The 57671-nt window shown below is 73.1% G+C and carries 46 protein-coding genes (1 of these 46 running past the window's edge); 34 read left to right on the top strand and 12 right to left on the bottom strand.

From position 1 onward, the window contains the following. Positions 1–118: the 5' end (the start) of a universal stress protein gene (locus ACFVHO_RS33010; protein ID WP_385722810.1), read on the bottom strand. The gene continues 752 nt to the left of window position 1, outside the view; 118 of the gene's 870 nt are visible here — the first part of the coding sequence; its start codon is at positions 116–118; the stop codon falls past the left edge of the window. Positions 119–296: 178 nt separating this feature from the next. Between ACFVHO_RS33010 and ACFVHO_RS33005 the strand changes: the two genes are divergently transcribed. From ACFVHO_RS33005 to hypE, 15 genes are all read left to right on the top strand, one after another. Further along, positions 297–797: a hydrogenase maturation protease gene (locus ACFVHO_RS33005; RefSeq protein ID WP_385722807.1), complete on the top strand. Its 501-nt coding sequence runs from the start codon at positions 297–299 to the stop codon at positions 795–797. 7 nt (positions 798–804) lie between these two features. Continuing rightward, entirely contained in the window at positions 805–3285 is a 2481-nt protein-coding gene (locus ACFVHO_RS33000; protein ID WP_385722804.1) for a carbamoyltransferase HypF, read from the top strand. 5 nt (positions 3286–3290) lie between these two features. After that, entirely contained in the window at positions 3291–3548 is a 258-nt protein-coding gene (locus ACFVHO_RS32995) for a HypC/HybG/HupF family hydrogenase formation chaperone (RefSeq protein ID WP_385722866.1), read from the top strand. Between the two features lie 127 nt (positions 3549–3675). Continuing rightward, the gene (locus ACFVHO_RS32990; protein ID WP_385722801.1) at positions 3676–6453 is read left to right on the top strand and encodes a GNAT family N-acetyltransferase; all 2778 of its coding nucleotides are present in this window, start codon (positions 3676–3678) and stop codon (positions 6451–6453) included. Between the two features lie 40 nt (positions 6454–6493). After that, entirely contained in the window at positions 6494–7225 is a 732-nt protein-coding gene (locus tag ACFVHO_RS32985; protein ID WP_385722798.1) for a CBS domain-containing protein, read from the top strand. Positions 7226–7238: 13 nt separating this feature from the next. Continuing rightward, the gene (locus ACFVHO_RS32980; protein ID WP_385722795.1) at positions 7239–7751 is read left to right on the top strand and encodes a flavodoxin domain-containing protein; all 513 of its coding nucleotides are present in this window, start codon (positions 7239–7241) and stop codon (positions 7749–7751) included. A 4-nt stretch (positions 7752–7755) separates the two neighbouring features. Beyond that, on the top strand, positions 7756–8337 hold the full coding sequence (locus ACFVHO_RS32975) for a hypothetical protein (RefSeq protein WP_385722793.1): 582 nt from the start codon (positions 7756–7758) through the stop codon (positions 8335–8337). Positions 8338–8629: 292 nt separating this feature from the next. Further along, on the top strand, positions 8630–9862 hold the full coding sequence (locus ACFVHO_RS32970; protein ID WP_385722790.1) for a 4Fe-4S dicluster domain-containing protein: 1233 nt from the start codon (positions 8630–8632) through the stop codon (positions 9860–9862). Beyond that, a complete protein-coding gene (locus tag ACFVHO_RS32965) occupies positions 9859–10323 on the top strand; it encodes a Crp/Fnr family transcriptional regulator (RefSeq protein ID WP_385722787.1) in 465 nt (154 codons plus the stop codon). The genes ACFVHO_RS32970 and ACFVHO_RS32965 overlap by 4 nt, the downstream gene beginning before the upstream one ends. Beyond that, entirely contained in the window at positions 10320–11177 is an 858-nt protein-coding gene (locus ACFVHO_RS32960; protein WP_385722785.1) for an FAD/NAD(P)-binding protein, read from the top strand. Before ACFVHO_RS32965 ends, ACFVHO_RS32960 begins: the two co-directional genes overlap by 4 nt. Position 11178: 1 nt before the next feature. Next, positions 11179–11934, top strand: coding sequence for an oxidoreductase (locus ACFVHO_RS32955; RefSeq protein ID WP_385722782.1), 756 nt, complete (start codon positions 11179–11181; stop codon positions 11932–11934). Further along, the gene (locus ACFVHO_RS32950) at positions 11931–13280 is read left to right on the top strand and encodes a Ni/Fe hydrogenase subunit alpha (RefSeq protein ID WP_385722780.1); all 1350 of its coding nucleotides are present in this window, start codon (positions 11931–11933) and stop codon (positions 13278–13280) included. Before ACFVHO_RS32955 ends, ACFVHO_RS32950 begins: the two co-directional genes overlap by 4 nt. 88 nt (positions 13281–13368) lie before the next feature. Then, entirely contained in the window at positions 13369–13986 is a 618-nt protein-coding gene (locus ACFVHO_RS32945) for a CBS domain-containing protein (protein WP_385722864.1), read from the top strand. Then, complete coding sequence (hypD, locus tag ACFVHO_RS32940) at positions 13983–15086, top strand: hydrogenase formation protein HypD (protein WP_385722777.1); 1104 nt, start codon at positions 13983–13985, stop codon at positions 15084–15086. Before ACFVHO_RS32945 ends, hypD begins: the two co-directional genes overlap by 4 nt. After that, complete coding sequence (hypE, locus tag ACFVHO_RS32935; protein WP_385722774.1) at positions 15083–16117, top strand: hydrogenase expression/formation protein HypE; 1035 nt, start codon at positions 15083–15085, stop codon at positions 16115–16117. The genes hypD and hypE overlap by 4 nt, the downstream gene beginning before the upstream one ends. A 72-nt stretch (positions 16118–16189) precedes the next feature. Here hypE and ACFVHO_RS32930 read toward each other — a convergent pair whose 3' ends face one another. Next, entirely contained in the window at positions 16190–16969 is a 780-nt protein-coding gene (locus ACFVHO_RS32930) for a DeoR/GlpR family DNA-binding transcription regulator (protein WP_385722771.1), read from the bottom strand. Positions 16970–17118: 149 nt separating this feature from the next. On the opposite strand from ACFVHO_RS32930, the gene ACFVHO_RS32925 reads away from it, so the two are divergent. The 9 genes from ACFVHO_RS32925 (at position 17119) to ACFVHO_RS32885 (ending at position 34389) form a co-directional block, all read left to right on the top strand. Then, positions 17119–18003, top strand: a complete 885-nt coding sequence (locus ACFVHO_RS32925) for an SIS domain-containing protein (RefSeq protein WP_385722769.1) — start codon at positions 17119–17121, stop codon at positions 18001–18003. A 20-nt stretch (positions 18004–18023) separates the two neighbouring features. Then, positions 18024–18881 carry a ketose-bisphosphate aldolase gene (locus tag ACFVHO_RS32920; protein ID WP_385722767.1) on the top strand — a complete coding sequence of 286 codons (858 nt, stop codon included), beginning with the start codon at positions 18024–18026 and terminating at the stop codon, positions 18879–18881. Positions 18882–19256: 375 nt separating this feature from the next. Beyond that, positions 19257–19562, top strand: a complete 306-nt coding sequence (locus tag ACFVHO_RS32915) for an acyl carrier protein (RefSeq protein ID WP_289954796.1) — start codon at positions 19257–19259, stop codon at positions 19560–19562. Further along, on the top strand, positions 19559–20722 hold the full coding sequence (locus ACFVHO_RS32910; protein WP_385722764.1) for an acyl-CoA dehydrogenase family protein: 1164 nt from the start codon (positions 19559–19561) through the stop codon (positions 20720–20722). Before ACFVHO_RS32915 ends, ACFVHO_RS32910 begins: the two co-directional genes overlap by 4 nt. Continuing rightward, positions 20719–21744, top strand: a complete 1026-nt coding sequence (locus ACFVHO_RS32905; RefSeq protein WP_385722761.1) for a 3-oxoacyl-ACP synthase — start codon at positions 20719–20721, stop codon at positions 21742–21744. The genes ACFVHO_RS32910 and ACFVHO_RS32905 overlap by 4 nt, the downstream gene beginning before the upstream one ends. Then, positions 21741–24731, top strand: a complete 2991-nt coding sequence (locus tag ACFVHO_RS32900) for an HAD-IIIC family phosphatase (RefSeq protein WP_385722758.1) — start codon at positions 21741–21743, stop codon at positions 24729–24731. Before ACFVHO_RS32905 ends, ACFVHO_RS32900 begins: the two co-directional genes overlap by 4 nt. A 55-nt stretch (positions 24732–24786) precedes the next feature. Then, positions 24787–28869, top strand: a complete 4083-nt coding sequence (locus tag ACFVHO_RS32895; RefSeq protein ID WP_385722756.1) for a condensation domain-containing protein — start codon at positions 24787–24789, stop codon at positions 28867–28869. After that, positions 28866–29741 carry a 3-hydroxyacyl-CoA dehydrogenase family protein gene (locus tag ACFVHO_RS32890; RefSeq protein ID WP_385722753.1) on the top strand — a complete coding sequence of 292 codons (876 nt, stop codon included), beginning with the start codon at positions 28866–28868 and terminating at the stop codon, positions 29739–29741. The genes ACFVHO_RS32895 and ACFVHO_RS32890 overlap by 4 nt, the downstream gene beginning before the upstream one ends. After that, on the top strand, positions 29728–34389 hold the full coding sequence (locus ACFVHO_RS32885; RefSeq protein ID WP_385722750.1) for an amino acid adenylation domain-containing protein: 4662 nt from the start codon (positions 29728–29730) through the stop codon (positions 34387–34389). The genes ACFVHO_RS32890 and ACFVHO_RS32885 overlap by 14 nt, the downstream gene beginning before the upstream one ends. A gap of 224 nt (positions 34390–34613) precedes the next feature. Here the strand turns inward: ACFVHO_RS32885 and ACFVHO_RS32880 are convergent, their stop codons facing one another. After that, positions 34614–36968 carry an ABC transporter permease gene (locus ACFVHO_RS32880; RefSeq protein WP_385722747.1) on the bottom strand — a complete coding sequence of 785 codons (2355 nt, stop codon included), beginning with the start codon at positions 36966–36968 and terminating at the stop codon, positions 34614–34616. Further along, positions 36965–37672, bottom strand: coding sequence for an ABC transporter ATP-binding protein (locus ACFVHO_RS32875; protein WP_385722744.1), 708 nt, complete (start codon positions 37670–37672; stop codon positions 36965–36967). Before ACFVHO_RS32875 ends, ACFVHO_RS32880 begins: the two co-directional genes overlap by 4 nt. A gap of 214 nt (positions 37673–37886) precedes the next feature. Here ACFVHO_RS32875 and ACFVHO_RS32870 point away from each other — a divergent pair, with 214 nt between their 5' ends. Continuing rightward, positions 37887–39218 carry a sensor histidine kinase gene (locus ACFVHO_RS32870; protein WP_385722741.1) on the top strand — a complete coding sequence of 444 codons (1332 nt, stop codon included), beginning with the start codon at positions 37887–37889 and terminating at the stop codon, positions 39216–39218. Then, complete coding sequence (locus ACFVHO_RS32865) at positions 39215–39976, top strand: response regulator (protein ID WP_385722738.1); 762 nt, start codon at positions 39215–39217, stop codon at positions 39974–39976. Before ACFVHO_RS32870 ends, ACFVHO_RS32865 begins: the two co-directional genes overlap by 4 nt. Before the next feature lie 38 nt (positions 39977–40014). Here ACFVHO_RS32865 and ACFVHO_RS32860 read toward each other — a convergent pair whose 3' ends face one another. Beyond that, positions 40015–40368, bottom strand: a complete 354-nt coding sequence (locus ACFVHO_RS32860) for a hypothetical protein (RefSeq protein ID WP_385722736.1) — start codon at positions 40366–40368, stop codon at positions 40015–40017. A 294-nt stretch (positions 40369–40662) separates the two neighbouring features. After that, on the bottom strand, positions 40663–41469 hold the full coding sequence (locus ACFVHO_RS32855; protein ID WP_385722733.1) for a S1 family peptidase: 807 nt from the start codon (positions 41467–41469) through the stop codon (positions 40663–40665). Positions 41470–41996: 527 nt separating this feature from the next. Here ACFVHO_RS32855 and ACFVHO_RS32850 point away from each other — a divergent pair. Then, on the top strand, positions 41997–42875 hold the full coding sequence (locus ACFVHO_RS32850; protein WP_385722730.1) for a sigma-70 family RNA polymerase sigma factor: 879 nt from the start codon (positions 41997–41999) through the stop codon (positions 42873–42875). 145 nt (positions 42876–43020) lie between these two features. After that, positions 43021–43800, top strand: a complete 780-nt coding sequence (locus ACFVHO_RS32845; protein ID WP_385722728.1) for a hypothetical protein — start codon at positions 43021–43023, stop codon at positions 43798–43800. Here ACFVHO_RS32845 and ACFVHO_RS32840 read toward each other — a convergent pair. Continuing rightward, positions 43784–44650: an AraC family ligand binding domain-containing protein gene (locus tag ACFVHO_RS32840; RefSeq protein ID WP_385722725.1), complete on the bottom strand. Its 867-nt coding sequence runs from the start codon at positions 44648–44650 to the stop codon at positions 43784–43786. The two genes, ACFVHO_RS32845 and ACFVHO_RS32840, sit on opposite strands and share 17 nt — an antisense overlap. A gap of 91 nt (positions 44651–44741) precedes the next feature. On the opposite strand from ACFVHO_RS32840, the gene merB reads away from it, so the two are divergent. Then, positions 44742–45449, top strand: a complete 708-nt coding sequence (merB, locus tag ACFVHO_RS32835; RefSeq protein ID WP_385722723.1) for an organomercurial lyase — start codon at positions 44742–44744, stop codon at positions 45447–45449. A 68-nt stretch (positions 45450–45517) separates the two neighbouring features. Here merB and ACFVHO_RS32830 read toward each other — a convergent pair whose 3' ends face one another. From ACFVHO_RS32830 to ACFVHO_RS32815, 4 genes are all read right to left on the bottom strand, one after another. Beyond that, a complete protein-coding gene (locus ACFVHO_RS32830; protein WP_385722720.1) occupies positions 45518–46336 on the bottom strand; it encodes a maleylpyruvate isomerase N-terminal domain-containing protein in 819 nt (272 codons plus the stop codon). A 200-nt stretch (positions 46337–46536) separates the two neighbouring features. After that, positions 46537–48276, bottom strand: coding sequence for an ABC transporter ATP-binding protein (locus ACFVHO_RS32825; RefSeq protein WP_385722861.1), 1740 nt, complete (start codon positions 48274–48276; stop codon positions 46537–46539). 289 nt (positions 48277–48565) lie between these two features. Beyond that, positions 48566–49660, bottom strand: coding sequence for an alanine racemase (locus ACFVHO_RS32820; protein WP_385722717.1), 1095 nt, complete (start codon positions 49658–49660; stop codon positions 48566–48568). 105 nt (positions 49661–49765) lie between these two features. After that, positions 49766–50236: a MarR family winged helix-turn-helix transcriptional regulator gene (locus ACFVHO_RS32815; protein ID WP_385722714.1), complete on the bottom strand. Its 471-nt coding sequence runs from the start codon at positions 50234–50236 to the stop codon at positions 49766–49768. 115 nt (positions 50237–50351) lie between these two features. Between ACFVHO_RS32815 and ACFVHO_RS32810 the strand changes: the two genes are divergently transcribed. Continuing rightward, on the top strand, positions 50352–51194 hold the full coding sequence (locus ACFVHO_RS32810; RefSeq protein WP_385722711.1) for an alpha/beta fold hydrolase: 843 nt from the start codon (positions 50352–50354) through the stop codon (positions 51192–51194). Between the two features lie 43 nt (positions 51195–51237). On the opposite strand, the gene ACFVHO_RS32805 is transcribed toward ACFVHO_RS32810, so the two are convergent. Continuing rightward, positions 51238–52539: an ROK family protein gene (locus ACFVHO_RS32805; protein ID WP_385722709.1), complete on the bottom strand. Its 1302-nt coding sequence runs from the start codon at positions 52537–52539 to the stop codon at positions 51238–51240. Between the two features lie 226 nt (positions 52540–52765). Here ACFVHO_RS32805 and ACFVHO_RS32800 point away from each other — a divergent pair, with 226 nt between their 5' ends. From ACFVHO_RS32800 to ACFVHO_RS32785, 4 genes are read left to right on the top strand one after another with little or no spacing between them, the layout of a single operon-like run. Next, positions 52766–54076 carry an ABC transporter substrate-binding protein gene (locus tag ACFVHO_RS32800; protein WP_385722706.1) on the top strand — a complete coding sequence of 437 codons (1311 nt, stop codon included), beginning with the start codon at positions 52766–52768 and terminating at the stop codon, positions 54074–54076. Positions 54077–54084: 8 nt separating this feature from the next. Beyond that, complete coding sequence (locus ACFVHO_RS32795; RefSeq protein ID WP_385722704.1) at positions 54085–55089, top strand: carbohydrate ABC transporter permease; 1005 nt, start codon at positions 54085–54087, stop codon at positions 55087–55089. Further along, positions 55082–55978 (top strand): carbohydrate ABC transporter permease, encoded by an 897-nt coding sequence (locus ACFVHO_RS32790; protein WP_385722701.1) that lies wholly within the window; start codon positions 55082–55084, stop codon positions 55976–55978. Before ACFVHO_RS32795 ends, ACFVHO_RS32790 begins: the two co-directional genes overlap by 8 nt. Positions 55979–56028: 50 nt before the next feature. Next, a complete protein-coding gene (locus ACFVHO_RS32785) occupies positions 56029–57393 on the top strand; it encodes a GH1 family beta-glucosidase (protein ID WP_385722698.1) in 1365 nt (454 codons plus the stop codon). Positions 57394–57671: the final 278 nt, after the last annotated feature.

Below are 57671 nucleotides of genomic sequence, written 5' to 3'. Positions count from 1 at the left end.
CGGAGGCGTACACGATCCGCAGGGGGACACCACGGCGAGCCGCCTCGTCGACGGCCCAGTCCACCGCGGCCAGGCTCTCCTCCGAGCCGTCCGCACCGACGATCAGCTCGCGCTCCATGCCTCTCATCCCCTTCGCGTCAGCCCTTTCGCATCGGTCCCTGCGCGATGCCGGACGCGTTGCCTGTGACCCACCGGGACCGGGGCGACGTACTCCAGCGAGGCAGAGGCGGAGCGGCCCCCGGAAGAGGCCGATCGGCCCCTGCGCGGTGCCCGTCGGGGTGGCCACGGTGAGTCGTATGAAGGAGCGCACGGACATCGCCGTCGTCGGCGTCGGGAACGAGTACCGGCACGACGACGGGGTCGGCTGGGCGGTCGTCGGGCGGATGCGGGAGCGCGCCGCGAGGCGTCCGCTGCCGCCCGGGACGACGCTCGCCACCTGTGACGGGGACCCGGTTCGGCTCATCTCCCTGTGGGAGGGCGCCGGTCTGGCCGTGGTCGTGGACGCCGCGCACACCCATCCTGGTGCTCCGGGCCGCGTCCACCGCATCGAGCTGGACGCCGCCCGGCTCGCGCGGCCCCCGGCCACCAGCTCCCACGGTCTAGGCCTCGGCGAGGCCGTCGAACTGGCCCGGGTGCTCGGCCGGTTGCCGGGTCGACTGGTCGTGTACGCCGTCGAGGGCGGCGACAGCTCGCTCGGCACCGGCCTGTCGTCCGCGGTCGCGGAAGCCGTCGCGCCGCTCGCCGAGGCCGTCGAGGTGGAGCTGGTGCGGCATCGTGACGCCGCCGCGCGGGGGTGAGCCGAGGATGCGGGTGACACGGGCGTTCACGGTCCACGGAACCGTGCAGGGCGTGGGATTCAGGCCGTTCGTGCACCGCCTGGCGGGTGGGCTCGGTCTGAGTGGCTGGGTGGCGAACGTGGACGGGCACGTCGAGGGGCAGGTGACGGGCCCCGTGGACGCGGTCGTGGAGTTCGGCCGACGCATGCGCACGGACGCGCCGCTGCTGGCGCGCGTGCGCGGGGTCGTGTGGGGCGAACCGGACGGAGCGGCGCCGATCCGCCGGCCGAGCGGTGCGGGCGGGCCCGCGGCACGGCACGACACCGCGGCCGGGCCGGAGGCGTCTCCGGCCGCTCGGGCGGGCAGCGCGCACTTCAGCGTGCGTCGCAGCGGGCCCGGTCCCAGGGCCACGACGGATCGACGCGAGCTGCCCGCCGACGCGGCGATCTGCGACGCCTGTGTGCGCGAACTCTTCACGGCGGAGGACCGGCGGCACCGGTATCCGTTCGTCAACTGCACCGACTGCGGGCCCCGGGCCTCCCTCATCGAGGACCTGCCGTACGACCGCGTGCGGACCACGATGCGCCGCTTCCCCCTGTGCGCCGACTGCGCCGCGGAGTACGCCGACCCCCGCGACCGGCGCTTCCACGCCGAACCCGTGGCCTGTCCCGCGTGCGGACCGACGCTCGCCTGGGGAGACCTGCGGGGCGAGCGGGCGCTCAAGGCGGCGGTGGGGACCGTCGCCGGGGGCGGGATCATCGCCCTCAAGGGCCTCGGCGGCTACCAGTTGGTGTGCGACGCGACCGACCCCGAGGCGGTGGCGGAACTGCGACGGCGCAAGCGCAGGCCGGTCAAGCCGTTCGCCGTGATGGTGCGGGACGTGCGCGCGGCGGGCTGGCTGGCTCGGATCAACACCACGGAACTGGCGTTGCTGACGTCACCCGCGCGTCCCGTGGTCCTGTTGCGCACCCGCCGGACCAGGGGCGGGGCCACCCCCCACGTCACCCCCGCCGTGCACCCCGCAGGGCCCGCCCCCGTGCCCGCGCCGGGAACACCCGCCCACTCCCCCGCGCTGGCCCCCGTCACCGACCGCCTCGGCCTCTTCCTGCCCACCACGGGCCTGCACCACCTGCTGCTGCGCGAGCTCGACCGGCCGCTCGTCGTCACCAGCGGCAACCTCGCCGACGAACCCGTCGCCATCGACGACGCCGAGGCCCACCGCGCCCTGGCGGGCGTCGCCGACGGCTTCCTCACCCACGACCGGCCGATCCGCGCCCGCTACGACGACTCCGTCGTCACCGCGGCCGGCCGCCTCCCGCTCACCGTGCGGCGCGCCCGCGGCCTGGCTCCCGCGCCCCTGCCCCTGAGCCCGCCCGCACCCGAACCCCTCGCGGGTGCGGGCGCCCAGTCGAAGCACACCTTCACTCTCGCCGACGCGGGGGCGGCCCATGTCGGCCCGCACCAGGGGGACCTGGCGGACGCGGCGACGTACGAGGCCTTCGTGCGGGCGTACGCGGACCTGTGCCGGCTGACCGGGATCGTCCCGCGCGCCGTCGCACACGACCTGCATCCGGGATACCCGTCCACACGATGGGCGCTGGAGCAGCCCCTGCCGCACATGGCCGTGCAGCACCATCACGCCCACGTGGCCGCGTGCGCCGCCGAGCACGGGGTGCGGGGGCCGTTCGTCGGCGTCGCCTACGACGGGCTCGGCCTCGGAGCCGACGGCGCGCTGTGGGGCGGGGAGGTGTTCGTCGCCGACCTGACCCGCTGTCGGCGCGTGGGGCGCTTCGCCACGGCGCCGCTGCCGGGCGGCGAGGCCGCGGTCAGGCATCCCTGCCGGATGGCCCTCGGGTACGTCTTCGGGGCGGAGCCGCTCGGCTCGCCCCCGCTCGCGAGGGCCGCGGGCGCGTTCCTCGGGCGGCTCGACCGGGGCCGCACCGGGGTGCTGCGGGCCATGGTGGAGCGCGAGGTCAACTGCCCACGCGCGTCCAGTGCCGGGCGTCTTTTCGACACCGCCGCGAGCCTGCTCGGACTCGCCGACACCGTCAGCTACGAGGGCGAGGCGGCCGTCGCCCTGGAGGCCGCCGCGGTCCGCGCGGGCCGGGACCGCCCCGTGCCGCTGAGACACCGCGTCGTGCGCGTGGGAGACCTGTGGGTCTACGACTCGGCGGCGACGCTCGGCGATCTGCTGGAGCGGCAGGCCGACGGCGAGTCCGTGGCGCGCCTGGCCGCCGCGTTCCACAGCGCGCTCGCCGCCGCCACCGCCGACCTCGTCGCCCGCGCGGTCGAGGACGGCGCACCCCGCACGGTGTGCCTGGGGGGCGGGTGCTTCGCCAACGTCCCCCTGCTCACACAGGTCCGCCGACGGCTGCGGGCCCAGGGCCTGCGGGTCCTGGTCGGCCGTGAGGTTCCCGTCGGCGACGGCGGCATCAGCTACGGGCAGGCGGCCGTCGCCGCCGCCCGCCTCGCCGAGGCACGGCGGGGCCCGGCGAAGAAGGGCAGGTGACGGGCGTGTGCCTGGGAATTCCCGGACGGGTGCTCGACATCCACGACGACTCGGGACTGCGCATGGCGACCGTCGACTTCGGCGGCGTACGGCGCGAGGCATGCCTGAGCTGCACGCCGGACGCCGCCGTCGGCACATATGTGATCGTCCACGTCGGCTTCGCGATCGCCCAGGTCGACGAGGCGGAGGCCCACCGCACGCTCGGCGTGCTGCGGGTGATGGCCGACGCCGTCGAGGGCGAACTCGGCGAGCCCCTGCCCTGAGGGCCGCCCGGCCCGCGTCAGCGCGTCGCCCGGCCCTCGGACGCGTGCCGGTCGGCCACTGCCCGGCGCCGGGCTCCGGCACGACTCTGAAGACGTCAACCGGCCGAACACAAGCGCGAGGTACACGATGACCGGCAGCGCAGCATCCCGCACCCCCGCACCCGCCGCGGTCCCCGACACCGCGTACGCCCTGCTCGCCGACGGCACCACCATCCGCATACGCCCCGGTGAGCCCGGCGACCACGACGCGGTGCTGCGCCTGTACGAGGGCATGTCGCCGGAGCATCTGCGGCTGCGGTTCTTCGTGGCGAGCCACCGCTCGGCCGAGGAGGCCGCGGCTCGTGTCTCCGGTCGTGCTGTACCGGCCGGTTCGCGGAGCGGGCGGCCGGATCGTTCCGGGTACCGCGCGCTGCTCGCCGAGCACGAAGGGCACCTCGTCGGGATCGCCGAGTACGAGACGACGAACGCCGAGCCCACCGGCGCGGGAGCCGTCACGGCCGACATCGCCCTGGCCGTGGGTGACCACTGGCACCATCGCGGCATCGGCACGCTGCTCCTGGAGCACCTGGTGTCCGCCGCCCGTGCCGCCGGGGTCACCGCGTTCACCGCCGACGCGCTCGCCGAGAACCACCAGGTCCTGAAGGTCTTCGCGGACCTCGGTCTGAGCAGCACGCGCCGCTTCGAGGGAACCGAGGTGAGGTGTGTGGTCCAACTCGCGCAGACCGACACCTACTTGACGTCCGTGGACTTCCGCGGCCGCACCGCCGATGTGGCGAGCCTGCGGCCGCTGCTGCGCCCCGGTTCGGTCGCCGTGATCGGCGTGGGCCGCAGGCCGGGGTCGGTCGGCCGGGCCGTCCTGCGCAACCTGTGCACCGGCGGCTTCACCGGCCGCCTGTTCGCCGTCAACCCGAACGCCGCCGTCGTCCTCGGTGTGCACGCGTACCCTGACGTCGCCTCGCTGCCTGAGGTCCCCGAACTCGCGGTGCTCGCCGTCCCGGCGGCCCGGATCCCGGCGGCCGCCGAGGAGTGCGGCAAGTTCGGTGTGGCCGCCCTCGTCATCGTCTCCGCCGGGCTCGACGCCGACGGGGCGCGGGCGCTGCTCGACATCTGCCGGGCGCACGGGATGCGCCTGGTCGGCCCCAACTGCCTCGGCCTCGCCAACACCGAACCGGGCATGTGCCTGGACGCGACGTTCGCCGCCGCGCACCCGCACCCCGGCACGGCCGGGGTCGCCGTGCAGTCCGGCGGTGTGGGCATCGCGCTGCTCAGCGGTCTTGCCCGGCTGGGGGTGGGCGTGTCCAGCTTCGTGTCCCTGGGCGACAAGTACGACGTCAGCGGCAACGACCTGCTCCAGTGGTGGGAGTGCGACGGGCGCACCGACCTGGCACTGCTGCACCTGGAGTCGTTCGGCAATCCCCGCGCCTTCGCCCGCACGGCACGGCGCGTCACCCGGCGGATGCCCATCCTGACGGTCGACGCGGGCCGCACCGGGGCCGGGCGGGTGGCAGCCGCCTCGCACACCTCGGCCGCCGCCACCTCCACCATGACGCGCCGGGCCCTGTTCAGGCAGGCCGGGATCACGGCCACCCGCTCGGTCGGTGAACTCCTGGAAACCGCCGCCCTGTTGCACAGCCAGCCGCTGCCCGCGGGGGTCCGTGTCGGCGTGGTGACCAATGCGGGGGGCGCCGGGGTCCTCACCGCCGACGCCTGTGCGGAGGCGGGGCTCACGCTGCCGCCCCTCGGCATCGACGTCATCGACGACGTGCTCGCCGTCCTGCCCGAGGGCGCCACCGCCACCAACCCCGTCGACACCACCGCCGCCGTCAGCGAGGAACAGCTGCGCGCCTGTGTCCGCGTCCTCGCCGCGAGCGGCCGGGTCGACGCGGTCCTGGTGGCGCTCGTGCCCACCGCGGTCGCCGCGGCGACGGGCGACACGCTGGTCCGGTCCCTCACCCACACCCCGGACCGCTGTCGGGACCGGCCGGTGGCCGCGGTGCTGCTCGACCAGGACCTGCCGGTGCGGCTGCTGGCCGCCGAGGACGGCACGGTGCCCGCCTACTCCGACCCGCAAGGTGCCGCACGCGCCCTCGCCCACGCCGCCGCACGCGCTTGCTGGCTCGCCCGTCCACCCGGCACCGTGCCCGGACTCGACGCCGTCGATCCACCCCGTGCCCACGCGACCGTCGAGGCCTACTTGGACCAGCACCCGGAGGGCGGCTGGCTCAGTCCCCGCGAGTGCGCCGCGCTCCTCGACGCCTACGGCATCCGTCAGCTTCCCTGGGCCTGGGCCGAGACCGAGGACGACGCGGTGCTCGCCGCCGAGCGCCTCAAGGGCCCCGACGGGCTCGTCGTGCTCAAGGCCCACTGGCCCGGCCTGCTGCACAAGAGCCAGGAGCACGCGCTCCATCTCGACCTGCGCGGCGACGCACAGGTCCGCGCCGCCCACCGGGACTTCGTCCTGCGCTTCGGTCATCTGATGACCGGCGTGGTCGTGCAGCCCCTCGCGCCACGCGGCGTCGAACTCTTCGCCGGCGTCGTCCAGGACGAGGTCTTCGGGCCACTGGTGCTGTTCGGACACGGCGGCACCGCGACGGAGGTGCTCGCCGACCACGCGGCCCGCCTCGCGCCGCTCACCGACCACGACGTCCACGATCTGATCACCTCGCCCCGCTGCGCGCCGCTGCTCTTCGGCGGCGGGGGCGACGGGCCCGTGGACCTGGAAGGCATCGAGCAACTGCTGCTGCGGCTCTCCCGGATGGCGGGCGACCTGCCGCAGCTCGCCGAAGCCGACCTCAATCCGGTTCTCGCCCGGCCGGAGCGGATCACCGCGCTCGACGTGCGCGTGCGCGTGCTGCCCCGCCCGGCCAAGGACCCCTACCTGCGACAACTGCGACGGCTCCGCTGAAGCCACGTACCACGCCGAGCCCGCCGAGGAGGCGAAGGAAATGAAGCACCGCAAGGTCGGCACGGTCATGGCGACCGACGTCGTCCAGGCCACGTACGACACCTCCTTCAAGGAGGTCGCCCGGCTCCTGGACCAGCACCGCATCAGCGGACTTCCGGTGGTGGACGACGAGCAGTACGTCATCGGGGTGCTCTCCGAGACGGACCTCATGGCCCACCAGGCGGAGGCCGAGGATCCGCACACGACCGTCCGGTCCGGCCGCTGGCGGAAGCTGCTCCCCGGCGCGCGCAAGCAGACGCCCAAGGCCCGGGCCCGCACCGCGGGACAGCTGATGTCGCAGCCCGCCGTCACCGTGCACGCCGACGACACCATCGCCGAGGCCGCCCGCACCATGGCCGGGCACCGCGTCGAGCGGCTGCCCGTCGTGGACGAGGAGGAACGCCTCGTCGGCATCGTCACCCGCCGTGACCTGCTCCAGGTGTTCCTGCGCTCCGACGCGGACATCCGTCAGGACGTCGTCGACGAGGTCCTCGTACAGACGCTGTGGCTCGCGCCGCGGACCATCACCGTCGAAGTCCTCGACGGCGTGGTGACGCTGCGCGGCCGACTCGAACGCAGCAGCGAGGTGGCCATCGCCGTGCGGATGACGCGGCAGATCGACGGCGTGGTCGCGGTCGTCGACGAGCTCACCCATCGCCTGGACGACTCCCACCTGCGGCCGTCGGAGCAGGCACCGCACGGCGTCGCGGACGACTGGCTGCGCAAACTGTGAGAGGGGTACGGCCATGACACACGCGGTCCTGGTCGCCTACGGGTCGACCTATGGCTCCACCGCCGAGCTGGCGCGCTCCGTGGGCACCGCGCTCGGCGAGGCCGGGCTTGAAGTGGAGGTGCGGTCGGCCGGGGAGGTGCGGGATCTCTCCTCGTACGACGCCGTGGTGCTCGGCGGCGCGCTGTACGCCGGGCGCTGGCAGCGTGACGCGCGGCGCTTCGCGCGGCGGCACCGGCGCGCGCTGTCCGGCCGCCCGCTGTGGCTCTTCAGCAGCGGTCCGCTGGACTCCTCGGCGTCGCTGCGGGACATTCCGCCGCCGCCCTCCGTGCGCCGCGTCGCGCACAGGCTCGGCGCCCGGGTGCACGTCACGTTCGGGGGCTGCCTCGACGAGCGGGCCCGCGGCCGGGTCGCCCGGATGATCCTGCGGTCCGGCAAGGGGGGCGACTTCCGTGACTTCGACGCCGTGTCGAAGTGGGCGAGCGGGGTCGCCCGGGAGGTGGCCTCCTTCAGGGAGACAGGGGATTGACGCCGTGCCCCGCCGTGTCCGGTGGTGGCGGCCGGGCCGCAGTCCCCTGCGGCGCCGCTCGGACGTGATCGAGGCATGGACGGTGCTCGTCGTCGGCGTCGTGCTGTGCGTGGGCGCGCCCACCGCGGGGGCCGTCGCCGGTGTGGTCGCGCACCGCGACGGCGTCGCGGTGGCCAGGGCCGAGCGGTCGGAGCGTCATCGGGTCGCCGCCGTGCTCACGGTGAACGCCCCGCCCGCGGTGCCCGTCGCCGACGGCACGGTGCATTTGTACCGGGTGCCCGCCCGCTGGACGTCGTCCGACGGCACCCGGCGCACCGGCGACGCGCTGGTGCCGGGCGGCAGTCGGCGCGGGGACCGCGTCGCCGTGTGGCTCGACGCCCGCGGCCTGGTGACCGAGGCGCCGCTCGACGCCGGTGGAGTCGCGCTGCGCGTCGCCGGCGCGGCCGCTGCCGCCGCGGCCGGGACCGCGCTGACGGCGCTCATCGGCCTGCGCGCCGTGCGCGCCGTCCTCAACAGGAGGCGCATGGCCGCGTGGGACGACGAGTGGCGGCGGATCGGACCGGAGTGGGGAAGCCGCAGGACCTGATGCCACGGGCCCGTTGCGCGCGGACCGCCTCGACACGCGCCGCACGGCACCCGGTGCGCTCGGCCGATCCGTGTCGCCGGAGGGCCTGCCCGTCCTCCGGCGACCGCCGGGCATCCGACCGCCCGGCGCCCCCTTCCGTGGCCCGTCCGGCCAGGATTCCGCCCCACCGGCCCCTCAACCGGCCCGAACGGCCCCTGCACAAGCGGACCCGCTCCCCCCGACCCTGGTGGTGTGGGAGCTGCCCGGCGCGTGACGGCGGGCCCCGCGCACCGCGCGTGGCGAGGAGGGTTCCATGGCCGCCGGCGGATCCACCGCAGTGCTCGAACGGGAGGGTCTCGACGCCCTGGTGGCCGTGCTCGTCGCGGACGGCCGCACGGTCGTGGGCCCCACGGTCCGCGACGGCGCGGTCGTCCTGGCCGAGTTGACGTCCGCCGACGAGCTTCCGTTCGGCTGGGGCGTCGAACTCGCCGCCGGGCGCTACCGGCTGACGCCCCGTGAGGACGGCGCCGCGTTCGCGCACAGCGCCGGACCGCAGTCGTGGAAGGCCTTCCTGCACCCGCAGCGCGAACAGTTGTGGAGCGCCCGGCGCGGGACGGACGGCGTTCCGGTGTTCACCGAGGCCAGCCCCGAGCCGCGCGGGTACGCCTTTCTCGGGGTCCGGCCCTGCGATCTGCGGGCCATCGCGATCCAGGACCGCGTCCTGGCGGGCGGGCCTCCCGGAACTCACGACTCCGCCCGAGCGAGGGACACCGCCACCCCGGACCGCGGCTATCGGGAGCGCCGGAGGGGGGCGCTTCTGATAGCCGTGGAGTGCACCGACCCCGGCGCGACCTGCTTCTGCGTGTCCGCCGGTGGCGGCCCCGCGGCCGACGGCGCCTTCGACCTTGCGCTCACCGAAGTCGTCGACGCCGACAGCCACCGCTTCTTCGTCCGCGTGGGGAGTGCGGCGGGAGCACGGCTGCTCGACAGCGTGCCGCACCGGCCGGCGGACCTGAGGACCGAGTCCGTGGCGCGCGGGTCGGTGGACGCGGCCCGGGAGCGCATGGGCCGCTCGCTGCCGCCGCTCGACCTGCGGGCGCTGATGGGCGAGAGCCTCACCGCGGACCGCTGGGACGACGTCGCGACGCGCTGTCTCGCCTGCGCCAACTGCACCATGGTCTGCCCCACGTGCTTCTGCACCACCACCGAGGAGGTCACCGACCTCACCGGCGACCACACGGAGCGGTGGCAGCGCTGGGACTCCTGCTTCGACCTGGACTTCTCCCTCCTGCACGGCGGTCCGGTCCGCGCCTCCCTCCGCAGCCGCTACCGGCAGTGGCTCACCCACAAACTCTCCACCTGGCACGACCAGTTCGGCAGCAGCGGCTGCGTGGGCTGCGGGCGCTGCGTCGCGTGGTGCCCGGCCGGGATCGACATCACCGAGGAGGTCGCCGCGCTGGCCGCCGAGCGCAATGCGGCGGGCGGCGACCCGGGCACCGCGCACGACGACCGGTCGGCGCGCCACGACAAGGGGCCACAGCCATGAACACCACGTCCATCACCCGCATGACGCAGGCTCTGCCGTCGGCGTACCGCGCCCGTCTGCTGCGGGTCGCCCGCGATGTCACCATCCGCCAGGGCACCAGACTCTTCGAGGAGGGCGCACGCGCCGACCGGTTCTGGATCGTCCGCACCGGAACCGTCACCCTCGACATGCACGTTCCGGGGCGCCGGTCACCCGTGATCGAGACCATCGGTTTCGACGAACTGGTGGGCTGGTCCTGGCTGTTCCCGCCCTACGTGTGGCAGCTCGGCGCCGAGGCCACGACGCAGGTGCGCGCCTACGAGTTCGACGCGACGGCGGTGCGGCTCATGTGCGAGGACGACCCGCAGCTCGGCTCGGCCGTCGGCCAGTGGGTCGGCAAGGTCCTCGCGCACCGGCTGCAGTCGGCCCGCGTCCGGCTGCTCGACCTGTACGCCCCCTACGGCAGCGGCAGCGCACGATGAGCGCCGCGCCGTCCACCACGGCACCGGCCGCCCCGGCGGCGCGGGCGGAGGCCCGGCTCCCGGTGCCGTACCGGGTGATCGCCCGCTGGCCGGAGACGCCCGACACGGTCACCCTGCGCCTCGATCCCGTGGCCGAGGCGCTGCCGCAGTTCGTACCGGGACAGTTCGCCATGGTGCACTGCTTCGGGCGCGGCGAGATCCCCCTCTCCGTGAGCGCCCTTCCCACCACCGGCGGCCTCGCCCACACCGTGCGCGCCGTAGGAGCGGTCTCCGAGGGGTTGTGCGCCGCGCGAGTCGGTGACGTCCTGGGGCTGCGCGGCCCCTACGGCACCGGCTGGGAGCTCGAGCGCGCGCTCGGCCAGGACGTCGTCGTGGTGGCGGGCGGCATCGGGCTCGCGCCGCTGCGCCCGCTCATCCGCGACGCGGTCGCCGAGCCGAGGCGCCGCGGCCGCGTCAACGTCCTGATCGGTGCCCGCACCCCGGCCGATCTGCTGTCCAAGTACGAGACTCGGCGCTGGCCGACCGCGTACACGGGGGTGACCGTCGACCGCCCGTCCGACGGCTGGCGCGGTGAGGTCGGCCTGGTCACCCGGCTGCTTGACCGGGCCCGCTTCGACCCGCCGAGCAGTTGGGCGTTCGTCTGCGGACCCGAGCCGATGATCCGCGCGACCGCGCGCGACCTCGTGCACCGGGGGGTCGCCGCCGATCACGTCCGGGTCTCGCTGGAGCGCACCATGCGCTGCGCCACCGGCACGTGCGGCCACTGCCAGCTCGGCCCGGTGCTGCTGTGCCGGGACGGACCGGTGGTGAGCTGGAGCCGCGCCGAACCATGGCTCTCCGTAAGGGAGTTGTGACATGGCCGCCCCCACGCTCGCCGTGTTCAAGCTGGCCTCGTGCGACGGCTGCCAGCTCACCCTCCTGGACTGCGAGGACGAACTCCTCGGCCTCGCGGGCCGGGTGGAGATCGCGCACTTCCTGGAGGCGTCGAGCGCGGTCCGTCCGGGACCGTACGACGTGGCACTCGTGGAGGGCTCGGTCACCACGGCCGCCGACGCGGAGCGGGTGCGGCGGATCCGCGCCGAGTCCCGGCGTCTGATCACCATCGGCGCCTGCGCCACCGCGGGCGGCATCCAGGCGCTGCGGAACTTCGCCGACGTCGAGGAGTTCCGCCGCGCCGTGTACGCCCGCCCCGACCACATCGACACCCTCGCCACCTCCACGCCCGTGTCGGCCCATGTGGACGTCGACTTCGAGCTGCGCGGCTGCCCCGTCGACCGCGGCCAGCTCCTGGAGGTCCTCACGGCCCACCTCGCGGGACGGAAGCCCGACATCCCGAACCACAGCGTGTGCTTCGCGTGCAAGCGGCGCGGCACGGTCTGCGTCACCGTCGCCCACGGCACCCCCTGCCTGGGGCCGGTCACCCAGGCGGGCTGCGGCGCGATCTGCCCGGCCTACGGGCGCGGCTGCTACGGCTGCTTCGGCCCCTCCGGCTCGGCGAACCTGCCCGCCCTGATCCCGCGGCTGCGCCGCGACGGCCTGGACCAGCGGGCCGTAGAGCGGCTGCTGCGCACCTTCAACGCCTCCGCCTTCGAAGAGGAGTCACGGCCGTGACGCACCGCGGATCCCGCGTTCTGCACGTCGGCTCGCTGACCCGGGTCGAGGGCGAGGGCGCCCTGCGCCTGCGCGTGCACGACGGGACGGTCACACAGGCACAGCTGAACATCTACGAGCCGCCCCGCTTCTTCGAGGCCCTGCTGCGCGGCCGCGCCCACACCGAGCCGCCCGACATCACCTCCCGCGTGTGCGGGATCTGCCCCGTGGCGTACCAGCTGAGTGCCTGCGCGGCCGTCGAGGACGCGTGCGGGGTCCGGGTGCCGCGGGAGATCGGCGCGCTGCGCCGGCTGCTGTACTGCGGCGAGTGGATCGAGAGCCAGGCCCTGCACGTCTATCTGCTGCACGCGCCGGACTTCCTGGGCTGCGACGGCGCCGTCGACCTGGCCCGCACCCGGCGCGCGGACGTGGAGCGGGGCCTGCGCCTGAAGCAGGCGGGCAACGCGCTCCTGGAAGTCCTCGGCGGCCGCGCCATCCATCCGGTGAACGTACGCCTCGGCGGCTTCCACCGCGCCCCCGTCCGTGCCGAACTCCGCCCGCTGGCCGAGCGGTTGAGGCGGGCCCTGGACGACGCCTGGGACACCGTGCGCTGGGTGGCGGGCTTCGACTTCCCCGATGCCGGGGTGGACGCCGACTTCCTGGCCCTGGCCTGCCCCGACACGTACGCCATCGAGTCGGGCGTCCCCGCCGTACTGCGCTCCGACGGGGCCTTCGGCACCTTCCCGGTGCGCGACTTCCCGCTGCGCGTCCGCGAGGAACAGGTGCCGCACTCCACGGCCCTGCACTCGCGCCTCGACGGCCGACGCCATCTCACCGGTTCGCTCGCCCGGTTCGCGATCAGCGGACGTCTGCTGTCGCGGACGGCGGCGGAGGCGGCCCGCGCGGCCGGGCTCGCGGACCCCCGTGACGGCGTGGTCTGCCGCAACCCCTACCGCTCCGTCCTCGTACGGGCCGTGGAGATCGTGTACGCGGTCGACGAGGCGCTGCGCCTCATCGAGACGTACGAGCCGCCGTCCCGCCCCTTCGTCGCGGTGCCTCCCGCCGCGGGCACCGGGCACGGGGCGACCGAGGCGCCGCGCGGGCTCCTCTACCACCGCTACTCGCTGGCGGCCGACGGCACTGTCACCGACGCGGTGCTCGTGCCTCCCACCGCGCAGAACCAGGGTGCCATCGAGGACGACCTGCGCCGGACGGCGTCGCGGGCCGTCGCCCGGGCGGACCTCAGCGACGCCGAACTCACGGACCTGTGCGAGCGGACCATCCGCAACCACGACCCGTGCATCTCCTGCTCCACCCACTTCCTCGACCTCACCGTCGTCCGCACCCACGGAGGAAGCGATGTCTGACACCACCCGCGACGAATCCCCGGTCACCGGGTCCCCGGCCACGGACCTGCCCCCCGAGGACTCCTCCCCGTTCCATGTGAGCGACGTGATGACCCACACCGTCATCGCCGTCGGCCAGGAGGCCCCCTTCAAGGAACTCGTGGAACTCATCCAGCAGTGGAAGGTCGGCTTCCTGCCCGTCCTCGAAGGCGAGGGCCGCGTCATCGGCGTCGTCTCCGAGGCGGACCTGCTGCCCAAGGAGGAGTTCCGGGACGCCGACCCGGCGCGGTACGACGTGCTGCGCCGCCTGCCCGACCTGGCCAAGGCGGGCGCGGTCACCGCGGGCGAGCTCATGACGAGCCCGGCCGTGTCCGTGCGCCCCGACGCCACGTTGGCCGTGGCCGCGCGCGTCATGGCACGGCGCCGCGTCAAGCACCTGCCGGTCGTCGACGCCTCCGGGCTGCTGCAGGGCGTGGTGAGCCGCAGCGACCTGCTCAAGGTCTTCCTGCGCGCCGACGAGGACATCGCCGCCGAGATCCGGCACGCCGTCCTGTCCTCCCTGCCCGCGCGAACGCAGGTCGACGTACGGGTCCGGGAGGGAGTCGTCACCCTCGGCGGCACCCTGCGGGACACGGCGCTCGTCCCCTTCCTCGCCCGCGCGAGCCGCGCGGTGGAGGGAGTCGTCGACGTCCGCCTCGACCTGAACCAGCCAGTGAGCGAGCAGTGAAGTACCTCGACGAGTACCGAGATCCGGCGCTGGCCCGCCGTCTCCTGGACGAACTGCGGGCCACCGCGACCCGGCCCTGGCGGATCATGGAGGTGTGCGGCGGCCAGACCCACACGCTCGTCCGTCAGGGCATCGACGAACTGCTTCCCGCGGGCGTCCGCATGGTCCACGGACCCGGCTGTCCGGTCTGTGTCACCCCGCTGGAGACCCTGGACCTGGCGCTGGCACTCGCGGCCCGCCCCGACGTGATCCTCACCAGCTTCGGCGACATGCTGCGCGTACCCGGTACCTCGACGGACCTCCTGTCGCTGCGGGCGCGCGGCGCGGACGTCCGCGTGGTGTACTCCCCGACGGACGCGGTCCGCGTCGCCGCGGCGAACCCGGGCCGCCAGGTCGTCTTCCTCGCCGTCGGTTTCGAGACGACCGCGCCCGCCAACGCCATGGCGGTCCTGCACGCCGAACGCCTCGGCCTGCCGAACTTCTCCCTGCTCGTCAGCCACGTCCTCGTGCCCCCGGCGATGACGGCGCTCCTCGAATCCGCGGACTGCCGGGTCGAGGCGTTCCTGGCCGCCGGGCACGTGTGCGCGGTCATGGGCTGGCGCGCCTACGAACCCATCGCCGCCCTGTACCGGGTGCCGATCGTGGTCACCGGTTTCGAACCGCTCGACCTCATCGAGGGCATCCTCATGGCCGTGCGCCAACTCGAATCGGGCCGCCATGAAGTGGAGAACCAGTACGTCCGGGCCGTGCGCCGCACCGGCAACGCCCACGCGCAGGACGTCCTGCTCCGTGTCTTCCGGATCACCGACCGGGCCTGGCGCGGCATCGGCACCCTGCCGTCCAGCGGTCTGCGGCTCCGCGCGGCCTACGCGAGGTTCGACGCGGTCCACCGCTTCGGCCTCACCGGCCCGCGCTCCGTCGAGGACCCTCAGTGCATCGCGGGGGCGATCCTCACCGGGGCACGGCTCCCCACGCAGTGCCCCGCCTACCGGGTGCGCTGCACACCGCGTACGCCGCTGGGGGCGCCGATGGTGTCGGCGGAGGGAACGTGCGCGGCGTTCCACGCGGCCGGGCGGGAGCCGGAAGGGAGCCCCGCATGACCCTCGACTGCCCTGTCCCCCACCACGAGGACGCGCTGCTCCTGCTCGGGCACGGAGCGGGCGGACGGCTCACGGCGGAACTCCTGGAGGACCTGGTGCTTCCGGCGCTCGGCGGCCCGGCCCACGGCCCGCTGGAGGACGCCGCGCTGCTGCCGTCCCAGCCCGACCTGGTCGTCTCCACCGACTCCTTCGTGGTCAGCCCGCTGTCCTTCCCCGGCGGCGACATCGGCTCCCTCGCCGTGCACGGGACCGTCAACGACCTCGCCATGCGCGGGGCGCAGCCGCTCGCCCTGAGCCTCGCGGTGATCGCCGAGGAGGGGCTGCCCCTGGACGACCTGCGGGCCGCGCTCGCCTCGGTCGGCAAGGCGGCGCGTGACGTTCCCGTCCCCGTCGTCACCGGGGACACCAAGGTGGTCGGGCGGGGCGCGGCCGACCGCCTCTTCCTCAACACCACCGGGATCGGCCGCCGAGTTCGCGGGCTCACGCCCGCCGCGGGCCGGGCGCGTCCCGGCGACGCCGTCCTGCTGTCCGGGCCCGTGGGCCTGCACGGCACGGCTGTCCTCTCCACCCGCGAGGGCCTGGGATTCGAGACCGACATCGCCTCGGACACCCGCCCCCTGCACCGTCTGGTGGCGGCACTCGGTCCGTTGGGGGACGCCGTCCACACCTTGCGCGACCCCACCCGCGGCGGGATCGCCGCGGCCCTCAACGAGATCGCCAGGGACGCCGCCCTGTCCGTCGAGATCGACGAGGCCGCCGTGCCCGTGCCGGGACCGGTCGCCGCCGCCTGCGACCTGCTCGGCCTCGACCCGCTGACCGTCGCCAACGAAGGCTGCCTCCTGGCCTTCGTCGCCCCGGACGCGGCCGACCGGGCTCTCGCCGCCCTGCGCGGCCTGCCCGAGGGCGGCTCCGCGGTGCGCATAGGCGAAGCCGGACCGGGACCCGCTGGCCGGGTCGGACTGCGCACGCTGGTCGGCGCGCGACGGATCCTCGACATGCCGCTGGGCGAACAGCTTCCTCGTATCTGCTGATCGAAAGCGGGCGCCCGACCGAGGTGAGTCCCGGGAGCGCGGGGCGGCAGCGGCCCCGGCCGAGCGGCGCGGCTACGCCGTCACCACCGACACCCCCGCGTCGGTGAACCGCGCGGCCGTCTCGTCGGAGACGGCCGTGTCGGTCACGAGCGTGTCCACGCGCCCCGTCTCGCAGATCCGCGCGAACGCGCGGCGGCCGAGCTTCGTCGCGTCGGCCGCGACCACGACCCGGGTGGCGCTCTCGCAGAGCAGCCGGTTGATGGCCGCCTCGTCCTCGTCGTGCGCGGTCGCTCCGTGCACGACGTCGAAGGCGCCGACGCCGAGGACCGCGACGTCCAGGGTGATCTGCCCGAGCACGCCGCCGGCGAGCGGGCCGGTGAGCTCGTAGGACTGCGGACGGGCCACCCCGCCCGTCACCACGATCTTGAACTGCGGGCGCACGGCCAGCTCGTTGGCGATGTTGAGGGCATTGGTCACGATGGTCAACGCCGGTGACCCGGAGGCCAGTTCGGTGCGCACGGCGAGCGCCCGCGCGACCTCCGTGGTCGTCGTGCCGCCGGTCAGGCCGACCGCCTCACCCGGGGCGATCGAGTCCGCGACCGCCTTGGCGATCCGCTGCTTCTCCGAGGCCTGGCGGGCGGTCTTGTAGCGCAGCGGCAGCTCGTACGAGACGCCGTGGACGACCGCGCCGCCCCGGGTGCGCACCAGCATCTGCTGCTCGGCGAGCTGGTCGAAGTCCCGGCGGATGGTCGCGGCCGAGACGCCGAGCTCCGTCGCCGCTTCCTCGACGTCCAGGCGCCCCCGGTCGACGAGCAGTTCAAGGAGCGCCTGCCAGCGGGCGTCGCGGGACATCCGCACCCTCCACTCAGTTCCGTACTCACTGTCCGTGATGACCCTAACCCACAAGTCGATGCTTGATTATGATTGAAACCCAGCTATATCTTGCATGAACGAGCATCACGATGTCGTGGTGCGCCCGACACACAGGGTGGAAGCCGGCCATGAGCCATGCCGAGAACGAACTGATGACCCAGCCCGAGTGCTGGACGCGCGCCGCCGCCCTCGCGGCACCCCACAAGGACGCGCTCACCTCGCCCGGCGAGCGCGTCGCCGTGGTGGGCTGCGGGACCTCCTTCTTCATGGCCCAGGCCGTCGCCGCGCTCCGCGAGGGCGCGGGCCTCGGCGAGACCGACGCCTTCGCCGCGTCCGAGTTCCCCGCGGCGCGCTCGTACGACCGCGTCGTCGCCCTGACCCGGTCCGGCACCACGACCGAGGTGCTCGGCCTCCTCGCCCGGCTGCGCGGCGGCGTCCGCACCACCGCGATCACCGCCGACCCCGAAACGCCGGTGATGAGCGCGGCGGACGACCTCGTGGTCCTCGACTTCGCCGACGAGCGGTCCGTCGTCCAGACCCGCTTCGCCACCACCGCCCTGACGCTGCTCCGCGCCCATTTCGGGCTGCACACCGAGCAGGCCGTCGCCGACGCCCGCACCGCGCTCGCCGAGCCGTTGCCCGCGGGGCTGGTGGAGTGCTCCCAGTTCACGTTCATCGGCAAGGGCTGGACCAACGGCCTGACCCAGGAAGCGGCGCTGAAGATGCGCGAGGCGTCGCTGTCCTGGACCGAGGCCTACCCGGCCATGGAGTACCGGCACGGCCCCATCAGCATCTCCACCGACACCACGGCGACCTGGATGTTCGGCGAGGCACCCGCGGGGCTCGCCGAGGAGGTCCGGGCGACCGGCGCCCTGTGGATCGAGGGCACCCTCGACCCGCTGGCCGAACTCGTGCGCGCCCAGCGGCTCGCCGTCGCGGTCGCCGCCCACCGGAACCTCGACCCGGACCGGCCGCGCCACCTGCGCCGCTCGATCGTCCTCGACGGTCACTGACCGGGACGGGAGGAGAGCCGATGCCGCTGGCACAGACCGGCGCCCTCGTCGCCGAGGCCGCCGCCAAGCGCCGCGCCGTCGCGGCCTTCAACATCATCACCCTGGAACACGCCGAGGCCGTGGTCGCCGGTGCCGAGGCCGCCAAGTCCCCGGTGGTGCTGCAGATCAGCGAGAACGCGGTCACCTACCGCTACGGACGCATCCTGCCGCTCGCCCGCGCCGCCCTCGCCCTCGCCGAGGCGGCGGCCGTGCCGGTCGCCCTGCACCTCGACCACGTCACGCAGGACGCCCTGCTGCGCCAGGCCGCCGACGCCGGTTTCAGCTCCGTGATGTACGACGCGTCCCAGCTGCCCTACCACCAGAACCTGACCGCGACCCGCGCCGCCGCAGACTGGGCGCACAGCCAAGGCCTCTGGGTCGAGGCGGAGTTGGGACAGGTCGGCGGGAAGGGCGGCAAGCCGCCGCTGGACGCGCACGCTCCGGGCGCGCGCACGGGCCCCGAGGAGGCCTGCCAGTTCACCGCCGAGACCGGCATCGACGCGCTCGCCGTCGCCATCGGCAGCTCGCACGCGATGACCTCGCGCACGGCCGTCCTCGACCACGCCCTGCTCGCCCGCCTGGAAGAGGCCCTGCGGGTGCCCCTGGTCCTGCACGGCTCCTCCGGCGTCCCCGACGACGAGCTGGCCCGGGCGGTCGCGGGCGGCATCGCCAAGGTCAACATCGGCACGGCCCTGAACATCGCCATGACCAACGCGATCCGCGCGTATCTCGCCGACCACCCCAAGGCGGTGGACACCCGCAGCTATCTGACGGTGGGTCGGCAGGCCATGACCACGACGGCGACGCGACTGATCGGGGTGCTCAACGCCGACAGCTAGCGGACGCCACTGACGCACATGGCCGATGCCCGGCGGGTCACCGCCGGGCATCGGCCGCTTTCGCGTCCCGAAACGGGCAAACTTCTGCACATCACTGTCAAGTGAAAGGGGAAGTTCATGTTCCAAAGTGCCTCGGAGCTGCAGACTTTCCCTTTCATTTGATGTCACACAAGGAGATCCATTGGATCTCTGGACTCATGAACAAGCCCTGTGACAGACTCGCCGCGTTGCACGTGAATCCTGCACGCAGTTTGACCGACCGCCCATGCATGCCGCCATGAACTGCACTTATGTGGCGACTTGCGGATGCGGCCACCGGAGCTTCGCGCCCTTGAGGCCGTTGCGGTGGCTGTCGCGAAAGGAATTGAACGCGGCATGACCCAACAGGCACATTCTTTGCATGACGCTGTGCACGACGATCTCATTGTTGAGTTGAAGAATCACCTTGAGTCCCTCACTGCCTCTCCGATCGAACCGGACGACGATTTCTTCGAGCGCGGACTCATCAATTCCTTGAGAGCGCTGGAAATCGTGGTCCATGTGGAACAGGCCTATGGCGTTTCCGTCGAGGTGGAGGACCTTGACCTCGACAATTTCCGTACCGTGAGGCGCATCGCCGAGTACGTGCGGCGCAAGCGTGGGGAGCGGTCGTCGCCCACCGCGGAAGCGGTGTCGAAGTGACGGTGACCGAACTCGGCCCCGGTCCCTCGCCCGACCTCTCACCCGGCTTCCCCGCACTGCTCGCGAGAGCGACGGCCGAGGCGTCCGCATGGGATGCCGGAACCGGCCTGCCCCGGGACGTGATCGACGAAGCGGCGCGGACCGGTCTTCTCGGCCTGGACGTTCCCACCGCGTACGGAGGCGGCGGCGCCGGAGCCCGCGCGGTGGGGCACGCGGCCGCCGAACTCGGCGCGGTCTGCTCCTCGTTGCGCGCCCTGCTCACCGTCAGCGGCATGGTCAACGCGGCCGTCCACCGCTGGGGCACCGCCGCGCAGCGGCAGACCTGGCTGCCGCGCCTCGCCTCGGGGGACCTGCTCGCGGGCTTCGCCGCCACCGAACCCGGCGCGGGGACCGAGCTCGCGGCCGTCGCCACCCGCGTCGAGCCGCACGACGGCGAGGTCCGGGTCAGCGGCCACAAGGTGTGGGTCACCTTCGGCCAGGACGCCGACGTGCTGCTGGTCCTCGGCCGCGCGCCGGGCGGGCTGACCACGGTCCTGGTACCGGCCGACGCCCCCGGCGTACGAAGACAGCCGGTCACGGACGCGCTCGGGCTGCGCGGCGCCCGCCTCGCCCACATCGGCTTCGACGACGTCCGCGTCCCCGCGGACCACGTCGTCGGCCCGCCCGGATTCGGGCTCACCCACACCGTCGGCACCGCCCTCGACCACGGCCGCCACACGGTCGCCTGGGGGTGCGTCGGCATGGCCGAGGGCAGTCTGGCCGAGGCCGCCGGGCACGTCGCCCGGCGCAGGCAGGCCGACATCCCGCTCTCCGGGCACGCCACGGTGCGCGCCGCCGTCGGCCGTGCCCACGTGCGCGCAGAAGGAGCACGCTCCCTGTGCGAACGGGCCGCCGCCCTGCGGGAGTCGAAGGACCGCGAGGCCATCACCGCGACCATCATGGCCAAGTACGCGGCCGCCACCGCCGCCGCCGCGGTCACCCGCGACACCGTGCAGCTCCTCGGCGCGGCGGGCTGCACCCTGAACGGCCGGGTCGGGCGCTTCTTCCGGGACGCCAAGATCATGCAGATCATCGAGGGCACGGACGAGGTCTCGGCGCTCGCGATCGGCGACCGCGTCATCGCGCGGCACACCCCGCACGTCAGGGACGGGCAGCGGTGACCGCCGCCCCGCCGGTGACCATCGGCCACGTCGGCACCTGGTTCCCCGACACCGTCAGGACCCTAGACGGCCTGACGGACGGGCTCCCCGCCGCCCAGCGCGGGCACGCCCGCGCCCTCGGCATCGACGAGGTGCGCGTCGCCGACGGCCTCACCGAGTCCGACCTCGCGGTACGCGCAGCCGAGGCGACGCTGCGCGCGACGGGCACCGAGGCCGCCGAACTGGACGCGCTGCTGCTCGTCCAGGGCCGCGCGCCGCAGTACCTGATGGCCTCGGAGGCGACCCGCGTCCAGCACGCCATCGGCGCCCACCGGGCTCTGGTCTCCGGCGTCGGCGACCTGGGCTGCGTCTCGGTGTCGGCGGCGTTCAGCCTCGGCACCGCGCTGCTTCGCGGCATGCCCGGCTTCCGCCGCGTCCTGGTCGTCGCCACCTCCAAGGCCGCCGCGCCCGCCCGCTACCGCCCGCCGATGACGATCGTGGGGGACGGAGCCGCCGCCGTGCTCCTGACGACGTCGGAGGTGCCGGGCCCCTTCGAACTGGTCGACCAGTCGCTGCGCACGGACGGGGCCTTCGCCGACCTGTTCCGCATCGACTACCGGGACGTACCGGAACGCGACTGGGCGGAGAAGTGCGCCAACGAGCCGGACTACACGTTCCGGCTCGCGGTGCGCAGCCGCAAGGAGTTCCTCGCGCTCAACGAAGACCTGCTCCGCCGCAACGGTCTGACCGGCGACGACATCACGACCCACCTGATGCAGAACCTGTCCGGGGGCGCCTTCGGCTTCTGGCAGGAGGCCCTCGACGTCCCCATCGACCCGGTCTGCGGGCGCAACCTCTCCCGCTACGGGCACCTGGGCCCTGTGGACGTGCTGCTCAACATGGCCGACACGGCGCCCGCCCTCGCCCCCGGCGCCCACGCCCTCGTGATGAACAGCAGCCCCGTGGCCGCCTGGAGCAGCTGGCTGGTACGCCGCACCGCACACCCCGCGACCCCGACACCGGGAACGGAGGAACCGCGATGACCTCGTCGAACTCACCCACCTCACCGACCTCACCGGTGAAGTGCCTGGTGTGGGACCTGGACGACACCATGTGGGACGGCGTGATCCTGGAGAACGACACCGTCACCCCGCGCCCCGAGGCCCTGCGCGCCCTGGCCGAGCTGGAGCGGCGCGGCGTCCTGCACGCCGTCGCGAGCCGCGGCGACCACACGACGGCCACGACGCACCTGCGCGCCCACGGTCTCCTCGACCGGTTCGCCGCGGTGTGCGTGGGCTGGGGCGACAAGTCCGAGTCCATGCGGCGGATCGCGCGGGAGCTGAACATCGGCGTCGACTCGCTCGCCTTCATCGACAACGACCCCCTGGAGCGGGCCGAGGTCCAGCAGGCCCTGCCGGAGGTCCGCGTCTACACCCCCGAGGACATGGCCGGGCTTCCGGAGCGGCCCGAGTTCACCCCCGCCGTCACCACCGCGGAGTCCGCGGACCGCGCCGCCCTCTACCGCACGGAACGCGCGCGCAAGGAGAGCGAGGAGGCGTTCGACGGCACCCGCGAGGAGTTCCTGACCTGGCTCGGCCTGGAGATGCGCATCTGGCGTGCCACCCCGGAGGACCTGGCGCGGGCCCACGAACTCACCGTCCGGACGCATCAGTTGAACAGCACCGGCCTGGTGTACGGGATGGAGGAACTGCGTGAGCTGATGGCCTCGCCCGACCACGAGATCCTCGTGGCCTCGCTGCGGGACCGCTTCGGCGACTACGGCACCATCGGGCTCTCCGTCTCGCACCGGCGCGGCGGCGACAACGTGCTGCGGCTGCTGCTCATGTCCTGCCGGGTGATGTCCCGGGGCGTGGGCACCCTGTTCATCCAGCACGTCAACGCCCGGGCCAGGGCGACGGGGCTGCGGCCGCTCGCCGAGTTCGTGGCGACGGACGTCAACCGCGTCATGCTCGTGACGCTGCGTTTCTCCGGCTTCCAGGTCCTTGATCCGGGGCCGGAGCCCATGGTGCTCGTCGCGCCCGAGGCGGGGGCGCCGAGCGCCGAGCACGTCACGCTCATCGACGACTCGCCGCTGCCCGCCCCGGCCGCCGCTCCGCCCGACGTGCTCGACCTGATCGCGCGACAGTTCCAGCGGGTGCCCGAGCGGACCGCCGCGGCCGTCGGCACGGAGTCGGTGACGTACCGTCAACTCGACGCGCAAAGCGCAGATTTGGCCCGACGCATGCAGGGTGCGGGGGTGCACCCCGGGGACGTCGTGGTGCTCCACGCGCGGCAACGCCTCTCGCTCGTCGTCGGCATGGTCGCGGCCCTGCGCACGGGGGCGGCCTGGTGCGTCGCCGACCCCGGACATCCCGTGGCGCACTTGCGTGCGGTCGTCGGCGACACCGGCTGTGCGGCGGTCGTCTTCCACGGCAGGGACACGGCGACCCCGCCCGAGAAGGTACGCGCGGCAGTGGCCGCCGACGGCACGACGCCCAGGCTCATCGACCTGGACGCGGCACCGGGCGCGGGGACGCCGACCGACGGTGCCGGTGCGACACCGCGGGCCCGCTCGCCCCACGCGGGGCCGCCCGACACCCCGTCGTACGCCGCTCCGTCCCCCCACTCCCCCGCGTACCTCATCTCCACCTCCGGCACGACCGGCCCGCCCAAGAACGTGATGATCAGCCGCGGCGGGCTCGCCTCCCTGGTCGCCTCGCGCCCTTACGAACCGGGGCTGACGGCCTTCTCCGCGCTGCGCCTCGCCTTCGACGGTTCGCTGATGTTCACGTTCCACGCGCTGTGCACGGGCGGCACCGCCGTGCTCCCGGGCGCGGACGAACTCCCGTCCGCCGAGCGGGTGGCGGATTTGCTGCGCGCCCACGAGGCCCAGCAGTGCCTCACCACGCCGTCCTTCTACCGGCAGTTGCTCCCGCACCTCGACGGCGCCGACCGCCATCTGCGGCTCCTCGTCCTGGCCGGTGAGGCCACCGCGCCCGCGCTGGTGCGGCGACACCGCGCCGCGCTGCCGGGCACGCGGCTCGGCAACGAGTACGGGCCGACGGAGGCGACGGTGGCGGTCACCGCGCATGACGTCAGCGGGGTCCCGGAAGGCGTGGTGCCCATGGGGGCGATCACGGCGGGCTCCACCGCGTACGTCCTGGACGACCGGCTCCGCCCCGTACCGACGGGCGACGCCGGCGAGCTGTACCTGGGCGGCCTGCAGCTCGCCCTCGGCTACGCGGCGCGCCCGACGACGACCGCGCTGCGGTTCGTCGCCAACCCGTTCGCGCCCGGGGAGCGGCTGTACCGCACCGGTGATCTGGCGCGGCTCAACGCCGAGGGGCACTTCGAGTTCCTGGGCCGCGGCGACGGCCAGGTCAAGATCGGCGGGGTCCGGGTCGAGCGGGTCGCCGCGGCGGCCGTTCTGGAGAGCCACCCCGGGGTCGGACAGGCCGTCGTGGTCGACGCCAGGGAGGCGCTCCCGGGGGTGGAGGACGTGGACGTCACCACGCTGACCGCCTACTGGGTGCGCGCCACCGCGGATCATGGGCGGCAATCACCCCCTGACGTACGGGAGTTGCGCGAGTTCTGCGCACGCCGGCTCGTGCCTCAGGCCGTACCCGGACGGTTCGTGGCGGTGGACTCCATCCCGCTGACTCCCAACGGCAAGACGGACGAGGAGGCCCTGCGCCGACTCCAGGCGCCGACGGCCGAGACCGTGGCGCTCGACACCGACCGGTGGCCGACCGACGCGCAACGGGAGGTCGCGACGTGCTGGGCGGGCGTCCTCGGCCACGGCGACTTCGACGCGCGGGACAGCTTCTTCGATCTCGGCGGTACATCGCTCCAACTGCTCGCACTGCACGCGTCGTACGAACTGCGCTGGCCCGGCGCCGTCCAACTGGGCCAGCTCTTCGACAGCCGGACGGTCGCGGCACACGCCGAACTCATCGCCGGGACCGCCGCGCCGGACGACACCGCCACGCGGGCGCCGGGCCCGGCCGTGCCCACGGGGAGGGACGTATGAGCGGGGCGAACCCAGAGAGCAGCAGACGAAGCCGCAGACGAGACGGAGGGGCCGCATGAACGGGGGAGCACAGATCGGTACCGCGATCCAGCGGGGCGAGGCGCACGAGCCCCGGGAACCGGCCACGGAACCGGTCGGCCCGCGGGAAGCGGACGCCCCCACGAGGGGCCTGCTCGGCACCGACATCGCCATCGTGGGCATGGCCGTGCGCTTCCCGGGCGCCGACGGCCTGGACGCCTTCCGCGCCAACCTCCGCGCGGGCCGCGACGGCGTGCGCACCATGCCCGCGGCGCGGGCGGCGGCCACGGGACTCGACCCGGCGGCGGACTACCTGCCCATGGGCTACCTGGACGACATCCACACCTTCGACCACGCGTTCTTCGGGCTCACCCGGCACGAGGCCACGCTGATCGACCCCCAGCACCGGATCGCCCTCACGCTCGCCCACCAGGCGATCGAAGACGCCGGCCAGAGCACGGCAGAGCTGCGCGGCCGGTCCACGGCCGTCGTCTTCAGCGCCACGTCCTCGGGCTACGGAAGGCGCATCGACCAGTCCGACGTCCTCGGCGCGCTGGGCAACGCGCCCTTCGGCCTGCCCGCCCGAATCGCACACACCCTCGGCCTGGACGGCCCCTGCTACTCCCTCGACAGCGGCTGCAACGGGTCGCTGCTCGCCGTCCGGCTCGCGTGCCGCGAACTGGCCGCGGGCGACGCCGAGTACGCGGTCGCCGGAGGCGTGAGCGTACGGCCCGACGGTGTCACGCGCGCGCAGATCGGCGGCTTCGCCGAGATCGCGTCGAGCACCGACCGCTGCCGGTCGTTCGACGCGACGGCCGACGGCACCGTCGCGGGCGAGGGCGGGGCGGCCCTGCTCCTGACGACGCTGGCCCGGGCCCGGGCCGCGCGCCTGCCGGTGCACGCCGTGATCCGCGGGATCGCGGCCCGCCACAACGGCGGCGCCGCCGCGACGATCAGCGCGCCCAGCGCGTCGGCGCACGCCACCGTCATCCGGCAGGCGTGGCGGACGGCGGGCGCGGACCTTGCCCGCGCGGGGTACCTGGAGGCCCACGGGTCGGGGACCAGGCTCGGGGACGCGGTGGAGCTGGAAGGTCTCGCCGAGGTCTTCCGGGGCCGTGCGCTACCGCTGCCCGTCGGGGCGGTGAAGTCCAACATCGGTCACCTCGACGGGGCGGCCGGAGTGGCGAGCCTGGTCAAGGCCGTCCTGAGCGTGCGCGACGGCGAGCTCTACCCCTCGCTGCACTTCTCCGAACCGCCGCCCGGAGTCGACCTGCGGGCCGCCTCACTGCAGATGATCGGCGAGACGCGTCCGTGGGAGGACGACGAACGTATCGCGGGGGTCAGCTCCTTCAGCCTCGGCGGCGGCAACGCGCACTGCGTCGTGCAGCAACCTCCGGCGGCACCCGTAGCGGCACCCCCAGCGGCACCGGAGCGGTCCGACCCGCACCGGCGCGCCCGGCTCGTCGGGGTCTCGGCCCGCAGCCGCAGTGCCCTGGCGCGGCTCTGCGCCGATCTCGCGGTCGCCCTGCGCGGCGAGACCCGGCCCTTCGACGACGTCGTGTACACCCTCAACAGCGGCCGCGCCCACTACGAACACCGGGTCGGTGTGTCCGCGGACTCGACCGACTCGCTCGCGTTCCAGCTCGCGGCACAGGCCACCTGGCTCGCGGGCGTACCGGGGACCGACAGCCCGGATCGCGGCGCGAGGGCCCGGAAGGGCCGCCCGCAACTGGTCCTCCTGCTGTCCCCCGAGTCCCCGGGTCCGGTGTCCGACCCCGCCGGGCTCCCGCCCGAACTCCCGGCCACCGGCGCCACCGCACGGATCCTGTCCACCCAACTGGCCGCCGTCACGGAACTGCGCCGCCGTGGCGTCCGTCCCGACGCGGTCGTCGGTGCGGGGGCCTCCCGGTATCTGGCCAGGTATCTGCGCGCGGAACTCACGCCGACGGACACCGCGGACCTGGCCGCCGGCAAGAATCCCGCGCCGCCGGACCCCGACCGGCTCGCCGAGGTGATCGGTCAACTCCTCGACGCGGGACCGGCCGTCGTCGTCGACCTCACTCCGGAGGGCGGTCTGGGCGCCCTGGTGCGCGAGAGGTTCGCGTCCGACGCCCGCGTGCGGAGCCACACCGTCGCCGCCGACGACAGCGACCTCCTCGGGGTGCTCGGGGCGCTGTACGAGGGCGGGATCGACCTGGACTGGTCCGCGATCGGTCCGTCCGCGCCCCGGGTCAGCCGTGTCCGGCTGCCCGGCCACCCCATGGAGGCCGTATCCTGCTGGATCCCCGGGTCCGACACGGCGGGCGCCGCGCGCCCGCTGCCGGAGACCGCGGTACCGGACACGCGTGCGTCGGAGAGCTCGGCGGAACCGGACGGCCCGTCGTCGGCAAGCTCCGCGGAACCGGACGGCGCGGATCACGCCCCGTCGGCGTCCGCCGCGTGGAACACGACCCGCTGGCTCTGCGACATCCTCGGCGACCTGCTGGGAACAGCGGCGCCGACACCGGACAGCGACTTCTTCGAGCTGGGCGGCAACTCACTGCTCGCCCTCCAGGTGATCAACCGGGTCGAGGAACGCTTCGGAGTCCGGCACCGGCTCCTCGACCTGTACGAGTACCCGCGGATCGAGGACTTCGCCCGGTTCGTCGAGTCCGCCGCCGCGCCGCCCACCACCGCACCCGTGTCCCCGGCGCCGAAGGCCACCGGCCCGTCGGCACGGCCGGAGCTGGTTCCCAGCGACGACATGGTGATGTCCTTCGGCCAGGACCGCATGTGGTTCCACCACGAGATCGACAAGGACACCACGCTCTACAACTGGCCGATGGTGCGTCAGCTCGACGGCCCACTGGACATCGAGGCGTTCAGGGGGATGTGGCACGACTTCGTGATGCGGCACGAGACGCTGCGTTCCAACTTCATCGATGTCGACAGCGCCCCCGAACTGCACATCCGCCCGGATCCCGGCGACTTCTTCACCTTCGCCGACGTCTCGGACGCCGCCGACCCGCAGGCCGCCGCGCGCGAACTCGTCGCACGGGCCGCGCAGCAGCGCTTCGACCTCGCGGCCGACCCACTGCTGCGGGTCCTCCTTGTCCGGCTCGCGCACGAGCGGCACGTGCTGCAGCTCACCACGCACCACGCCGTGAACGACGGAGCGTCTCCGCGCATCCTGTGCCAGGAGTTGCCCGAGTTGTACGTCGCGCGGCGCGAGGGGCGGCTCGCGCAGTTGCCCGCCCTGCCGATCCGGTACCGCGACTACGCACTGTGGCAGCGCCGGCTGCTCGCCGACTCGTTCCTCGACCATGAGATCGCCTACTGGCGGAAGGTTCTGGACGACGCCCCCCGGCTCGACCTGCCGACCGACCACCCCCGTCCGACCCGGAGGTCGTTCGCGGGCGACATGCTCCCGTTCACGATCGACGCGCCGCTGGTCGCACAGTTGCGGAAACTGGCGGCCGAGGAGTCGGTCACGCTCTTCGTCGTCCTGCTGTCCGCTTTCAACCTCCTGCTCGCCCGACTGAGCGGGCAGCAGGACCTGATCGTCGCCACCCCGGCCTCGGGACGCAACCACTCCGCGATCCAGGGCATGATCGGCTACGTCAACAGCACGGTCGCGCTGCGCTGCGCGGTGTCGCCGCAGACGGGTCTCGGCGACTACCTGCGCCAGACGCGCGCCACGGTCCTCGATGCCATCGACCACCAGGAGATCCCCTTCGACCGGGTGGTCACCGCGCTGCGCGTCAAGCGCGAGGCCGGCCGGGATCCCCTCATCGATGTCTCGTACGTCCACCAGGACGTGCCCCACTACACGCTGCCCGGCATCGCCCGCACCAGCTTCTTCGACGAACAGGAGACCACGATCAACCTCTTCGAGGGGATGCCCGTCGGCACGTCGAAATACGACCTGACGCTGCTCACCAGCGACCGGGAGGGCAGGTCCGACCTGACAGCCGGCATGGAATACAGCACCGAGCTGTTCACGGCCGAAACCGCCACCGGATTCGTCAGCGCCTACCAGGAACTCCTGCGGGCCCTGGCCCAGGCAAAGGACACCGAGCAGCCGATCGCCTCCTTCCTGGAGACCCGGGCGCCGCTCAAGGACACGGAGGCCACGCGATGACCGACACCAGCAGCTACCGGCAACTCCCGGAAGCCGTCGGCGTGATCGGCGCCGGCACCATGGGAAGCGGGGTGTCCCAGTCCCTCGCACAGGCCGGCTACCGCGTGGTGCTCGTGGAACCGGACGCCGCAGCCGCCGAGCGGGCGCGCGGTGCCATCAAGGACGGCCTCCGGCTCGCCGCCCTGCTCGGCCGCGGCGAGCGGGCCGTGAGCGCGGGAGCACAGGACCGGATCCGCTGGGCGGACCGGATCGACGCACTGGACGAGGTCGGATTCGTCATCGAGTGCGCCACCGAGCGGCAGGAGATCAAGGAACAGATCTTCGCCGAACTCGACCGCCGCACCCCGCCGGACGCCATTCTCGCGTCCTGCACCTCCGCCATCCCGATCGCGGGGCTCGCGGCCCGCACCGGCCGCCCCAGCCAGGTCCTCGGGCTGCACTTCATGAACCCGGCTCCGCTCAAGGACACCGTCGAGGTGGTGCGGGCACCCCTGACCAGCGACGAGACGCTCGACGTCGCCGCCCGCCTGCTCGACAGTCTCGGCAAACAGCAGTTGGTCGTACAGGACGGACCGGGCTTCGTCATCAACCGGATCATGATGCTGACGATCGTCGAAGCGGCCGCGGCGGTGAGCGACGGCAAGGCCGACGCCGCGACGACGGACGCACTGTTCGAGCGCTGCCTGGGTCAGCGGATGGGCCCGCTGCGCACGGCGGACCTGATCGGCCTGGACAACGTGGACGACACCCTGACCGTGCTGCGCGAGCACACCGGCGACAGCCGCTACACGCCCCCGCCCGCCCTGCGCGACCTGGTCGCCGCGGGCCACTTCGGCCGCAAGACGGGGAGGGGTTTCCATGACTACTCCTGACCTCACCGGCCCCGCGCGTGACGACGTGCGGCCGCCGGAGCCGGTGCGCGAGCACGTCCCGCCGGACGCCGCCCGTTCGATCGTCCGGGCAGTGGTGCGGCGTGCGGTGTCGGCGCCGGGTGATGTGGCGTTGGTCGAGGGCGGGCGTTCCTGGACGTACGCGGAGTTGGAGCGTGCGTCGGCGGTGGTGGCCGCGCGGTTGCGGGAGTCGGGGGTGGGTGCGGAGTCGGTGGTGGGGCTGTGCCTGCCGCGGGGCGGGGCGATGGCGGTGGCGATGTTGGGGGTGTCGCGGGCGGGAGGTGCGTGGTTGGCGTTGGATCCGTCGTATCCGGTGAGCCGGTTGGGGCTCATGGTGGGTGACGCGGGTTGTTCGGTGGTGGTGCGAGGCGCGGGTGAGCGGGCTGTGGTGGAGGGTGCCGCGGGGGACGGCGTCGTGGTGGTGGAGCTGGAGGATCTCGACTTGGCGGGGGAGGTGGACCGGTCGGGGTTGGATGCGGCGGCGGAGGACGATCTGGCGTATCTGGTCTTCACGTCGGGTTCCACCGGACGGCCCAAGGGCGTCGCCGTCACCCATGGCCAGTTGGCCACCCACCTCACGCAGCTCGTCGGCGCCTTCGGGCTGACGGCCGGCGAACGGGTCCTGGTCTTCGGCTCGTTCTCCTTCGACGTCAGCACGGAGCAGCTGTTCGCCCCGCTGACCGTGGGTGGTGCGGCCGTGATCCGGCCCGACGGTCTGCTCGGCACCGAGGAACTGCTCGCGTTCCTGGCCGAGCACGGGGTCGGGGTCTTCAATCCGCCGACCGGAGTGTGGCGGCAGATGGCCGCCGCCCTGGCCGACGGTGCCGCGGTGCCCCCCGCGCTGGGGATCCGCCTCACCGTCGTCGGCGGTGACGCGATGCCCGCGGCCGAGACCGGCAGGTGGGGGCGCGCGGTGGGCGGGCGGATCATCAACGCCTACGGGCCCACCGAGGCCGTCATCACCGCGACCGCCCACGAGATCACCGGCGCGGACGGTGCCGGCGCGGAGCCGAGCGGAGTGGTCCCGCTGGGTCGGCCGCTGCCCGGCCGCACCGTGCATGTGCTGGACGGGGCGTTGCGGCCGGTGGCCGCGGGGAGTGTGGGTGAGCTGTTCATCGGTGGTGCGGGGGTGGCGCGGGGCTACGCGGGGCGGGGTGGTCTGACCGCGGAGCGCTTCGTGCCGGATCCGTTCTCGTCGGTACCGGGCGCGCGGCTGTACCGGTCCGGGGACCTGGTGCGTTCCGGTGCCGCGGGGGTGCTTGAGTTCCAGGGCCGGGCCGATGAGCAGGTGAAGGTCCGCGGTTTCCGGATGGAGCTGGGTGAGATCGAAGCGGTGCTCCGTGCCGCGCCCGGCATCACCGACTCCGTCGTCACCGCCCTGGCGCCTCCCGCGGGGGGTGAGCCACGACTGGTCGGCTACGTCGTCGCGCGTGCCGGAACGACGTGTGATCCCGAGACGGTACGGGCGTGGACGGCGCAGCGGCTGCCGGCTCACATGGTGCCCGCGGCGGTCATGGCGCTCGACGCCCTTCCCCTCTCCCCGAACGGAAAGGTGGACCGCGACCGGCTGCCGGAGCCGCAGGGCGAACGGGCGGCCTCCGAACCGGAATTCACGGCCCCGCGCAACCGGGCGGAGGAGGTCCTCGCCGAGGTGTGGTCCGACGTCCTGGGCGTGGACCGGGTGGGCATCGACGACAACTACTTCGCTCTCGGCGGCGACTCGATCCTGGCCATCCGGATGCTGGCCCGGGCGCGGAAGGCCGGTGTGGTGGCGGAGTTCCAGGACCTGGTGGAGCACCAGACGATCCGCGCCCTCGCCGAGATCGCCTCGCAGGCCGTCATCGGCTCGGCCGACGCGCGGCACAGCGGGGGCACCACCGACGCGCTCAGCCCGATCCAGCGGTGGTTCCACGAGCTGGACCTGAGGACGCCGGCCCACTGGAACATGGGTCTGCTCCTCGCCGTGCGCCGACGGGTGCTCCCCGAGGAACTGAGCGCGGCGCTCGACGCGGTGGCCGACGCCCACGAGGCGCTGCGCACCCGCTTCGTCGACGGTGATCCGGTACGGGCCGTGGCCGATACGGCGGACGTACCGCTGGAGCACACCGATCTCTCCTCCGTTCCCGCCGACGAGGTCGAGCAGCGGCTCAGGGACCTGTCCGGAAAGCTGCACACCGGGCTCGATCCCGCACGAGGCCCGCTGCTGCGCGCACACCTGGCGGACCTGGGACCGCAGGCTCCGCAGCGGCTGGTGCTCGCCGCCCACCACCTGGTCATGGACGCGGTCTCGTGGCGGATCGTCCTCGAGGACCTTGAGGCCGCGCTCGACGCGGTGCGGGAAGGCCGGAAGGCCGTGGTGCAGCCCGAGGGCACCACCCATCGTCAGTGGACCGCCGAACTGCGGCGGCGGGCCCTGGACCCACGCGTGCTCGACCGGGTCCGCGCGGAACTCGGCGAGCTGACCGCGCTCGCCGCCCGTCCGGGGCAGTGGGAGACCGGGCCGGCGCCCGGGACCGAGGGGGGCGCACACCGGGCCGGCCGCGGGCTCTCCGCCGAGGAGACCACGCGGATACAGCAGGCCCTCGTGCACCGGCTCGGCGGCAGCCTCGAGGAAGGGCTGCTCACCGCGACCGCCCGCGCGCGGGCCCGGGTCGACGGGCTCAGCACCGTCGTCATGCAGCTGGAGAGCCACGGACGCGCGGATCTGCGACCCGACCTCGACCTCTCGCGTACGGTCGGCTGGTTCACCGCGCTCGCTCCCTTCCCGGTGGCCGTGGGGGACCAAGGGCCACTCGGTACGCTCTGGGAGGTCAGGGCCCGACTGCGGGAGCTCGTGCACCGGGGGCTCGACAGCGACGTGGTCCGGTACCTGTCCGGCGACGCGGAGCTGGCCGGGAAGTTCGCCGCGCTGCCTGCCCCGCACCTCACCTTCAATCACCTCGGCCGGGTCAGCAGCGCCTCCGATCCCGAGGCGACGCTGGAACTGCTCGGCCCGGGGTCCGGACCGGTCCGTGACCCGCGTGGGACACGCCCCGCCGCGGTCGTGGTCGAGAGTCTGGTGACCGACGGCTGCCTCACGGTCGAGGTGGAGCACACCGGGCAGGCCGCCGCCGACGCCCTCGTGGACGCTCTCCTCGACGAGCTGCGCGCACTCGCCGCCGAACCCGAGGTGCCCGCGCTCGCCTCCGGGCTCCGGCAGGGCACCGCTCCGGTCACCGCCGTGCGCGCCTGTGCCCGGAGCTGGGGAGATCTGACCGCGGTGTGGCCACTGACTCAGACACAGGAGGGGATGTTCTTTCGCAGCCTGGCCGAGGACGGTGCGGCAGGCAGCGGCGTCTATGTGGAGCAGCTCGTCTGCGTACTCGACGGAGACCTCGACCAGGACGCTTTTGTGCGGGCCTGGCAGGCGGCCGTCGACCGGCACGGCGTGCTCCGGGGCGGGTGCGTGTGGCGGGATGTGCCCCGCCCGCTGTTCGTGGTGCCCGCCGTGCGGGAACTGCCCGTCACACGGCTGGATTTCACGGACGCCGAGGACGCCGACGCGCGCCTCGACGCCTTCGTGTCCCAGGACCGGAAGGAGGGTTTCGACCTGAGCTCAGGGCCGCTGGTGCGGCTCGCCGTGGCCCGGCTCGCGCCCGGCCGCTGGGCCTTCGTATGGACCAACCACCACGTTCTGTTCGACGGCTGGTCCCTGCCCATCCTCCTCGGTGAGGTGCTGGACCACTACGTCTCGCAAGTCGAGGGACGGGCCCGGAACCTGCCGACGGCACCGGACTTCGGGGCTTTCGCCCGGTGGATCGCCCGACAGGACCCGGACGCCTCCCAGGAGTTCTGGACCCGGAACCTGGCCGGCTTCGCCGCGGCGCCGATCGCCCCGCAGCCGAACGGACCGGCGCGGCACCGGGATCACCTGGCCCAGGTGTCGGCCGGGGAGACCACACGGCTTCAGGAAACAGCTCAACGCCTCGGCGTCACGCTCGGCGGCTTGGTGCATACGGCATGGGCGGTCACTCTCGCCGTGGAGACCGACACGGAGGACGTGGCGTTCGGGAGCGTGGGGTCCGGCCGTCCCGCGGAGCTGGACGACGTCGAGCGCATGGTCGGCATGTTCATCAACACCGTGCCGCTGCGTATCCGGTTGCCCGCCGCCCTGCCGGTCGGCACGTGCTGCAAGGAGGTGCAGCACTCGCTGCGTCAGGCCCAGGAACACATCCACACGCCGCTCGCCCGGATCGCCAGATGGAGCGGGCGGGCCAGCTCGTCCGAGCTGTTCGACACGTCCGTCATCGTGTCCAACTTTCCGGTCGCCGACCTGGTCACCGGACTGCCGGGGCTCTCCGTGGCCCGCGCGGCGACGCTGGAGCAGACCGAGCTACCCGTCACCCTCTCGGTCGCCTCGGAGGGGGACCGGCTCGCCATCGCACTCAACCACGACGCCGTCCGCGTCAGCCCCGAGCGCGCCGCCGACCTCGTCGACCTCTTCCGTCGTGCCCTGACGGCACTGGCCGACGACACGGCAACCGTGGGCGAGGTCTGCGCGGGGCTGCGGGAGCACAGGCGCGATGAACGCGCGGCGAGCCGTGCCCGTCGTGCCGCGCGCCTCACCCCCACGACCCGCCGCCCCGGCTGACGCCGGCCGCAAGACGGCCGGGCGACGCGCAGGACGTACACCGATCGACGAACTCCGGAGGAGACCTGCCGGATGGCCCGGACACCGAGCGACTCGGTGCCCGGGCCACGCCGAGCACCCTGCGAAGCCGAGGTCGGCAAGGTGATCGACGACGAGCCGTGCGTCAGGTGAAGAGTTGGTCGGCGTGCCGCCCCAGCGCTCCGTCCCCCTCTTCGGCGCACCGCCTATTCGGTGCGCAAGGCCACGGCGGTCCGGGCCCTTGCCGCCCAACCGGCGGGCAGGAGTGCGCCGAGGGTGGCGATGACCAACCCGCCGAGTACGAGCGGGACGAGCTCCGCCGTGTGGTAGACGGCGAGGGCGGAATCGGGAAGGCGGAGCCCCACGCTGTCCCCCATCGCGGGGAGGACCCGGCCGTGGAGGGCGACGCCGAGCGGCACGCCCACGGCGCCCGCGAGGAGTCCGGTCACGGCGACCGACGTGATGACCATCGTGATGGTCTGCCGGGGAGTCATGCCGAGCGCCTTGTGGACTCCGAGTTCCCGCACGCGCTCGCGGGTGTCGAGCAGTACGCCGTTGAGCACACCGAGCGCGGCGACGGCGACGAGCATCAACGTGAGGATCGCGGACAGTGAGTTGAGCGTGGCGACCATGTCTCCGCCGGCGTCGGGCCCGCCGGTCCGGGCGGTGGCGCCCAGCGGGGTCAGGTCCTTGTTCAGCGTGTCGACGTAGTGGGAGACGTCGGTGCCGGGCGTGACCGCGATGTGATGGCTGGTCTCCGCCAGGTCGGGATGCGCGCCCGCGAGGGTCGAGGCGTCGGTGAAGACCTGCATGCCGTCGTTGCGGGGGTCGAGGACCTCTCCGACGATCCGTACCGTGACCGGCTCGGCCAGGCCGTTCAGCGTGACGGTGTCGCCGACGCGGGAGCCGGTGGCGGTCAGGAAGGGGGTCGGGACCACTGCCTCGCCGGGCCTGTCGACCCAGCGGCCCGAGACCATGGTGTAGCCGCCCCAGGAGGCGTCGCCGGTGAAGGCGTTCACATCGATGGTGCCGGTCAGGCCGGACACGGTCGCGCGTACCCTCGCGACGCTGTAGTGCTTCCCCGTTCCGGTGGCGGCCTTGATGGCCTTCGCGACCGCTGCGGGTTCGGGCGCGGGCTGCTTCTCGGGGCCGCGCCCGGGACCCTGGGGTCCGAAGTCCGGCAGGGGCGCGGGCACGATCACGTCGGCGACGTCGTGCGCCTTGGCCTTCATCACCTGGTCGAGCGTGCCGACCAGGCCCACGGTGAACGTGACCGCGATGGCGCCGAACAGGACCGCGGTGCCCATCGCCAGGGTGCGGACGGGCCGGGCGAAGGGCCGGGCCAGACCCAGGGCGACCGGCTGCGGCAGCGGCAGCCGTGCGGTCAGGCGGGCCGCCCACCGGCCGCGCCCCGCCGGGGAGTTGCGCCCGAGGGCTAGCGCGTCGACCGTGCGCAGCCGCCCCGCACGCCAGGCGCTCGCCCACGCGGTCGCCGCCACCAGGCCGAGCACCCCGGCGATCACCGCGAGGTCGACCCAGGGGGCGATGCCGAGGGACGAGATGCCGTAGACCTCCTCGGTCTCGGCCAGTACGGGCACGGCGAGCAGGTGGCCGGCGAGCACACCGAGGGCCGTGCCGACGGCGGCCGGGATCAGCGCCTGGCCCACGTAGGCCCGCACGACCTGGGGCGGGGCGAGGCCGACGGCCTTGAGAATGCCGATGCGGCGCGTTCCCGTGCCGACGGCCGAGGCGACGACGTTGCCGACGATGAGCACGGACATGACCAGGCCCAGGGCGCCGAACGCGATGAGGAAGGGGACGTAGACGGCGGTGTCGCGCTCGGCGTCCTTCCTGACGGTGAGCCAGGACTGTTCGCCTACGGCCGCCTTCGGCGGCAGGTGTCGGGTCACGGCCTCGGCGCCCGCGGTGATCCGTGCGGCGGTGTCCGCGTCGGTGAAGCGGTAGAGCATCTGGTAGCCGCCGCTGCCAGGGGCGGTGAGCGCCGGCATCTGGGAAGGCACCACCCAGGCGTCGGCGGTGTGCGTGACCGAGCGCGCCACACCGACCACCTTCAGCGCCGGTTCGCCGGGCAGATCGGGGAAGGCGAGTTTCCTGCCCAGGGTCGGGACGACCGCGGATTCGGCGGACAGCACGATCTCGCCGGAGCGCGCGGGCCACCGCCCGTCGAGCAGTGCCACCTCGTCCACGTCCCGGCCGGGATCGCCCCGGCCCACCACGGTCATCGGCCACTCGGGGCCCGCCCCGTCCGACCGCGGGGTGACCGTCACCGTACGGAACGGGCCGGTCGAACTGCTCACCCCCTCCGCGTCCTTGGACTTCGTCAGCTGCCCGGCGCTCACCTCGCCCGCGTCGAACTCCATGGACAGATGGGCCCCGCGGCGCTCCGCGAAGGCGTCGTCGAAGGGCGCGCCGGACACCACGAGCAGCGATCCGCCGAGAACGGAGGCGGCCACCGCCATCATCGTGGCGAGCCCGATCACCAGGGTCTGCACCCGACGTCGTCCCACCCCCGCACGCACCACCTTGCCGAGCGCGCTCATCGGAGGGTCTCCGTGGCGACGGCCCGCGAGGAGGCGTCCTCGGTGATCCGGCCGTCGGCGATCCGGACCGTACGGTTCGTGCAGGACCGCGCCAGAGCCAGGTCGTGGGTGACCACGACGATGGTCTGGCCCTCGGCGTTGAGGGCGGCGAGCAGCCTGCTGACGTCCTGTCCGGCGGCCGTGTCCAGCGCACCGGTGGGCTCGTCCGCCAGGAGCAGCGGCGGCCGGTTCATCAACGCCCGTGCCACCGCGACGCGTTGCCGCTCACCGCCGGACAGCCGCCCGGGGTGGGCGCGGGCGTGCCGGTCGACTGCGAGGAGTTGAAGGAGCTCCGCCGCCCTGCGGTCCGCCTCGCCCCGTGCCATCCCCGCGAGGCGCGCGGGCAGGACGACGTTGTCGGTGACGGTCAGATCGTCGAGCAGGTTGAAGAACTGGAAGACCATGCCGATCTTGGACCGCCGGTAGCGCGCCGATCCGCCTTCGCCGAGCCGGTCCACCCGCACCCCGTCCACGGTGACGGTCCCCGCATCGGGCCGGTCCAGGCCCGCGATCAGGTTGAGCAAGGTGGACTTGCCGCTGCCGGAGGGGCCGAGGATCGCGACTGCCTCGCCGGGCCGCACGGTCAGGGACGCCTCGTGCAGGGCGGGCGGGCCGTCGTCGTACCGACGGCTCACCTCGCGCAGCTCGATCACGGGCAGGGTCATGAAAGGCTCCTCGGGTACGGCCAGTTGGATGCGTGAACGCTAGGAGCGGGCCGGGCCCGTACGCGTCGCTCGCCCGAACCCTTTGCGGTACCTCGCTGGGATCAGCCGCGCGAACGTCATCCCTGCGATGTAGGCGGGTGATGTACGCGGTGCGTCGGCGACGACCGCCAAGAAGGACTCCACGGGGCCGCGCGGTGGCGACAATGAGCCGGTGATGAACGTACGTACGACGCCGACGCGGCTGCGGGCGTCGCTGGACCGGGTGCGGGAGGCCGCCCGCCGGACGGTCCGCGACGCCCTGATCCCGAGCGGTCCGCCGCTGCGGCCCACCCGGCGCGCCTGGCGGTTCGACGCGCTGGTGGCCCTGGCCATCGGCATCTCCACCGTCTACTACGGCATCGACAACGTCGGCAACGTCGTGGTGCGTGAGATCGCACCCGGCGTGCAGCACGCCGTGCGGCGCCCGCACGGCCCCGGCGGTCTGGCCTTCATGGTGACCCTCGCGGCCGTCGCCTCGGGTGCCCTGGCGCTGCGTCGCCGCTATCCGCTCGCCGTGCTGTGCGTCGTGACGGCCGCGACGCTGGCGACACCGCAGAGCGTCCTGCGGCTGACCTTCTACGCGTTCGTCATCGCCGTCTACAGCGCCGCCGTGTACAGCCCGTACCGGGTGGCGACCCTGGCGGCGCTGCCGGTGTCGGTCCTCCTGGTCGGCACCTCGGGGAACTCCGTGACGCCGATCGTCCCCAACGAGTACATCGCCTTGCTGATCCTGGTCCCGATGGCCGTGGCCGCCGTCGGCCTGCGTACCTGGAAACTCCGCACCGTCGAGGGCCGCACCCGCCTGTCCGCCCTGGAACGCGAGCAGGCCGAGGCGCTGCGCCGTGCCGTCGAGCACGAACGGGCCCGCATCGCACGCGAGTTGCACGACGTCGTCACGCACAACGTCAGCGTGATGGTCATCCAGGCGGGCGCCGCTCGCACGATCCTGAGGTCCTCCCCCGAGCAGGCGGGCGAGGCGCTGCTCGCCGTCGAGGCCGGAGGGCGGGCGGCCATGACCGAGCTGCGCCACGTCATGGGGCTGCTCACCATGGCCGACGAGGACGAGGAGACGCGCCGGGACGCCGATGTGGTCGACGTGGCGGCGGAGCTGGCCCCGCAGCCCGGCCTCGACCAGTTGGAGACGCTGGTCGGACGGGTCCGGGACACCGGACTGCCCGTCGACCTGACCGTGACGGGACCGCCCCGCCCCCTCCCGCCCGGTCTCGAACTCGCCGCGTACCGCGTGGTCCAGGAAGCCCTGACCAACACCGTGAAGCACGCTTCCGGCGCCACCGCCGCCGTGACCGTGGAATACCGCCCGGAACGGCTCCGGGTGGAAGTCACCGACGCCGGGGGCCGCCCCTGCGCGGACGCGGCCGCCGGCAGCGGCCGGGGCCTGATCGGCCTGCGCGAGCGCCTCGCCGTCTACGACGGAACCCTGAACACCGGCCGACGCCTGACCGGGGGCTACCGTGTGGAGGCCCTGATCCCCTTGGAGGCACCGTGACCGAGCCGCTCCGTGTGCTCCTCGCCGACGACCAGACCCTGGTCCGCACCGGCTTCCGGCTGATCCTCGGCGCCGACGGCATCGACGTCGTCGCCGAGGCGACCAACGGAGCCGAAGCGGTCGAAGCGGTGCGCCGCACACGTCCCGACGTGGTCCTGATGGACGTCAGGATGCCCGAGATGGACGGCCTGGAGGCCACCCGCCGCATCCTCGCGCCTCCCCGGTCCCCCGACGCCGTCCGAGGAACGGAGGAGCCCCCGCCTCCCGGCAGCCCCCGGGTCATCATCCTGACCACCTTCGACCTCGACCGGTACGTCTACGCGGCGCTGTCCGCCGGGGCCAGCGGCTTCCTCCTCAAGGACGTCACCCCCGAGCAACTGACCGCGGCCGTCCGCACGGTCCGGACCGGCGACGCCCTCCTCGCGCCCGCCATCACCCGCCGCCTCGTACGGCGTTTCGCCTGTGCCGGAGGCGACCAACGACCCAGCGCCCCGCCCGACAGCGACACCGCCCCACTCCCCCGTGACCTCGCGCCGCTCACCCCGCGCGAACTGGAGGTCCTCGGCCTGCTGGCCCGCGGCCTGAGCAACGCCGAACTCGCCTCCCGCCTCCATCTGGCCGAGGCGACGGTCAAGACGCACGTCGCCCGCATCCTCGCCAAACTCGGACTGCGTGACCGTGTCCAGGCCGTCATCGTCGCCTACGAGACGGGTCTGATCAGCGCCGGTACGCACGAGGCCACCCAACAGCCCGCCTGAGGGTCAGGACTTGGGACGCGCTCGCCGACGGACGCCCTTCACAGGCCCTCGACCTTGCGAACGTCGTGAGTCATCACGCCTCGTTCGCAGAACACGTCGGAGTCGGTGACGAAGTATTCGATGCGGAGGTCGTACCCGGTCAGTGTCCTGCACTTGACGAAGTGCTCGTAGTGACCGGGAGTGATGCACCTGGCCTCCGCGGTCCGACCGCCGTCGATGTTCCTGAGAGTGCAGCCGGGCGGGGCCATCGGGGCCTGACCGGCTGCCCGGACCGGGGCGTGTTCGACTGAACCCGGTGTCGCCGCCAGCGCCGTCGGTCCCCCGCCCGTCGCGAGCGCGACGGTGACAGTGGAGGCCAACAACGCTCGCTTTGCCAGTGACCGTCGCAGCATTCGCACTCCTTCTGCCCACAAGCCTGGGGGTCGGGCCGTGCCACCTGCGGATCGAGGAGGATCTTGGCCTCCACCAGGGTCGGCGACCGCGTGCGGACAGGCAAGGATCTTGGCGAGCGGTCGCACGTACGGGTGAAGGCCTGGGAGCGGAATCGGGACCTGGCGGGTCGCGCGGGTCGGCACACGGGTGCGCCGTACGTCCGCGGGGCGGCCGGAACCGGTCCCCGCGGACGCACGGCGCGTACAGACTCACCGGACGGGCTCAGACAGCGGCCCGCCCGGGCGAGACGGGTGTCAGCCCAGCTCGCCCGCCGCCTTCTTGATGTCGGCCGCGAAGTGGCTCACCTCGGTGTAGACACCGGGCTTGGACGGACGGGCGCAGCCCTCGCCCCAGCTCACGATGCCGACCTGGACGAGCTTGTCGCTGTCGTCCTTGCGGAACATGGGGCCGCCGGAGTCGCCCTGACAGGTGTCGACGCCGCCGGTGTCCATCTTCCCGGCGCACAGCTCCTCGTTCTCGACCAGGTTGGAGTAGGCGCCCTTGCAGGTCGCGTCGTCCACGAACGGCACCTGGGCCTTGAGGAGGTGGCGCTGCTGGCTGCCGCCTTCCTTGTCGGCGCCCCAGCCGGCGATGGTGAAGTCGCCCTTGTCGAACGAGTTGTTCTCGGCTATCGGCAGCGTGGGCTGGTCGATGGCCTTCTCCAGCTTGATGACCGCCCAGTCCTTGCCGGTGCCGTTGTAGCCGGGAGCCTGGATGACCTTGGTGGCCTTGACCTTGACGGCGTCCGGCGACTCCAGGTCGACCACGCCGCCGATGGCGGTGATGTCGGGGTTGTCGCTGCTGCCGTCGACGCAGTGGGCGGCCGTCAGGACGACGTCCTTCTCCAGGAGCGAACCGCCACAGCCCATCGAAAGGCGGACCATGAACGGGAATTCGCCCTGCTCGGCCGGGGTGCCGCCGACGACCCTGGTGCGGGGTCCGTCGCCGCCGGGCCCGTCAGCGGGCACGGCCCAGGAGTTGGCGGGGTTGAGGCTGAAGGCGGCGAGGGTGACGGCGCCGACGGCGGCGGCCCTCTTGAGGTACGTGACCGTGTTCTTCAACGGACTTCCTCTCGGTGGGGGGATTAGCACCCTGATGGGCTCATGCCAACCCCAATGACCGGAGGCGCCCTTCGGAAAAACCGCATGGAGAAGGGCAGTTGACCGCAAGGTGTCCGGGCCCAGTGGGGTGAGCCCGTGAAGTGCTTCCGTGATTATGGGGAACCACCGAACGGCACGGCAAGACCTCCTCGCACACCAGTCGCAGACAACCTCCGTCGCCCGCACGGCACTTCTGCCCCGAAATGCGGCGGGCAACGCCGAGCCGCGGCCTGTGTGACCTCGCCGGCCGACCGTCGCTCAATGTTCCCGAACCGTTCGATCAGCTCGCCGTCGGGGCGCGTGCGGCCCATGCTGGCTTGCAGTTCCTGGGGTGGGGGCGCCGGTGAGCGCCGCAGGAGCTGTTCCACGTACCAGAAAGCACGACGATGACGTGAGTGAAGGAGCCTGATGTACAGGCCACAGACAAGCCCTCGGGCGGACGGATTACGTACGCCCCCGCCCGGTGCCGACACCGGGGAGGGCGCTCGGTGAGCGCACAGCCGGCTCCGAAAGGCGCCCGCCACCAGCGCCCCGGGCGCAAGCTGGGGCCCATCGCCGAGGGCACCAAGCCGGCCCACCGGGCCTGGCTTGAGCATCTGCGCGGCGCCTATCACGACAGTGGTCTGACGTTCATTCAGCTGGAGAAGGAGGCGAACTGGCCGCGCTCCAAGATCTCCGAGTTGCTGCGGGCCATCGGCCGCTACCCCCGCTGGCAGATCACCCGGGACCTGCTGGTCGCCCTGCGCCTGCCCGACCCGGCACTCGCGGACATCCGGGCCCAGTGGGTCCGCGCCGCCCAGGAGGCCGACAAGCGCCTCAACTGGATACACAAGGCCCTGGCCAAGGAGCGGGAGAACGGGCTGCTCGGCCAGCGGCCCCCGCGGGACTTCCTCGCCTTCAGGGACACCCACCGCACGAACTACACCGCGTACGCGGCGACGTTCCAGCGCCGGGCCGGTGAGGCGAAGCGGTCCGTCAGCGACGTGTTCTACCTGCTCCTGATCCTCTGGCCGGACGCCCTGGCCAGCGAGCGGCCCGAGCAGTACGCGTGGCGGCTCCTGCGCCAGACCGTCATGGAGCGCGCCCCGCACTGCGACGGCCATCCCGCGCTCGCCGAGGCCGCGTTCGACACCCGTGCCCAGCGCGACGCCGCGGACCCGCTCGCCCGGATCGCGAAGACCCTCGACCTCTTCGACGCGATCCGCCGCCTGCCCGCCCTGCATCTCGACGTCATCGTGCTGCTGCACCTGCGCGGGCTGCGGGACAGCGACGTCGCCGAACTCCTCGGCGTCCCGTGCGCCACCGTCCGCGCGGCCGACCGGCACGCCAAACGCCATCTGACGGCAAATCTCCGCACCACCACCTAGGAGGGACACCCCGGTGACCTCACCGATTGATGAGCTGCTCGAGGGCGCTCTGCTGCTCGATGAATCCCCTGCCCCCCACGACCCGGTGCCGACCCGACCCGCCCTGCCGCCACGCCCGGCCCCAGCCGAAGGGCCGGGCCATGCCATGGCTCGGGCGGCCGACGGCGATCTGCGGATCCTGTGCGAGGCCGTCGTGACCACCACGCCCCTGGCGTCGGTGACCGACTTCCTCACCGAGTTCCTGCCCACCCCTTCGGGCGCGCTCGTCCTCGGCTGCATGCTGCGGCTCAACGACAGCGCTCATACCGCCCGCTTCCTGTGGCAGTACGCCGCAGGAGCCGGGGAGACGGCGGCGGCCTACTGCCTCTACCTCCACCACCTCACTCTCGGCGAGACCGACGAGGCGGCCTGGTGGAAACAGCAGACCCCCGACGCCGCCCTGCCCGCTCCGGAAGCCGACGATCCCCTCCCCCGCCGTGCTCCCCGGCCCGAACGGGGCGCCCCGCTGCTGAAACTGGAATGGCCCACGGAGCCGCCGGCCGTCAGCGTGGCGGCCACACTGCGGATGCTGGGCATCCTCAGGATGACCAATCGAGCGACGTTACGGTCCTGGCCGCCCGTCGCCGTCGCCGTCATGGAGTACGCCGCCGTGGCGGTGCGGTTCGTCGATGACGACGTCGAACTCCCCCTGCCCATGGGCGGGTTCCACGACCGCGTCCGCCATCTGACCGCGCGGCCGGTCCGTGCCCTGGACCCCGCGCCGCGCGCCGACCCCGCCCCCGACGAGCGGGACGAGCTTCCGCCCCGGCCCGCACAGCCGGGCCCCTGGCCGCCGGGGCCCTGGCAGCAACACCCCACGTACCGCAAGCGAGGGCGCGGCAACCGCGCCTACATCGTCGAGTACAAGCTCAAGTGCGGGGCGTGAGAGACGACTTCGGGCGAGCGGCTCCCGAGGCCGCGCGGTAGGCGGCGGGGGTGACGCCGTAGGTGCGGTGGAACCACCGGGTGAGATGAGCCTGGTCGGCGAAGCCCGCCTCGGCGGCCGCCGTCGCGGGCGCCCGGCCCTCGGCCAGGAGTGCGCGGGCCCGGCGCAGCCGCAGATCGCGCTGGTAGTCGCTGGGCGCGAAGCCGTACGCCGCGCGGAAACCCCGGTACAGCGCGAAGCGGCTGCAGCCGGCGGCCCGGGCGAGATCGTCGGCGGAGATGTTGTCGGCGAACCGCGTCCGCAGCACGTCGCGGGCGCGTGCGAGGGCGGCCGGGTCCACCCGGCCGGGACCGTCCGGCAGCCGGGCAGGACTCGTCGAAGCGTGCCTGCTCAGGGCGAGCACGGCGGTGGTGAGGCGTTCCTCGACGACCAGTCGGGGGACGCTCTCGACGACTGCGGTGTGGAGGCGGGCCACGGCTCGGGCCAGGGCCGGGCTGTCCACCACCGGAGTGCCGAAGAGGGGCAGCCCGGCACCGCCGGGGGCGGCGTCGGCGAGCACGTCGCGGGCGAGGTCCTCGCCGAGGTGCAGCATCCGGTAGCGGTAGCCGTGGCGGACGGCCGACTGTCCGTCGTGCGGCTCGTCCGGGTTGAACACCATGACGAGGCCGGCCGCGCTGACGTGCCGTTCTCCCCTGCACACGAACGACTGGGCGCCGACGTCGGTGACGCCGAACGAGCACGTGTCGTGGGCGTGCAGGGGATACGCGTACCGCTCGAAGCGGGCGTCCATGGCCTCCAGCGCGAGCCCGGGAACCCGCCAGTAGGCGGCACGCTCCCCGGTGGTCCTCATGTCTCCATGGTGCCGCACGAGCGTTCAAGCGTCGCGCGGCTCCGGGGCGCACCCTGGACGCACCGCCTCGACCCGCGAAGGAGTCACGAGCATGACCGGGAACGCTTCAGCGGCACCGACGGGCCCTGACCGGACGGAGCGGGTCCGCCTGGCCGTCTACCAGGGCTTCGCCCGCACCGGCCGCGCTCCGGGCGTACCGGAACTCGCCGCGCTCACCGGGCTCGCCCCCGATCAGGCGCGTCAGGAGCTGCGCGCCCTGCACGAGAGCCACGACGTGGTCCTGGACCCCCAGGACCACGACCGCGTCGTCATGGCCCACCCCTTCGCGTCGGTGCCGCTCGGCTTCTCCGTCATGGGGGCGCGCACGCTGTGGTGGGGCGGCTGCGCCTGGGACTCGTTCGCCCTGCCCCATCTGCTCAGGGACGAGCCCGACGTCCTGGTCGCCACCCGCTGCTCGGCCTGCGACACCCCGCACGCCTGGGTGGTGGGCCGCGACGCGCCCCCGGACGGCGACCAGGTGGCCCATTTCCTCGTCCCCATGGACCGGGTCTGGGACGACGTCGTGCACACCTGCGGCAACCAGCGCCTGTTCTGCTCCAGCGACTGCGTCGACGCCTGGCTGCGGCGGACGGGCCACCAGCGGGGCCACGTCATGGATCTGGGCACCCTGTGGCGCTTCGCGAGCGACTGGTACACCGGACGCCTCGACCCGGGCTACATCCGCCGTGACCCCGCCTCCGCCTCCGCCTACTTCGCCGGGGTCGGTCTGCGCGGATCCTTCTGGGGGCTGCCCGACTGAGGCCCGGACCCTCGGCCCCCACCAGGTGCGACGAGGTCGGGGGGCGCTGCGGCAGAGCGCCTGCCTCCTCACCTCCGGAGCCAGGCGCTGGCCCCCTCCCGCCACTCCTGGAACAGCTCCCGGTCCCCGACGATCTCCACCGCGTCGTCCAGGACGGAGCCCCGCTGGTACATGAGGAGCAGCAGCGCCGCCGCCGAGCCGCGCAGGCTCACGGCCGCTTCCCCGGGGGTGCGTTCCCCCGGTCCGGAGCGCCGCACGGCGGGGGCGACGCCGGTGAGGTCGATCAGCCAGTCGCCCTCCGTCCCGGGGGCCGCGTCCGTCGCGTGGAAGTGGACGGTCCGGCCGGGCCCGAGCAGCCCGCGCATCGCCTCGACGGACTCGTAGACCTGCGGCAGTTCGAGGAAGCCGAGCCACTCGGCCAGGGCGTCGAGGGCGACGTCGTGGTCCAGGGTGTACGTCCCGTCGACGGCCGCGACCGCGTCCGCGCGGTGCACCACGGTCTCCACCGTCATGCGGCGCGCCCAGAACACCGGGGTGCCGCCCGGCGCCACCGTCCACACCCGCGCGTCCGGTCCCGCCTTCCGCAGGGCGTCCGCGTACAGGGCCGCGCCCTCGCTCAGCCAGGCGCCGAGCGCGGCGACGTCCGCCCGGTCGTCGCCCGACACGTCGTTCACCTGGTCGTCGGGCACCGGGCCCGTCGCCCGGGTGCGGACGATCTCCTCGGCCCAGCGGTGCGCGCCACCCAGGTGCCGCAGGAGGTCACCGAGGCTCCAGCCGGCGCAGGTCGGCACTGGGGCGGCGAGGTCCGCGCCCTTGATCGAGGCGGTCAACTGCTCGGTCTGGGCGATGATTTCAGCGGCGTAGCGATCCAAGGTCAAGTCGGTCATGGGGTCACGATAGCGATGGCTCGGCGCCGGGTCCCGGCAGTTTTTCCCGGCGTGGGGCGTCGCCTTCCACGGGTCGTGGAGCGCCGCATTCCACGAACGCGGGACGCCACGTCCACCGGGCTGCGGGCGCGGCGGAGGCGGCGGCCGCGCGCGCCGCGGCCGCCGTCCCCGCACCGGTCAGGACCCGTTCACGCCCCCGCTCAGGACGACGTCGCCAGGAACTGCGTCGCGGCCAGCTCGCCGTACAGCGGGTCCCCCTCGACCAGCTCGTCGTGGGTGCCGACCGCGCGGACCCGGCCCGCGTCCATGACGACGATCCGGTCGGCCAGCGTGACCGTCGACAGGCGGTGCGCGACGACGAGGACCGTGACGGTCTTCGACACCTCGGCGACGACGTCGCGCAGTGCCAGCTCGTTGACGGCGTCCAACTGCGAGGTCGCCTCGTCGAGGAGCAGCAGCCGGGGCTTGCGCAGCAGGGCGCGGGCGATGGCCACGCGCTGGCGTTCGCCGCCGGAGAGCTTGGAGCCGCGGTGGCCGACCACGGTCTCGAGTCCGTCGGGAAGCTTCTCCACGAGGCTGTCGAGGCGTGCTTGTACGAGGACGTCGTGGATGTCGGCGTCGGTGGCGTCCGGCGCGGCGAACAGCAGGTTCTCGCGCAGGGTGCCCGCGAGGACGGGGGCGTCCTGCTCGACGTACCCGATGGTCGCGCGCAGTTCGGCGAGCGGCCAGTCCTGTACGTCGCGGCCGTCGACGAGGACGCGGCCGCCCGTCGCGTCGTAGAAGCGCTCCACGAGCCCGAAGACGGTGGTCTTGCCCGCGCCGGACGGGCCGACGAAGGCCGTCATGCCGGGGCCGGGGACGGCGAAGGTCACGCCGTGGTGGACGGTGGGGAGGTCGGGACGGTAGCGGAACGTGACGTCCTCGAAGAGGACGGAGGCGGGCCGCTCCGCGGCTGCCCGGCGGCCCACCGCCCGCCCCGGTCGAGCGGCCTGGTCCTCGACGGCGGCGGCTTCCTCGGTCTCCATCCGCTCCGCCTGCACGATGCGGGCCACGGCGGCGGAGCCCACCTGGTACTGGGTGACGGCGTCGACGAGGCGGCTCACCGGGTCGATCAGGTAGAAGAGCAGCATCAGGAACGCCACGAGGGTCGCGACGGAGATCGCCTCGGAGGCGACGCGGGCGCCGCCGACGCCGAGGACCGCGAGGAACGAGACCTGGATGGCGAAACCCATCGAACTCCATGCCACGGCCTGCCACTTGGCGGACTTCACGCCGTGCCGCCAGGCCTCCTGCGCGGCCGCCTCGACCTTGGCGACCTCGCGCTCCTCCGCGCCGGAGGCCTTCAGCGTCCGAAACGCGCCGAAGGCCCGCTCCAGGGCCGTCGAGATCATGCCCACGGCCTCCTGGGAACGCTGGGTGGCCTTGGAGATCTTCGGCATCACCAGGCCGGTGGCGGCACCGATGAGGACGATCACGCCGAGCGTGACGCCGAGGAGCATCGGGTCCATGAAGGCCATCATCACGATGGTCGCGACGACGGTCAGCGCCCCGGAGAACGCGGACACCACGGCCTGCGTGGTGACGGCCTGGAGGAGCGTGGTGTCCGAGGTGACGCGGGACATCAGGTCGCCGGGCTGCACGCGCTCGATCTCCGCGACCTTCAGGCGCAGCAGGCGGCCGATGAGGGAGCGGCGGGAGTCGAGGACGACGGACTGCGCGGTGCGTTCCAGGATGTAGCTGCCGACGGACTCGACGGCCGTCCCGATCACCAGGAGCCCCGTGAGCAGGACGAGGATCGAGGTGATCGACTCGTCGTCCTGGAGCCGGCTCACCAACTGCTCGACCGCGACCGGCTGCGCGAGGCCGGTCGCGGCGCCGATGAGCGTGAACAGCGCGCCGAGCGCCACGATGCCGCGGTGCGGCTTGAAGTGGCGGTACAGGACGGTCCAGGTCTCCCGGGCGGGAAGCCGCTCCGGCCCGGTTTCCTTTTCGGTCTGCTCGGCGTCCGTCGGCTCCTCGGCGGGGTCGGTGTCGGGTCCGGCGGCGTGAGGGCCGGTGGGGCCAAGGGGGTCAGTGAGGTCAGTGGGGCCGGTGGGGTCTCTCTCGGCGTGAGGTTGTTTGTCGAACGTTGGTTCTGGACTAGTCACACACGACAGGACGCGTCAGGGCGCGTTCCGCCTGACCGGATTTCGCGGTGGACCGCCGAGGCGCCGGGCCCAGGCGTGACGTTCAGGTGTTGGCACCGCGTGCTGTGACCTGCCAGCGGTCGATCACCTCGTGCTCGCGGACGACCAGCAGCTCATCGGCGAGGTTCACGGGCGTGCAGACGTGGTTGGGGACGACAGCGACCAACGACCCCAGGCGTGGCCCTCGAACCCCTTCCGGAAGGCGCACCACGGCGTGGTGTTCCCACAGCCCTGTGACGGCCCCCTGCGGGAACTGCGGCAGGTAGCCGTGACCCGTCACCCAGGACGACCGGTCGGAGCCGAGGACCTTGCTGCCGACGTCCAGCACGAAGCGGTCCGGGGCGGGAACGCTGATCACCGTCGCCGCCGCGACCAGCGCGAGGTCCTCCGCCCCGCAGGTGCCGATGGCCAGTTGGGTGGCGTCGTTGAAGACGTAGACACCGGGCCGCAACTCGTTCACCGTGCCGGGCTGCCACTGCCCCACCGTCGGAGTCGACCCGCCACTGACCACGCGGACGCCGAGCCCGAGGTCCCGCAGCACCTGTGCGGCCTCCCCCAGCGTGCGCTCCTCGTCCCGCGCGGCCCGCTCGCGCGCCCGGGCGTCATGGCCGTAGCCGTGCCCCGGGAACGTGAACACACCGACCACGTCCAGGCCCGCGTCGGCCGCCGCCTCGCCCACCTCGCCGGCGGTGTCGGGCCGCACCCCCGTCCGGTGGCTCCCGCTGTCGACCTCGACGAGCACCTCGACCGCCCGGGCGCTGCCACGCACGGCGTCCCCCAGCCGCCGCGCGCCCTCGACCGACTCCACACCGACTCGCACAGCGGCGTCGTCCGCCAACCGGCGCAGCCGCCGCGCCTTGTCGGCGTCGAGCCACACGGGGTAGGCGATGAACAGGTCGTCCACGCCCGCGCGGGCGAACGCCTCGGCCTCGCCGATCGTGGCCACCGAAAGACCGCGCGCGCCGGATCGGAGCTGACGGTCCGCGATCTGCGCGCACTTGTGGCTCTTGGCATGCGGACGCAGGGCGAACCCTTGGTCCCGCGAGGCCTCGGCCATCCGCGAGATGTTCCTGTCCAGCACGTCCGGATCGACGACCAGCGCCGGCGTGGCCAGCCCGTCGGGCAGCGTTATCGCCATCTCTTGCCTCCCACCATGGAACACGACGAGATGATCATGACAGGTGGGCGCGCCCCGGCCGCAGGGCCACCACCGACGGACCCGCGCGCCGACCGGGAATGCCGCCTAGGACCGCCGCCCGCCCAACTCCGCCGCCCGAGCCCCCGCGTTGACCGTGATCCTCCGCAGCACCCCCTGCAGCGCCGCGATCTCGGAGTCGTCCACGCCCATCGCCTCCCCGATCGCCGCTGGCACGTGCGCCGCCTGCTGTCGCATCGCGCGTCCCTCGGCGGTGAGGACGACAGCGACCGAGCGCTCGTCGTCCGGGCGGCGACGGCGCTCCAGCAGGCCCCGCGTCTCCAGCCGCTTCAGGAGCGGGGACAGCGTGTTGTAGTCGAGCTGCAGTTCCTCCACCAGCTCACGGACCGTGCTCTCGTCCCGTCGCCACAGCACCAGCATCACCAGGTACTGGGGGTAGGTCAGCCCCAGCGGGTCGAGGAGGACCCGGTACACGGACGTGACGCTGCGCGAGGCCGCGTAGAGGTCGAAGCAGAGCAGCTCGGCCAGTGGTGACTTGTCTTCCCTGGTGCCTTCCATACGGACCACTGTAAGCGAGAGCACAACGCGAACGATTGCATCGCGCGCGATGTAATCGTGTACGGTGTTCCTACGTCAGCACGTCAGACGACCAGAGGGAACGAGAGGGACTGCCATGCCGTACATCACCGTCGGTACCGAGAACAGCGCGTCGATCGACCTCTACTACGAGGACCACGGCACCGGCCGCCCCGTGGTGCTCATCCACGGCTACCCGCTGGACGGGCACTCCTGGGAGAAGCAGGTGCCGGCCCTCCTGGAGTCCGGGCACCGCGTCATCACGTACGACCGCCGCGGCTTCGGCCGCTCCAGCCTGCCGACGACCGGCTACGACTACGACACCTTCGCCTCGGACCTCGACATCCTGATGCGCACGCTGGACCTGCGCGACGCGGTGCTCGTCGGGTTCTCGATGGGCAGCGGCGAGGTCACCCGCTATCTGTCGACGTACGGCACGGAGCGCGTCGGCAAGGCCGCGTTCCTCGGGCTGCTCCAGCCCTTCCTGCTCAAGACGGACGACAACCCGCGCGGCGTCGACCAGTCCGTCTTCGACGGCATACTCGCCGCCGTGAAGGCCGACCGGTACGCCTACTTCGACGCGTTCTACGCCGACTTCTACAACACCGACGAGACCCTCGGCTCCCGGCTCAGCGAGGCGGCGCTGCGCGCCAGTTGGAACGTGGCCGCGGGCTCGTCCGCCCACGCCTCGGTCGCGGCCGTGCCGACCTGGACCACAGACTTCCGGGACGACTCCGCCGCGATCGCCGCCTCCGGCGTCCCCACGCTGCTCCTGCACGGCACCGCCGACCGCATCCTGCCGATCGACGCCACCGCCCGCGCGTTCCGCGAGATCCTGCCGGACTCCACGTACGTCGAGATCGAGGGCGCCCCGCACGGCCTGCTCTGGACCCACGCCGAGGAGGTGAACGAGGCGCTGGTCGCCTTCCTGGCGAAGTGAGCAGGCCCGCCCGGAAATGACCGAGCGGGAGCCGGGGGCCGGGTCAGAGAGCCGCCCGGGACGCCGGGCCCAGCAACGGCCCTGCCCCCGGCGCCTCCCCGGTCTCCTCCCGCCGCCGCCCGCCCCGCGCCAGGAAGTCCGCGAGCGGCAGCGTCGCCGCGCCCACCGTCACCGCGTCCGGGCCCAGCTCGCCGAGCGCCACGGTGACGCGGGCCGCGGGATGGCGCAGGGAGTACGCGGCGGCGTGCTCGCGGACGGCGGGGAGGAGACGAGGGCCGAGGGCGAGCCCGGCCCAGCCGCCGACGAGGACGCGTTCGGGGCCGAAGAGGTTCACCAGGCCGGAGATGCCCGCGCCCAGATACTCGGCGGTCTCGTCGAGGACGGCCCGCGCCACGGGGTCGGCGGCGCCGCCGTCCTCGGGGTGGGCGGCCGCGAGCAGCGCGGCGACCCCGCTCTCCTCCCCCGTCTCCGGCGGCTCGCCCCCCGCCTCGCGCCAGCGGTCGAGCAGCGCCTCCGCCCCCGCGTACGCCTCCAGGCAGCCCAGCGCCCCGCACCGGCAGCGCCGCCCGCGCACATGGACGGTCAGGTGCCCCCATTCGCCCGGCCCGCCGTGGGCTCCCCCATGGATGACGCCGTCGGTGACGATGCACGCGCCGACGCCGGAGCCGAACAGGACGATGACGGCGTCGCGCACCCCGCGGCCGCCGCCGAACCACATCTCGGCCTGGCCGAGCGCACGGGCGCCGTTGTCGATGAAGTACGCGGTGTCCGGCGGGAGTTGGACGGCATCGCGGAGCAGGGACTCCAGCGGCACCGCGTCCCAGCCGACGGTCTGGCCGTGGACGAGGGCGCCGCCGGGGACGGACGTCTCGACGATGCCGGGGACGCCGACGCCGACGCCGATCAGGCCCTCGCCCGCGGTGAGCCCGGCGGCGGCGGTGACCTCGGCCACGCCGTCGCGGATGTGGGCGACGATGGCCTCGACGTCATGGCCGGTCGGGGTCAACGGGCGGTCGGTGCGGGCGAGTTCGGTGAGGGCGAGGTCGAAGGCCTCGACGCGGACGCGGGTCTCGCCGACGTCCACGCCGATCAGATGGCCGCTGCCGGGGGCCACGCGCAGCAGGGTGCGGGGGCGGCCGCCGTCGGACTCGACGACGCCCGCCTCCTCCAAGAGGTGGTCGGCGGTGAGTTCGGCGACGACGTTGCTGACGGAGCCGGAGCTGAGCCCGGTCGCGCCGCCCAAGGCCTGGCGGCTCATCGGCCCGTGGAAGTACAACCGGCGCAGTACCGAAGCCCGGTTGCCCAGGCGCAGGTCACGCACGGTTCTGCTGTTCCGCTCGGCCATGTGGCTCCTCTCCCCGTTCGCAACATACCCGTGCCGAACCTCTTGACGCGACTTGTCTTCAGGATTTAACTCACGTCCTAAATTAAGTCGTGAAGCTCGTTCAAGCGCTGAACACAACCGTCACGGGGGCCCCTCGTACCGCTCACCGGACCCCCGACGCGGCTGCACGCGCGGCACTTGGGCGCAGCCACCGCCGAGATCCTCCCCGGAAAGGGGCGCATCCGTCATGCGCAGACTCCGCGCCGCAGCCGCCTTCGCGGCGGTCACCGCTCTCACCGCCACCGCGTGCGGCGGCGGCACCGCCACGGGCGGCGGGAGCAACGACTCGCCGAAGACGCACACGTACTGGGCGTCGAACCAGGGGCCGAACATCGAGGCCGACAAGAAGATCCTCGCGCCCCGGCTCAAGAAGTTCGAGGAGCAGACCGGGATCGAGGTCAAGCTGGAGGTGATCCCCTGGTCCGACCTGCTCAAGCGCATTCTGGCGGCGACCACTTCGGGCCAGGGCCCGGACGTCCTCAACATCGGCAACACCTGGTCGTCGTCGCTCCAGGCGGGCGGCGCGCTGCTGCCGTGGGACGCGAAGCGGTTCGGGAAGATCGGCGGCAAGGACCGGTTCGTGCCCGCCGCGCTCGGCTCGACGGGCGCGCGGGGCAAGGACCCCGCCGCGGTGCCGCTGTACTCACTGGCGTACGCCCTCTACTACAACAAGAAGATGTTCGAGGACGCGGGCATCGAGAAGCCGCCCGCGACCTGGGAGCAGCTGGTCGCCGACGGCAAGAGGCTCTCCAAGGACGGCAAGTGGGCGCTGGGGGCGGAGGGTTCGAACCTGGTGAACAACATCCACCAGGCCCATGTCCTCGGCAAACAGCACGGCGCGGACTTTTTCGACGCGGCCGGGAAGCCGACGTTCACGTCCCCCGGCGCGGTGTCCGCCGTGAAGCAGTACGTCGACTTCATGGCCAAGGACAAGATCATCGCGCCGGGCAACGCCGAGTACGCGCGCAACCAGTCCCTTCAGGACTTCGCCAAGGGCAGGACGGCGATGGTGCTTTGGCAGGCGGCCGCGACGACCTTCGAGGCGCACGGCATGAAGCCCGCCGACTGGGGAGTCGCCCCGGTGCCGGTGCCTTCGGGGACGCCGGGCACCGGCAAGCAGGTCAACTCGATGGTCGCGGGCATCAATCTGGCGGTCTTCAAGAACACCGACAACCTCGACGGCGCGGTCAAGTTCGTGAAGTTCATGACGAGCGACGCCGAGCAGACCGGTCTCAACAAGGCCTACGGCTCGATCCCCCCGGTGAGGGCCGCCCAGTCCGACCCGGCGTTCGCCCGCCCGGAGACCGCCGTGCTGCGCGACACGCTCGCCAAGAGCGCGGCGCCGCTGCCCCAGGTCCCCAACGAGTCGCAGTTCGAGACGACGGTGGGCACCGCCATCAAGGAGCTGTTCGCCGACGCCGCCGAGGGCCGTCCGGTGACCACGGACTCCGTCAAGTCGGCGCTGACCAAGGCGCAGCAGCAGATGCCGAAGGGCTGAGCCGCGCCATGACCGCTCTGACCACCGCCCACGACGAGGCGGCCGCGGCGGCCGCGCACACTGAGGGCCCCGGTCCGCGGCCGCGCGCACGCCGTCCGCGCGGACGGCTGCGCCGCCTCGCCCTGCCGTACTTCCTGTTGCTTCCGGCGCTGCTGCTCGAACTGCTCGTCCATCTGATCCCGATGGCCGTGGGCATCTTCATGAGCTTCAAGGAGCTCACGCAGTTCTACATCCGCGACTGGGGCGCCGCGCCCTGGGCCGGGTTCGACAACTACTCCCTGTCGGTCGACTTCGACGCGCCCGTCGGCGAGGCGCTGCTGCACTCGTTCTTCGTCACGTGCGCGTTCACCGTCGTGTCGGTGGGCCTGTGCTGGCTGATCGGCACGGCCGCCGCGCTGTTCCTCCAGGACCACTTCCGCGGCCGGGGCCTGCTCCGCGCCCTGTTCCTCACTCCGTACGCGCTGCCCGTGTACGCCGCCGTGATCACCTGGGCGTTCATGTTCCAGCGCGACAACGGCCTGGTGAACCACGTCCTGCACGACCAGCTCGGGATCACCGACGGCCGGCCGTTCTGGCTGATCGGCGACAACAGCTTCTTCGCGCTCGCCACCGTCTCGGTGTGGAAGCACTGGCCGTTCGTCTTCCTCATCGTGACGGCCGGTCTGCAGAACATCCCCAAGGAGCTGTACGAGGCGGCCGCCATCGACGGCGCCGGGATGTGGCAGCAGATCCGCCGCATCACGCTGCCCTCGCTGCGGCCGGTCAACCAGGTCCTCGTCCTGGTCCTCTTCCTGTGGACCTTCAACGACTTCAACACGCCGTACCTGCTGTTCGGCGAGTCGGCGCCGGAGTCGGCGGACCTCATCTCGATCCACATCTACCAGTCGTCGTTCGTGACCTGGAACTTCGGCACGGGCTCGGCGATGTCGGTCCTGCTGCTGGCCTTCCTGCTCGTGGTGACGGCCGCGTACCTGCTCCTCACCTCCCGTGGAAGGAGGGCCACCGATGGCTAGCGCGACCAAGGCCCCGCCCGTGCCCGCCACCGCGCGGCGGCGCTCGCCGATGGCGCCGCCCCGCTCGTTCCTGTGGCTGCGCCGCGTCTTCCTCACCCTCCTCGCCGGGTTCGTCCTGGTCCCGGTCTACGTCATGGTGTCCAGCTCCCTGAAGCCCCTCCAGGACGTCGCGGGGAGCTTCCGCTGGGTGCCGTCCACCGTCACGTTCCGGCCGTACGTCGACATCTGGACGACGGTGCCGCTCGCGGACTACTTCGTGAACTCACTGATCGTGGCGGGCGCGGCGACGGTGTGCTCCGTCGTCATCGCGGTGTTCGCGGCGTACGCGGTGAGCCGCTACCGCTTCCGCGGCAAGCGCGTGTTCACCGTGACCGTGCTGTCCACGCAGATGTTCCCGGGCATCCTCTTCCTGCTGCCGCTGTTCCTCATCTACGTCAACGTGGGCAACGCGACGGGCATCGCGCTCTTCGGCTCCCGCGCGGGCCTCATCCTCACCTATCTCACGTTCTCGCTGCCGTTCTCCATCTGGATGCTGATCGGGTACTTCGACTCGGTGCCCAAGGAACTGGACGAGGCCGCGCTCGTCGACGGGTGCGGTCCGCTGGGCGCGCTGTTCCGGGTCGTCGTGCCCGCCGCGATTCCCGGCATCGTGGCCGTCGCCGTCTACGCGTTCATGACCGCCTGGGGCGAGGTCCTCTTCGCCTCGGTGATGACCAACGACACCACCCGCACCCTCGCCGTGGGCCTCCAGGGCTACTCCACGCAGAACGACGTGTACTGGAACCAGGTCATGGCCGCCTCGCTGGTCGTCAGCGTGCCGGTGGTCGCCGGATTCCTGCTCCTGCAGCGCTACCTCGTCGCCGGGCTCACCGCCGGAGCGGTCAAGTGACCGCCGCCCCGCCCCGCCCGCCCCGCACACCCCCCGCCGAAAGGAACTCCGTGACCGACGCCTCCGACCTCGCCGCGCTCCCCCACCCGTTCACCTGGGGGGTCGCCACGTCGGCGTACCAGATCGAGGGAGCCGCCGGGGATGACGGCCGCTCCCCGTCCATCTGGGACACCTTCTCCCGCACCCCCGGCAAGGTCGCGGGCGGCGACACCGGCGACGTGGCCTGCGACCACTACCACCGCTGGCCCGAGGACATCGCCCTGATGAAGGAACTCGGCGTCGACTCCTACCGCTTCTCCGTCGCCTGGCCGCGCGTCGTGCCGGGCGGCGACGGGCCGGTCAACGCGGCCGGGCTCGCCTTCTACGACCGGCTGGTCGACGCCCTCCTGGAGGCGGGCATCACCCCGAACGTCACCCTCTACCACTGGGACCTGCCGCAGGCGCTCCAGGACCGCGGCGGCTGGCCCGCGCGCGACACCGCCGAGCACTTCGCCGCGTACGCCGCCGTGGTCGCCGAGCGCCTCGGCGACCGGGTGCGGCAGTGGGCCACGCTCAACGAACCGCTCTGCTCGGCCTGGATCGGCCACCTGGAGGGCCGCATGGCCCCCGGCCTCACCGACATCGGCGCCGCCGTGCACGCCTCGTACCACCTGCTGCTCGGCCACGGCCTCGCCACTCAGGCCATCCGCGCCGCCGCCCCCTCCGCCGAGGTCGGCATCGTCAACAACCTCTCCCCCGTCGAGCCCGCCACGTCCCGCCCCGAGGACGTCGCCGCGGCCCGGCGCGTCGACGGCCACACCAACCGCTGGTGGCTCGACCCACTGCACGGCCGGGGCTTCCCCGCGGACATGCGGGCGGTGTACGGCGTCGAACTCCCCGAAAGGCAGGGCGACTTGGACACCATCGCCCAGCCCCTGGACTGGCTGGGCCTCAACTACTACTTCCCGGCCCACGTCACCGACGACCCCGCGGGCCCGCCCCCGCACGCCCACCAGGTCCACCGCCCGGGCCGACGGCACACCGGCATGGACTGGGAGATCGACGCGAACGGCCTGGAGACCCTGCTCCTGCGCCTCACCGAGGACTACGGCGCGCGCAGGCTCTACGTCACCGAGAACGGCTCGTCCTACCCCGACGTGGTCCGCGCCGACGGCTCGGTCGACGACCCCGAGCGCGCCCGGTACCTGCGCGAACACCTCGCGGCCTGCGCCCGCGCCGCCCGCCGGGGCGCACCCCTCGCGGGCTACTACGCCTGGTCCCTCCTGGACAACTTCGAGTGGGCGTACGGCTACGACAAGCGCTTCGGCCTCGTCCACGTCGACTACGCGACGCAGCGCCGCACGGTGAAGGGCAGCGGGCGCCTGTACGCGAACCTGATCCGCCGGCACCGGCTGCGGGCACGGCGGGCGGCCTGAGCGGTGAGCCGCGCGGCGCCGCGCTGAATGCGAAGGTTCACCGCACTCTGCGCCAAGTCGGCGAGGGCCGGCGCGGGCCACAGTGGGACGGCCCGCACCACCCGATCCTCAGGAGGGAACGTGCGCAAGCGGATCACCGCTCTCGCCGCGGCATCAGCCGCCGTCTGGGCCCCGGCCCGGGCCCCCCCCGCGGGCCGGCCCGGGGCCCCGGGCCCCGGGACTACGGGGGCGCGGGGGGCCCGGGTCACCAACGCCGGAACCCCCCCAGCCGCCCGCCC

The organism is Streptomyces sp. NPDC127108, from assembly GCF_042677545.1.
GTDB lineage: Bacteria > Actinomycetota > Actinomycetes > Streptomycetales > Streptomycetaceae > Streptomyces.
This window is presented reverse-complemented; position numbering and strand designations above follow the sequence as displayed.

Excerpts from the sequence above, each read along its gene's own strand:
- ACFVHO_RS32900 (WP_385722758.1), top strand. The coding sequence starts at position 21,741 with ATGACCTCGTCGAACTCACCCACCTCACCGACCTCACCGGTGAAGTGC.
- ACFVHO_RS32795 (WP_385722704.1), top strand. The coding sequence starts at position 54,085 with ATGACCGCTCTGACCACCGCCCACGACGAGGCGGCCGCGGCGGCCGCG.
- ACFVHO_RS32970 (WP_385722790.1), top strand. The coding sequence starts at position 8,630 with ATGGCCGCCGGCGGATCCACCGCAGTGCTCGAACGGGAGGGTCTCGAC.
- ACFVHO_RS32895 (WP_385722756.1), top strand. The coding sequence starts at position 24,787 with ATGAACGGGGGAGCACAGATCGGTACCGCGATCCAGCGGGGCGAGGCG.
- ACFVHO_RS33005 (WP_385722807.1), top strand. The coding sequence starts at position 297 with ATGAAGGAGCGCACGGACATCGCCGTCGTCGGCGTCGGGAACGAGTAC.
- ACFVHO_RS32870 (WP_385722741.1), top strand. The coding sequence starts at position 37,887 with ATGAACGTACGTACGACGCCGACGCGGCTGCGGGCGTCGCTGGACCGG.
- ACFVHO_RS32925 (WP_385722769.1), top strand. The coding sequence starts at position 17,119 with ATGAGCCATGCCGAGAACGAACTGATGACCCAGCCCGAGTGCTGGACG.
- ACFVHO_RS32985 (WP_385722798.1), top strand. The coding sequence starts at position 6,494 with ATGAAGCACCGCAAGGTCGGCACGGTCATGGCGACCGACGTCGTCCAG.
- ACFVHO_RS32880 (WP_385722747.1), bottom strand. The coding sequence starts at position 36,968 with ATGAGCGCGCTCGGCAAGGTGGTGCGTGCGGGGGTGGGACGACGTCGG.
- ACFVHO_RS32955 (WP_385722782.1), top strand. The coding sequence starts at position 11,179 with ATGGCCGCCCCCACGCTCGCCGTGTTCAAGCTGGCCTCGTGCGACGGC.
- ACFVHO_RS32945 (WP_385722864.1), top strand. The coding sequence starts at position 13,369 with ATGACCCACACCGTCATCGCCGTCGGCCAGGAGGCCCCCTTCAAGGAA.
- ACFVHO_RS32890 (WP_385722753.1), top strand. The coding sequence starts at position 28,866 with ATGACCGACACCAGCAGCTACCGGCAACTCCCGGAAGCCGTCGGCGTG.
- ACFVHO_RS32915 (WP_289954796.1), top strand. The coding sequence starts at position 19,257 with ATGACCCAACAGGCACATTCTTTGCATGACGCTGTGCACGACGATCTC.
- ACFVHO_RS32885 (WP_385722750.1), top strand. The coding sequence starts at position 29,728 with ATGACTACTCCTGACCTCACCGGCCCCGCGCGTGACGACGTGCGGCCG.
- ACFVHO_RS32930 (WP_385722771.1), bottom strand. The coding sequence starts at position 16,969 with ATGTCCCGCGACGCCCGCTGGCAGGCGCTCCTTGAACTGCTCGTCGAC.
- ACFVHO_RS32875 (WP_385722744.1), bottom strand. The coding sequence starts at position 37,672 with ATGACCCTGCCCGTGATCGAGCTGCGCGAGGTGAGCCGTCGGTACGAC.
- ACFVHO_RS32790 (WP_385722701.1), top strand. The coding sequence starts at position 55,082 with ATGGCTAGCGCGACCAAGGCCCCGCCCGTGCCCGCCACCGCGCGGCGG.
- ACFVHO_RS32960 (WP_385722785.1), top strand. The coding sequence starts at position 10,320 with ATGAGCGCCGCGCCGTCCACCACGGCACCGGCCGCCCCGGCGGCGCGG.
- ACFVHO_RS32840 (WP_385722725.1), bottom strand. The coding sequence starts at position 44,650 with ATGAGGACCACCGGGGAGCGTGCCGCCTACTGGCGGGTTCCCGGGCTC.
- ACFVHO_RS32920 (WP_385722767.1), top strand. The coding sequence starts at position 18,024 with ATGCCGCTGGCACAGACCGGCGCCCTCGTCGCCGAGGCCGCCGCCAAG.
- merB (WP_385722723.1), top strand. The coding sequence starts at position 44,742 with ATGACCGGGAACGCTTCAGCGGCACCGACGGGCCCTGACCGGACGGAG.
- ACFVHO_RS32805 (WP_385722709.1), bottom strand. The coding sequence starts at position 52,539 with ATGGCCGAGCGGAACAGCAGAACCGTGCGTGACCTGCGCCTGGGCAAC.
- ACFVHO_RS32810 (WP_385722711.1), top strand. The coding sequence starts at position 50,352 with ATGCCGTACATCACCGTCGGTACCGAGAACAGCGCGTCGATCGACCTC.
- ACFVHO_RS33000 (WP_385722804.1), top strand. The coding sequence starts at position 805 with ATGCGGGTGACACGGGCGTTCACGGTCCACGGAACCGTGCAGGGCGTG.
- ACFVHO_RS32990 (WP_385722801.1), top strand. The coding sequence starts at position 3,676 with ATGACCGGCAGCGCAGCATCCCGCACCCCCGCACCCGCCGCGGTCCCC.
- ACFVHO_RS32965 (WP_385722787.1), top strand. The coding sequence starts at position 9,859 with ATGAACACCACGTCCATCACCCGCATGACGCAGGCTCTGCCGTCGGCG.
- ACFVHO_RS32815 (WP_385722714.1), bottom strand. The coding sequence starts at position 50,236 with ATGGAAGGCACCAGGGAAGACAAGTCACCACTGGCCGAGCTGCTCTGC.
- ACFVHO_RS32820 (WP_385722717.1), bottom strand. The coding sequence starts at position 49,660 with ATGGCGATAACGCTGCCCGACGGGCTGGCCACGCCGGCGCTGGTCGTC.
- ACFVHO_RS32845 (WP_385722728.1), top strand. The coding sequence starts at position 43,021 with ATGGCTCGGGCGGCCGACGGCGATCTGCGGATCCTGTGCGAGGCCGTC.
- hypE (WP_385722774.1), top strand. The coding sequence starts at position 15,083 with ATGACCCTCGACTGCCCTGTCCCCCACCACGAGGACGCGCTGCTCCTG.
- ACFVHO_RS32980 (WP_385722795.1), top strand. The coding sequence starts at position 7,239 with ATGACACACGCGGTCCTGGTCGCCTACGGGTCGACCTATGGCTCCACC.
- ACFVHO_RS32860 (WP_385722736.1), bottom strand. The coding sequence starts at position 40,368 with ATGCTGCGACGGTCACTGGCAAAGCGAGCGTTGTTGGCCTCCACTGTC.
- ACFVHO_RS32830 (WP_385722720.1), bottom strand. The coding sequence starts at position 46,336 with ATGACCGACTTGACCTTGGATCGCTACGCCGCTGAAATCATCGCCCAG.
- ACFVHO_RS32800 (WP_385722706.1), top strand. The coding sequence starts at position 52,766 with ATGCGCAGACTCCGCGCCGCAGCCGCCTTCGCGGCGGTCACCGCTCTC.